Source organism: Salinivibrio socompensis S35 (genome assembly GCF_000513715.1).
Lineage (GTDB): Bacteria > Pseudomonadota > Gammaproteobacteria > Enterobacterales > Vibrionaceae > Salinivibrio > Salinivibrio socompensis.
In genome coordinates this window covers 1-40,423 of sequence record NZ_AQOD01000012.1, presented here as the reverse complement: position 1 = coordinate 40,423, position 40,423 = coordinate 1, and the positions used below count along the sequence as shown (strand labels likewise).

At 51.8% G+C, this 40,423-nt stretch carries 26 protein-coding genes and 12 pseudogenes; 26 read left to right on the top strand and 12 right to left on the bottom strand.

Annotation, left to right across the window (positions count from 1 at the left end; genetic code table 11):
* Positions 1-445: 445 nt before the first annotated feature.
* From coxB to DZ54_RS18140, 4 genes and pseudogenes are all read left to right on the top strand, one after another.
* Positions 446-1,560 (top strand): annotated as a pseudogene (gene coxB, locus DZ54_RS18150) (cytochrome c oxidase subunit II).
* A 9-nt stretch (positions 1,561-1,569) separates the two neighbouring features.
* Positions 1,570-3,170: pseudogene (ctaD, locus tag DZ54_RS18145) on the top strand (cytochrome c oxidase subunit I).
* Positions 3,160-3,687: a cytochrome c oxidase assembly protein gene (locus DZ54_RS0101785; protein ID WP_025672905.1), complete on the top strand. Its 528-nt coding sequence runs from the start codon at positions 3,160-3,162 to the stop codon at positions 3,685-3,687. The pseudogene ctaD and the gene DZ54_RS0101785 overlap by 11 nt, the downstream one beginning before the upstream one ends.
* A gap of 10 nt (positions 3,688-3,697) precedes the next feature.
* A pseudogene (locus tag DZ54_RS18140) lies at positions 3,698-4,563 on the top strand (cytochrome c oxidase subunit 3).
* A 1-nt stretch (position 4,564) separates the two neighbouring features.
* Here the strand turns inward: DZ54_RS18140 and DZ54_RS0101775 are convergent.
* The gene (locus DZ54_RS0101775) at positions 4,565-4,771 is read right to left on the bottom strand and encodes a DUF2909 domain-containing protein (protein WP_025672904.1); all 207 of its coding nucleotides are present in this window, start codon (positions 4,769-4,771) and stop codon (positions 4,565-4,567) included.
* Positions 4,772-4,816: 45 nt separating this feature from the next.
* On the opposite strand from DZ54_RS0101775, the gene DZ54_RS0101770 reads away from it, so the two are divergent.
* The 4 genes and pseudogenes from DZ54_RS0101770 to cyoE all read left to right on the top strand — a co-directional run bounded on the left by DZ54_RS0101770 (position 4,817) and on the right by cyoE (position 7,943).
* Positions 4,817-5,524: an SURF1 family protein gene (locus DZ54_RS0101770; protein WP_025672903.1), complete on the top strand. Its 708-nt coding sequence runs from the start codon at positions 4,817-4,819 to the stop codon at positions 5,522-5,524.
* Entirely contained in the window at positions 5,521-6,042 is a 522-nt protein-coding gene (locus DZ54_RS0101765) for a hypothetical protein (protein ID WP_025672902.1), read from the top strand. The genes DZ54_RS0101770 and DZ54_RS0101765 overlap by 4 nt, the downstream gene beginning before the upstream one ends.
* A 2-nt stretch (positions 6,043-6,044) precedes the next feature.
* Positions 6,045-7,066 (top strand): annotated as a pseudogene (locus tag DZ54_RS18135) (COX15/CtaA family protein).
* Positions 7,041-7,943, top strand: a complete 903-nt coding sequence (gene cyoE, locus DZ54_RS0101755) for a heme o synthase (RefSeq protein WP_025672901.1) — start codon at positions 7,041-7,043, stop codon at positions 7,941-7,943. The pseudogene DZ54_RS18135 and the gene cyoE overlap by 26 nt, the downstream one beginning before the upstream one ends.
* A gap of 10 nt (positions 7,944-7,953) precedes the next feature.
* On the opposite strand, the gene DZ54_RS0101750 is transcribed toward cyoE, so the two are convergent.
* The 3 genes from DZ54_RS0101750 to DZ54_RS18130 all read right to left on the bottom strand — a co-directional run bounded on the left by DZ54_RS0101750 (position 7,954) and on the right by DZ54_RS18130 (position 9,770).
* Positions 7,954-8,202 carry a lipoprotein gene (locus DZ54_RS0101750; RefSeq protein ID WP_025672900.1) on the bottom strand — a complete coding sequence of 83 codons (249 nt, stop codon included), beginning with the start codon at positions 8,200-8,202 and terminating at the stop codon, positions 7,954-7,956.
* Positions 8,203-8,397: 195 nt separating this feature from the next.
* Positions 8,398-8,982: a Fe-S biogenesis protein NfuA gene (gene nfuA, locus DZ54_RS0101745; protein WP_025672899.1), complete on the bottom strand. Its 585-nt coding sequence runs from the start codon at positions 8,980-8,982 to the stop codon at positions 8,398-8,400.
* 59 nt (positions 8,983-9,041) lie between these two features.
* Positions 9,042-9,770 carry a ComF family protein gene (locus DZ54_RS18130; protein ID WP_081721567.1) on the bottom strand — a complete coding sequence of 243 codons (729 nt, stop codon included), beginning with the start codon at positions 9,768-9,770 and terminating at the stop codon, positions 9,042-9,044.
* A 77-nt stretch (positions 9,771-9,847) separates the two neighbouring features.
* On the opposite strand from DZ54_RS18130, the gene bioH reads away from it, so the two are divergent.
* From bioH to DZ54_RS18125, 3 genes are all read left to right on the top strand, one after another.
* Positions 9,848-10,627: a pimeloyl-ACP methyl ester esterase BioH gene (gene bioH / locus DZ54_RS0101735; RefSeq protein ID WP_025672897.1), complete on the top strand. Its 780-nt coding sequence runs from the start codon at positions 9,848-9,850 to the stop codon at positions 10,625-10,627.
* 98 nt (positions 10,628-10,725) lie between these two features.
* Complete coding sequence (locus tag DZ54_RS25410; RefSeq protein WP_025672896.1) at positions 10,726-11,157, top strand: hypothetical protein; 432 nt, start codon at positions 10,726-10,728, stop codon at positions 11,155-11,157.
* Positions 11,158-11,295: 138 nt separating this feature from the next.
* Positions 11,296-11,715, top strand: a complete 420-nt coding sequence (locus DZ54_RS18125) for an ATP-dependent Lon protease (RefSeq protein WP_240473885.1) — start codon at positions 11,296-11,298, stop codon at positions 11,713-11,715.
* 147 nt (positions 11,716-11,862) lie between these two features.
* Here the strand turns inward: DZ54_RS18125 and DZ54_RS18120 are convergent.
* Together DZ54_RS18120 and greB are read right to left on the bottom strand one after the other, a co-directional pair.
* Positions 11,863-14,160: pseudogene (locus DZ54_RS18120) on the bottom strand (Tex family protein).
* Positions 14,161-14,205: 45 nt separating this feature from the next.
* Positions 14,206-14,697: a transcription elongation factor GreB gene (greB, locus tag DZ54_RS0101715; RefSeq protein ID WP_025672895.1), complete on the bottom strand. Its 492-nt coding sequence runs from the start codon at positions 14,695-14,697 to the stop codon at positions 14,206-14,208.
* A 217-nt stretch (positions 14,698-14,914) separates the two neighbouring features.
* On the opposite strand from greB, the gene ompR reads away from it, so the two are divergent.
* Both ompR and envZ read left to right on the top strand, forming a co-directional pair.
* Positions 14,915-15,568, top strand: a complete 654-nt coding sequence (gene ompR / locus DZ54_RS18115) for an osmolarity response regulator transcription factor OmpR (protein ID WP_276201971.1) — start codon at positions 14,915-14,917, stop codon at positions 15,566-15,568.
* Positions 15,569-15,634: 66 nt separating this feature from the next.
* Positions 15,635-16,954: a two-component system sensor histidine kinase EnvZ gene (gene envZ / locus DZ54_RS0101705; RefSeq protein WP_025672894.1), complete on the top strand. Its 1,320-nt coding sequence runs from the start codon at positions 15,635-15,637 to the stop codon at positions 16,952-16,954.
* 17 nt (positions 16,955-16,971) lie between these two features.
* Here the strand turns inward: envZ and recG are convergent.
* From recG to gmk, 5 genes and pseudogenes are all read right to left on the bottom strand, one after another.
* Positions 16,972-19,049 (bottom strand): annotated as a pseudogene (gene recG, locus DZ54_RS18110) (ATP-dependent DNA helicase RecG).
* A 37-nt stretch (positions 19,050-19,086) separates the two neighbouring features.
* Positions 19,087-19,788 (bottom strand): tRNA (guanosine(18)-2'-O)-methyltransferase TrmH, encoded by a 702-nt coding sequence (gene trmH / locus DZ54_RS0101695; protein ID WP_025672893.1) that lies wholly within the window; start codon positions 19,786-19,788, stop codon positions 19,087-19,089.
* 81 nt (positions 19,789-19,869) lie between these two features.
* Positions 19,870-21,967, bottom strand: a pseudogene (gene spoT, locus DZ54_RS18105) (bifunctional GTP diphosphokinase/guanosine-3',5'-bis pyrophosphate 3'-pyrophosphohydrolase).
* Positions 21,968-21,994: 27 nt separating this feature from the next.
* Positions 21,995-22,267 (bottom strand): DNA-directed RNA polymerase subunit omega, encoded by a 273-nt coding sequence (gene rpoZ, locus DZ54_RS0101685; protein ID WP_025672892.1) that lies wholly within the window; start codon positions 22,265-22,267, stop codon positions 21,995-21,997.
* A 112-nt stretch (positions 22,268-22,379) separates the two neighbouring features.
* Positions 22,380-23,003 carry a guanylate kinase gene (gmk, locus tag DZ54_RS0101680; protein WP_025672891.1) on the bottom strand — a complete coding sequence of 208 codons (624 nt, stop codon included), beginning with the start codon at positions 23,001-23,003 and terminating at the stop codon, positions 22,380-22,382.
* A 348-nt stretch (positions 23,004-23,351) separates the two neighbouring features.
* Between gmk and DZ54_RS26600 the strand changes: the two genes are divergently transcribed.
* Together DZ54_RS26600 and DZ54_RS25400 are read left to right on the top strand one after the other, a co-directional pair.
* Complete coding sequence (locus tag DZ54_RS26600) at positions 23,352-23,870, top strand: glycerophosphodiester phosphodiesterase family protein (protein ID WP_205619353.1); 519 nt, start codon at positions 23,352-23,354, stop codon at positions 23,868-23,870.
* A complete protein-coding gene (locus DZ54_RS25400) occupies positions 23,812-24,453 on the top strand; it encodes a glycerophosphodiester phosphodiesterase family protein (RefSeq protein WP_205619352.1) in 642 nt (213 codons plus the stop codon). Before DZ54_RS26600 ends, DZ54_RS25400 begins: the two co-directional genes overlap by 59 nt.
* A 210-nt stretch (positions 24,454-24,663) precedes the next feature.
* On the opposite strand, the pseudogene DZ54_RS18095 reads toward DZ54_RS25400, so the two are convergent.
* Positions 24,664-25,973, bottom strand: a pseudogene (locus DZ54_RS18095) (MATE family efflux transporter).
* A gap of 682 nt (positions 25,974-26,655) precedes the next feature.
* Here DZ54_RS18095 and DZ54_RS18090 point away from each other — a divergent pair.
* The 11 genes and pseudogenes from DZ54_RS18090 to DZ54_RS0101615 all read left to right on the top strand — a co-directional run.
* Positions 26,656-27,682 (top strand): annotated as a pseudogene (locus tag DZ54_RS18090) (ABC transporter permease).
* A 1-nt stretch (position 27,683) separates the two neighbouring features.
* A complete protein-coding gene (locus tag DZ54_RS0101660) occupies positions 27,684-28,727 on the top strand; it encodes an ABC transporter permease (RefSeq protein WP_025672890.1) in 1,044 nt (347 codons plus the stop codon).
* 65 nt (positions 28,728-28,792) lie between these two features.
* Positions 28,793-30,618, top strand: a pseudogene (locus DZ54_RS18085) (extracellular solute-binding protein).
* Between the two features lie 8 nt (positions 30,619-30,626).
* Positions 30,627-31,492 (top strand): annotated as a pseudogene (locus tag DZ54_RS18080) (ABC transporter ATP-binding protein).
* 15 nt (positions 31,493-31,507) lie between these two features.
* The gene (locus DZ54_RS0101645) at positions 31,508-32,365 is read left to right on the top strand and encodes an ABC transporter ATP-binding protein (RefSeq protein ID WP_025672889.1); all 858 of its coding nucleotides are present in this window, start codon (positions 31,508-31,510) and stop codon (positions 32,363-32,365) included.
* A gap of 359 nt (positions 32,366-32,724) precedes the next feature.
* A complete protein-coding gene (gene arsD, locus DZ54_RS0101640) occupies positions 32,725-33,099 on the top strand; it encodes an arsenite efflux transporter metallochaperone ArsD (protein ID WP_025672888.1) in 375 nt (124 codons plus the stop codon).
* A gap of 11 nt (positions 33,100-33,110) precedes the next feature.
* Entirely contained in the window at positions 33,111-34,865 is a 1,755-nt protein-coding gene (gene arsA / locus DZ54_RS0101635; RefSeq protein ID WP_025672887.1) for an arsenical pump-driving ATPase, read from the top strand.
* Between the two features lie 27 nt (positions 34,866-34,892).
* Positions 34,893-35,765 (top strand): VOC family protein, encoded by an 873-nt coding sequence (locus DZ54_RS25395; RefSeq protein ID WP_025672886.1) that lies wholly within the window; start codon positions 34,893-34,895, stop codon positions 35,763-35,765.
* A gap of 87 nt (positions 35,766-35,852) precedes the next feature.
* Positions 35,853-36,857: a YecA family protein gene (locus tag DZ54_RS0101625; RefSeq protein WP_025672885.1), complete on the top strand. Its 1,005-nt coding sequence runs from the start codon at positions 35,853-35,855 to the stop codon at positions 36,855-36,857.
* A gap of 10 nt (positions 36,858-36,867) precedes the next feature.
* Positions 36,868-37,995: a radical SAM protein gene (locus DZ54_RS0101620; protein ID WP_025672884.1), complete on the top strand. Its 1,128-nt coding sequence runs from the start codon at positions 36,868-36,870 to the stop codon at positions 37,993-37,995.
* A gap of 250 nt (positions 37,996-38,245) precedes the next feature.
* Positions 38,246-40,306 (top strand): annotated as a pseudogene (locus DZ54_RS0101615) (DEAD/DEAH box helicase family protein); the annotation flags it as partial.
* Between the last annotated feature and the right edge of the window lie 117 nt (positions 40,307-40,423).

Below are 40,423 nucleotides of genomic sequence, written 5' to 3'. Positions count from 1 at the left end.
AGTGGCTAGCGATTCGGTGATTGTGACAAATTAGTCAATTCATGGTTTTCTGATCCGCGCGGATGGCCATCATTCGTTGCTTTACCTTGGGCCTGTCGAGTTGAAGAGCACTCGCCGCTCGACAAACCGTGTCCAAGGTGGCGTTTTTGGCAGCGCGCACTAGCAGCGATGCCGCGTTATCGCCTGCGTTTTACCCCCATCGTGCTGCATCTCGAATTGTAACCTCCTCCGTGGTCGTGCTCACTAAAGGTGGGCACGTGTCTGGCTTTACGATCTTTTTCGTCTTCATTCTTTGTTCTTTTCTCCATCCTTGCCTAACTTAATTGTAAATAAAACGTTAACTATCTTTAGTGGTTGTCACTGTGTGTGATCGGGGCACTGGCAATCACCCGTTAGGCAGGAGGAAGCCGTGTTGAGGCGCCAATTACTTTTTTTTATATGGGTAATGCTCCTTCCTGCAGTGGAAGTCAGTGCTGCAGAGCGGGAAGGTTGGAACCTCACCCAAGGGGTGACGGACATCAGCCAAAAAGTGTACGACCTGCACATGACCATCTTCTATATTTGTGTCGTGATAGGGGTGTTGGTATTCGGCGTGATGTTTTGGGCCATTATCCGCCACCGAAAATCCAAAGGTGCCAAGCCGGCTTCGTTTCATGAAAGCACCAAGGTGGAGATAGCGTGGACCGTGGTTCCGTTTCTTATTTTGGTCGGTATGGCGATCCCGGCCACACGGGTGTTGCTGGATATGGAAGATACCACCGAGCCTGACTTAACTGTTCAAGTCACCGGCTCGCAATGGAAGTGGCATTACCGTTATTTTGATCACGATGTCGCCTTTTTCTCTCTGCTTGCTTCTAGCCCCGAACAAATCCGTAACGAAAGACAAAAACGCGATAATTATTTATTAGAAGTCGACCAGCCCTTGGTGTTGCCAGTCGGGCGCAAAGTGCGTTTTTTGATCACCTCGCAAGATGTGATTCATTCCTGGTGGGTACCTGCTTTTGCGGTGAAGAAAGATGCTAACCCCGGCTTTATCAATGAAGCTTGGACCAACATCGATAAGCCAGGCATTTATCGTGGCCAATGTGCGGAGTTGTGTGGCAAAGACCATGCTTTATGCCGATTGTGGTGATTGCTAAACCCCAAGCGGAATTTGATGCCTGGGTGCAGGAAACCGCGTTAGCCCAGCAACAAGCCCGCGAAGAAGAGCAGCGCTTGCTGGATATGGACATGCCAATGGATGAGTTGATGGCACTGGGTAAAAAAGTCTATGACAGCCGCTGTGGAATGTGCCATCAAAGTGAAGGCCAAGGCATGCCTGGCGTGTTCCCGGCGTTGGCAGGGGCTGAGATTGCCACGCAGCCGGACAGGTTGGTCGACCATATCGATATTGTCGTCAACGGCAAAGCAGGCACCGCCATGCAAGCCTTTGGGCCGCAATTGTCGCTCAAAGAGTTGGCCGCTGTGGTGACTTATGAGCGCAATGCGTGGGGCAATGATACCGGAGAAACAGTACAGGCCGCCCAAGTTAACGCGGTGAAATCAGGTGAAGATCTTTAGGAGCGCGTGATGACAGATACCACCCCAGATACCGTTCATGATGATCACCACCATAAACCGCGCGGTATGATGCGCTGGGTGCTGACCACTAACCACAAAGACATTGGTACCATGTACCTGATTTTCAGCTTCACCATGTTTTTGTTGGGTGGCGCGATGGCGATGGTCATTCGTGCGGAATTGTTTCAGCCTGGGCTGCAACTGATCGAACCTAACTTTTTCAACCAAATGACCACGGTGCATGGTCTGATTATGGTGTTCGGAGCGGTAATGCCGGCCTTTACCGGGTTGGCGAATTGGATGGTGCCGATGATGATAGGTGCGCCAGACATGGCGTTGCCGCGCATGAATAACTGGAGCTTTTGGATCCTGCCGTTTGCATTCTTGCTGTTAATTGGCTCGTTATTTATGGAAGGCGGCGGCCCCAACTTTGGTTGGACTTTCTACGCGCCACTGTCGACCACCTACAGCCCCGATAGCACCGGGTTATTTGTGTTTGCGCTGCACATCATGGGGATCAGCTCCATTATGGGCGCGATCAATGTGATTGTGACAATCACCAATATGCGTGCGCCGGGAATGACTTACATGAAAATGCCGCTATTTGTTTGGACCTGGCTGATTACCGCCTTTTTGCTGATTGCGGTGATGCCAGTATTGGCGGGTGCAGCGACCATGGTGCTGACGGATAAATACTTTGGCACCAGCTTTTTTGATGCCGCGGGGGGCGGTGATCCTGTCTTGTTCCAGCACATTTTCTGGTTCTTTGGTCACCCAGAAGTCTACATCATGATTTTGCCCAGCTTTGGCATTATCTCGGCGATTGTGCCGGCGTTTTCCCGTAAACGGCTATTTGGTTACAGCTCCATGGTGTATGCCACCGCCTCGATTGCAGGATTGAGCTTTCTGGTATGGGCGCACCATATGTTCACCACCGGAATGCCGGTGTTTGCCGAGCTATTTTTCATGTTTTGTACCATGCTGATCTCGGTGCCGACGGGGGTCAAAGTGTTTAACTGGGTGGCGACCATGTGGCGAGGATCGTTGACATTTGAAGTGCCAATGCTGTTCGCGATTGCCTTTATCGTCTTATTTACCATTGGTGGGTTTTCTGGGCTAATGTTGGCGATCACGCCGGCCGATTTTCAGTATCACGACACCTACTTTGTAGTTGCACACTTCCACTATGTCTTGGTTTCAGGGGCGGTGTTTTCAATCATGCCGCCGCTTATTACTGGCTGCCAAAATGGACCGGGCATATGTTCAATGAAACCCTGGCACAGTGGCATTTTTGGTGCTCGGTGATTTCCGTCAACATCCTGTTCTTTCCGATGCATTTTTTGGGGCTTGCGGGGATGCCACGCCGGATCCCGGATTATGCGCTCCAATTTGCCGATGTAAACGCGATTGTCAGTATTGGCGGCTTCGCCTTTGGCCTGTCGCAACTCATCTTTTTAGCGGTGGTGATTCAATGCGCGCGTGGCGGCGAGCCTGCTGCTGCTAAACCTTGGGAAGGGGCCGAAGGCCTAGAGTGGACCGTGCCATCGCCCGCCCCTTATCACACCTTTGAGACGCCCCCTGATCTGGAGGTGTCGCGTCATGGTCACTAAGTCAACGTGTTCGGCCCGGCGGTTATTCGTCTTGGCGGTTGCCATGTTTGGCTTTGCGTTTGCTTTGGTCCCGCTATACGACGTGTTCTGTGAGGTGACCGGCATTAATGGCAAAACGGATAATCAGGCGGCGGCGTCGAGCGTTGGCATCGATACTGAGCGAGTCGTGACGGTGGAATTTGTTGCCTATACCAGCCCGGGCATGCGTTGGACTTTTGAGCCGCAGATCAATCGGATGCAAGTCCACCCCGGTGAAACGCACACCATTCACTATTTGGCCACCAATAATGCGCGTTACGACACCATCGGCCAAGCCGTTCCTTCCGTCTCGCCGGGATTGGCGGCGCAGTATTTTAATAAAATTGAGTGTTTTTGCTTTAACCGTCAGCCACTACCGCGTGGCGAGGATGCATCCTTGCCGCTGATCTTCTACGTGGATCCCGAGTTGCCGGATGATATTAACCACTTAACGCTGGCTTACACATTGTTTGATGTGACCGCCAGTGTCGAGGAATAAGGAGACCGCTATGGCGACGCCTGAACGTTATTACGTCCCTGCTGCCAGTATCTGGCCGATTGTCGGTGCGGTTGCACTGTTTTTGATTGCCGCAGGCGCGGGTGCCACCGTGGGGGATTATTTGGGGGCAACGGGCCTTGGATACTGCTAGCGGGCACCGTACTGATCTTGATTATGCTCACCGGCTGGTTTCGCGATGTGATCCGCGAATCCATGCAGGGCTTATATTCCGCGCAAATGGATCGCTCCTTTCGTCAAGGGATGAGTTGGTTCATCTTTTCTGAGGTGATGTTCTTTGGTGCCTTCTTCGGCGCGTTATTCTATGCCCGCTTTATCGCCGTCCCTTGGCTGGGCGGAGCCAGCAATAATGCAATGACAGCCGCGGTGCTGTGGCCGGACTTTGTTGCCCAGTGGCCACTGACTTTAACGCCTGGTGGGATTGAAACCACCGCGATGCCGGCCATGGGCCTGCCGCTGCTCAATACCCTGATCTTACTGACCTCGTCGGTCACGCTCCATATTGCCCATACTGCGATTGAAAAAAATCAACGCGGGCGATTGAAAGGTTTTTTACTGGCGACGGTGTTGTTAGGGGCGCTATTCATGTTCTTTCAAGGCGAAGAGTATGTGCATGCGTATCAAGAAATGAACTTGCGGCTCGATTCCGGTGTGTATGGCAATACCTTCTATTTATTAACCGGTTTCCATGGTCTACACGTTACCTTAGGTACCATGATGCTGTTGGTGGTTTGGCTACGCGTGATGCGTGGGCATTTTAGCCCTGAGCATCACTTTGGCTTTCAAGCAAGTGCGTGGTATTGGCACTTCGTGGATGTGGTGTGGCTGTGCTTGTTTGTGTTGGTTTACATTCTCTGACTCAGTATGGGCGCGGATTGGGGGCTATCCAGCCCATGGAGAGCGCAATCAGCAATAACACGAACACAATCACGGAAAACAGCACGCGCCGACCCAGGTAACGGGATAAAGGTACAGAGTGATCGCCTTTCAGTAACACAGGTAAAGCGCGAAACAGATTAAACAGAATAAAAATCAATAAACCGATCAGAATAGCTTTGACCAACATAAGCGCTCCTTAGCGCAATAGGTAATCATGACACAAGGACGACGAATGGGGTTTCTGATATTGACTGTGGTTGTGGTCGTGCTGCTCGTCAAGTTAAGTCACTGGCAATGGACGCGTGGCGAGCAAAAAGCGCAACACTTGGCGCAATTTGACGCCAATCAGCCACCTGGCTTGCTTACTCGCTCAGTGCAGCAAGGGCAGTCTGTGGTTGCGGTGGGCCAGTTTCGCCCTGAGTTCGCCGTGTGGCTCGACAATCAGACTCACCAAGGCCGCGTGGGCTATCGTTTATTTCTTCCTTTTGTGCCCACACAGCACCCGTCAACCTGGTGGTTGGTAGAGCTAGGTTGGATGGCCGCCCCAGCGATTCGTACATGGCCGGACGTGCCAGATTTTGCCGAGCGCTATCAAGTGGTTGGTTTTGTCGATTCACCGTCTGAGCGGGTGGTGCTGAAACAAGGGGCAGAATCGGAAAGTTGGCCGCAACGGGTACAACGGATTGAACTATCATCATTGCAAGCACAGTTACCTGCGTTGGACGCACAGCAACTTATCCGCGCGAAGACGGTGCATCGCGTGGGCAAGCCGGATAGCAATGTATTGGCTCAAGCCGGAGTCATTCCGGTGTGGCAGCCCGTGGTGATGCCGCCGACGAAACACTATGGTTATGCGGTGCAATGGGCACTGATGGCCCTCGCAGTCAGTATTGGCGCAGGCATATGGTGGCACAAAACACAAAGGAAGGGGCACGAATGAAAGGACGCATCACCGTCGTGGTATTGATCGGGGTTTTTGTACTGCCTGTCGTAGTGGCCAAATTGGTGCTGGAGCAAAGTTGGTACCAAAAAGGAGTCACTAATTACGGCCAGTTTCTTGCTGAACCGGTTACCTTGAACTGGCTGGCAGAAAAAGGGCAGTGGCGCTTAGTGTATGCGGTGCCTGAACCCTGTGGTGCTCAGTGTGAGCAGGCTTTATTTCAACTCACTCAAATTCCCATCGCGGTAGGTAAAGAACGGGATAGGGTGACCAGTATCGCCGTCACCCGCACTGCCCGCCGTGAGCCTGACGTGCTGACATGGCAAACATTGAACGCGGCTCAGCAAGAGGATCTCCAACAGCCCCCGTTTGCGCCTCACACCCTCTATCTCAGTGATCCGATGAATAATGTGGTGCTCGCCTATCCGATCAGTGACGACAACACCCAGTGGGTGGCGCAAGGCAAAGGGCTGCTGCGCGATCTTAAGCGTCTGCTCAAGTTGTCTAAGGTAGGTTAACGATGGCAACGCGTCGCTATCAACTCGCGATATTATCGACCTTAGTGCTGGCCGTATGGGTAGTTGGGCTGGGCGCGTTTACCCGTTTAACCGAAGCCGGGTTAGGGTGCCCGGACTGGCCCGGATGCTATGGCCACTTGGGCGTGCCGGTGAGTGAAACGGCGCAATCGATGGCGATATCGCGTTTTCCCGACGCCCCTTTAGATGTGATTAAAGCATGGAATGAGATGCTGCATCGCTATGTAGCAGGCACGCTAGGGCTGGCGATCTTTGCGCTGGCATGGGTGAGCTGGCGACGTGCTGACTATCGGGTGTTTAGACCGTTGACGACAGTATTGAGTGTCGTGGTAATCGCGCAAGCGGCGCTTGGGATGTGGACGGTAACCTTGAGCTTAATGCCGGTGGTGGTGATGGCGCATTTGCTCGGAGGGTTTACCACGGTGTGTTTGCTGGCTTGGCTTGCGAAAACCACAGGGGCCATCAAACTGCCTCGTATTAGTCTGTCGCGAAAAGCACACCACTTGGGCAGTATAGCTTTGGTCGCCGTGATTGTGCAGATCGCTCTGGGCGGTTGGACCTCCGCCAATTACGCGGCCACTGTTTGTACTCAGTTACCCATTTGTGAAAGCCCTTGGTGGCGACTTTTTACCCCATCTGCGTTTCATCCGGTTAGCCCCATTAGCGACACTTACCAGTTTGGGGTATTAAGCCATGCTGAGCGCGTGACCATTCATGCTACGCATCGCTTGGGGGCGATGGTGGTAACCACCTTGGTGTTGGCGTGGGCCTGGGTACTTTGGCACGCTGGCGCTCGCGTTATCGGCCTTTGGGTGACTGTGGTACTCGCCATACAAATCAGCTCGGTGTGACCAATGTGGTCGCGCTCTTACCTTTAAGTGTGGCGGTTGCGCATAACCTGGGCGGCCTGCTGTTGCTGATCACCGTTCTGTTGACCCACCGCCTCTGTCACTTTTCTTCACGACCACAAGGAGTGCGTCATGGCACAGTATCAACGCACCGTTAGTGTCTCGACACCTGCTGCCGCGCGTTGGCGCGATTATTACGAACTCACCAAACCACGCGTGGTGGCCATGCTGTTATTAACCGCGCTAGTGGGTATGTGTCTCGCCACCGCAGGTTGGCCACCATGGTGGGCCGTCATTGTTGGTTTGTTTGGGATCGGTGCGCAGGCCAGTGCGGCGGCGGTGTTTAATCATGTGATAGACAGGCGTATCGACACTAAAATGCAGCGCACCCGTCATCGTCCGGTGGCGGAGGGGCGAGTGAGTCAAACGGCGGCACTGACATTGGCGGTTGGGCTGATGGTGGCCGGCTTTATTGCCTGTTGGTGGTTGAACCCGCTCACTGCCTGGCTGACGTTCGCAAGCTTGGTGGGTTATGCGCTGGTGTATACCCAATGGCTTAAGCCCGCAACCCCACAGAACATTGTGATTGGTGGTTTGGCCGGTGCGATGCCGCCACTACTCGGTTGGACCGCGGTCACGGGGGAGTTACATCCCCATGCGTTCTTACTGGTGATGATTATTTTCACCTGGACGCCGCCCCACTTTTGGGCGCTGGCCATTCATCGTCGACAGGATTACGCCAAAGCGCAAGTCCCTATGCTACCCGTTACGCACGGCGTCGGATTCACCCAGACCATGGTGCTGCTTTATACCGTGTTGCTGTTGGTAGTCGGTATTTTACCTTGGCTAACGGGCATGAGCGGCTGGATTTATCTGCTCGGCGCTACCACGCTCAACCTAGTCTTTGTTGGCTATGCCTGGTGGCTGAAAACAGGGACCCAAAAGGGTCGCGCGTGGCAGATGTTTAAGTTCTCGATCTGGCACATCTTTGCGACCTTTGTGGTGTTACTGGCTGATCACGCACTGCTTGTTTAATGGTCGGGCGTTAATTTAAGCCCTGCGCGGAGAGCACCGTTGCTTTATCAGCGACAAACGAGACCTTGATATGTTTGCCATCGCCGCCCCACACGCAATGGGTTAAGCCCATGGTGTCATCGCATTGGCTTGGCTTGCCAATGTGAGCAACGACTACGTCGTAACTCATACCGACTTCTAACTGATCGTAGTTTTGCTTGGTGACTTTCGAGCATCCGGCCAAGAATACGACCAACAGACAGGCAAAAAAGACGCGCATAACCCTTCCTTATTCACGGATGTAATGAGCACAGCGCAACTGGCGCAGCGCCGCTGCCGCTCGTTTGTTTAATTGTCGTAATAGTACACGGCTGCTCCGATAAGGGCCACCCGCGGACCCAAACAAAAAACAGGCTAAAAAGCCTGTTTTTGGTACGCGATTCGTGCCCCTCAGGGTACAAGGCGATAACGGGGATCAGAAATAAGAATGATCACCGCGGGCGTGTTCAGTCACATCGCGGACGCCGTGCAGCTCGCCGCTAAACTCGGCCAATAGCTGCTTTTCAATCCCTTCTTTTAAGGTCACATCGACCATAGAGCAACCATTACACCCGCCGCCAAATTGGAGGATAGCGACCGAATCATCAGTGATTTCAATCAGGTTCACATGGCCGCCATGGCTGGCAAGCTGTGGGTTAACCTGACTTTGAATCACGTAATCGACGCGCTCCATCAAAGGAGCATCATCGGCGACTTTACGCATTTTAGCGTTCGGTGCTTTTAGCGTGAGCTGCGAGCCCATTTTATCGGTGACAAAATCGATCTCCGCTTCGTCTAAAAAAGGAAGACTGAGTTCGTCGACAAACGCAGAAAAGCCGTTAAATTTTATTTCGGTATCACTGCTTTCTACCGCTTCCGGTGGACAGTATGAGACACCACACTCGGCGTTTGGCGTGCCTGGATTGACCACAAACACGCGAATATGGGTGCCCTCGGGCTGCTGCTCAAGCAGCTTCACAAAGTGGCTTTGTGCATTTTCTGAAATATTGACTTCTGACACGACAAATACCTGACTAATCCAGTGTGTTTTATACAGTGTACTCCGGTTTGCGCTGGCTATCACCCCTCGAACCATATGGCTACTTTGTAAGCACGGATAGCACGTTTACCGTTAGGTAGATCAGTACGGGCCAAACAGTAAACATCGATCGTTTTTGCACCGGCGGTGCGCAGTAATCGACACAATTGCGACACTGTTTGTCCGGTGGTGACCACATCGTCGACGATCGCGACATGGGAAGCGGGGAGCGGGCCATTAAGAACAAAGGCACCGCGCAGGTTACGCAGTCTGTCTTGTCGACTGAGGCCTTGTTGTGGTGCGGTATGTCGGGCGCGAGATAAGTACGTATCGACAACTTGGGTATCGAGGTTGTCGGTAAGCGCCCAAGCCAAGTGCAAGCTTTGATTAAACCCACGCTGCCAACGGCGTCGCCAATGCAGTGGCACCGGCAACAGCACGGGGGCAGGATCGACAATACGATCACTGAGCTGCTGGGCGAAAGGTAAGGCAAGTTCGAAAGCCCGTTGGTATTTGAACGCGTGAATTAACTGCGGGAGAGGATCATGATAGCCACTGATAGCCACCAAGCGATCCCAATCTGGCGGTTGGCTGAGGCAGGCGCCACACCGCGCTTTTGGAACAGAAACAGGCAGCCCGCAACAGCGACAAAGTAAATACTGATGATGGGCATCCCAACACGCATCGCAGCACAGGGCGTGCTGGGCAGGTAAGGCGAGGTGGCAAACTGGACATTGCAAGGGCAAGAATTTGCCTCTCCATTGGGCCATTAGATGTGTGAAGCGCCGTGGCATGATTGTTGATATCATAAGCGTCCTGAGTGAAAAGCAACCAAGGCAGTGTAAACATGGCGTTATGTGATTGGCAGTCGCACGGACAAGGACCCGATCTGGTTCTCATTCACGGCTGGGGAATGAATAGCGCGGTGTGGTCATTAATCTTGCCGTATTTAACCGCACATTACCGCGTGCACTGTGTCGATTTACCCGGTTTTGGCTATAGCGCGGCACAGCCGGGACTTACTCTCAAAGAGCTGGCACAAGTATTGCTTAAAGAATCACCAGCGCATGCAACTTGGATAGGCTGGTCGTTAGGTGGGTTGGTAGCAACGCAAGTGGCACAGGTCGCGCCACAGCGAGTCACCGGGTTAGTGACTATTGCTAGCTCGCCCAAGTTTGTTGCCGAACCTGGGTGGCGAGGGATCAAACCTGGGGTACTCAGTGACTTTTCCCGTCAGCTTGAGCGTGACTTTTCGCTGACGGTAGAGCGGTTTATGGCGCTGCAAGCGATGGGATCGCCGACGGCGAGAAAAGACGTAAAAGCGCTGAAGCAAGCGGTATTTTCGCGACCGGCACCTGATCCTCGTGCGCTTGCAGATGGCCTAGCTATGTTAGCGGACACGGATTTGCGTCAGGGCTGTAGCGCTATCGACGTGCCGTGGTTGAGAATGTATGGGCGGTTAGATGGCTTGGTGCCTGTGTCGGTGGCGGATGCGGTATTAAAGTTAGCTCCTGACTCATATTGTGAGGTACTGACACACAGTGCTCACGCGCCGTTCGTGACGGAACCTGAGGCGGTGGTGGACACGTTAAACACTTTTTTAGGCAATCACTTGCCGGAAGCATAGCGTGTGGTGATCATTTTTTGGTAGAATTGACTCAATCCTGTCACGGTTCTGCCGATAAGTTAACTATGTCACGTGTTTTGGCATAAGGAGAGACCATAATGAACGTAGGTAACGTTGGGCAGTCTCCGGCGTATCATCAAGCGATGAAGTCCAAAACGCCGGTGCAGCCGCAGCAGAATGCGGATAAACAGGCTGAACAGGTGTCCAAAGCCAATACTTTTAATGATCAAGTCGCAAAAGCCAATGCGGTTAAAGAAAGTGATAAACCCGCTTCTCCTCAAGCCGCAAAACACAATGCTGACGTGAAAGGCGGCGCTGACGTGAAAGATGGCGCCAATGCGGGTGCGGTCGCTAAAGCCCAAGAGGGAAAAGCGCCGGAAGAAAAGTCTGCAGTAAAGTCTTTTACCTACGGAGCATTGGGCATGGATCATCCGGAGAAAGTCCAAGAAAACGATGATTCATCTTATACCGCGGGTAAATTTGTGTCGGCCTTAGGTACAATAGGCACAATACTCGCGGTTATCGTCTAAACTATTAGAAAGACGACAAGGCCGCACTGACAATTAGGCCTTCAGCTGGTGTTGGGAGGTAACATCAGATGAATATATCGCCAGCCAGCGTCAGTATCCCAACTGTCGCACCATCGGTGAACCCGCCAACCGAGCAAGTTGCGCGGGATAATCGCTTGCGCGAAAAAATTAGTCCCTAGCAAACCGTCCCCCGAACCCGAGAATGGCAAAGCCGTTACCGATCAAGATAAGCAACTAGGGCGTTCATCGTGGGATCCTGCACAGCATCCTAATTACTCACTGAACTACCAGCGTGATTCACTCGCTGAGGCCGATTACGATGGGGCCAACATCGCAGGCCGCATTGATGCCATGACACGCACGGATCTCGGCGAGCTAGCACTTAACGATCAGGTACCTAAAGATAATGGTTACACGATGGGCTTAAAAATGCCCGAAGAAGTGTTAGAAAAAATCGAGCAGCTAAAACGGTTTGAGCAAACGCGCGCGGTAGTGGCGATGCGCTATCAGCAAGCAACGGTGGCGAACATGCCGTCAGAAGTATTGATAGTGATTTAACGCGATCCCGCCCTCAGGTATTCCCTGATTAAGACAAAATATAAAAAGCCCCGCCAGTGTTGGCGGGGCTGTCAGTGTTCAAGCATGCCATTTCTTAGGCACTATTTGTCTGGCTCTATAAGCATTTGACGCTAGGAGCATTTGACGCTAGGAGCGTTTGGCGCGCGCAAAGGCATCGGCCATGCTCCCACCTTGGGGGGCGGCGGTGTTTTGCCGTTTGGGGGCTTTGCTCTCGCGCCGCGTAGTCGGTGCTGTTTTCGCTTCCGATGCCTCAGGCGTATCATCAAGACGCATCGACAAACCAATCCGCTTACGCGCCACATCCACTTCCATCACTTTCACCTTGACCACATCACCGGCTTTCACCACGTCACGTGGATCGCTGATAAAGCGGTTTGATAGCGCAGAGATATGCACTAACCCGTCTTGATGGACGCCCACATCGACAAAAGCACCAAAGTGAGTCACGTTGGTCACGGCTCCTTCTAGCTGCATCCCAGGTTTCAAATCGCTCACTTGGTTAACGCCATCGGCAAAGGTCGCGGTTTTAAACTCTGGGCGTGGATCACGACCCGGTTTGGCGAGTTCACTGAGCACATCGGTCACGGTGATCGCACCAAAGGTGTCATTGGCATAATCATTGGCGTTTAAGCTTTGCAGTATACCTGCGTTACCGATTAAGGCGTCCACCGCCTTGCCCGTCTTTTGTGCGATATGTTTGACCAGCGGATAGGTTTCTGGGTGAACGCCGGAGCGGTCGAGCGGATTGGTACCGTCCATAACCCGTAAAAAGCCCGCGCATTGTTCATAGGCTTTGGGGCCTAGGCGAGGGACTTTCAGTAGTGTTTTTCGTTCGTTGAAGCGGCCGTTTTCATCGCGAAACGCAACAATGTTTTGCGCCATGGTTTGGCTTAAACCTGCCACGCGCGTCAACAGTGGTGCAGAGGCGATATTCAGATCTACTCCCACGGCGTTGACACAATCTTCCACCACCGCATCGAGCTTTTGGCCAACTGATGCTGAGAAACGTCATGCTGATATTGACCCACCCCAATCGACTTAGGATCAATCTTCACCAGCTCTGCCAAGGGGTCTTGCAAGCGACGGGCGATTGAGACGGCGCCACGGAGTGACACATCTAAGTCAGGAAACTCGTTGGCCGCTAACTCAGACGCCGAGTAAACAGAGGCACCGGCTTCGCTGACCATCACGGTTTGGATACTTAAATCCGCCTGCTTGAGCATGGTGGCCACAAAGCTTTCTGTTTCGCGTGAGGCGGTGCCATTGCCTACTGCAATCAAGTTAACGCCATGGCGGTCAATAAAGCGGCGAAGCACCTTGCTTGACTCGTCCACATCATGCCTCGGGGCGGTGGGATAAATGGTGGCAGTGTCGAGGAGCTTACCGGTGCCGTCAACCACTGCCACTTTACAACCGGTGCGTAGGCCAGGGTCAATGCCTAAGGTACAGCGAGGGCCTGCTGGCGCGGCCATCAATACATCGTTGAGGTTGGCGGCAAACACATCAATGGCGTCGTTTTCGGCCCGTTCTTTGAGGTTGGCCATGAACTCGGTTTCAAGGTGCATCAAGATTTTGACCCGCCACGCAAAGGCAATCACTTGTTTGCGCCAGCGATCAGCCGGGGCGCTGCCGAGAGAAAGTTGGTAGTGCTGGGCGATCATGGTCTCGCACACGCTTTGCTTGCTGTCTGGATCTTGGTCTGGGTCGGCAATCAGAGCGAGTTGCAGAATGCCCTCATTACGGCCGCGTAGCATCGCCAACGCACGGTGAGAGGGCACCTTGGCAATCGGCTCTTGATGGGCAAAGTAGTCTTTAAACTTGGCACCGGTATCTTCTTGGCCGGCAACCACGGTGGCGCGTAGCACCGCATATTGCTGGAGGTATTGGCGTAGGGTCTCAAGCAGGCTGGCATCTTCGGCAAGGCGCTCCATCATGATCGCGCGGGCACCATCGAGTGCCGATTTGGTGTCGGCCACGCCTGATCAGGTCGACAAAAGGCGCGGCGGTGGTCTCAGGCGTTTGGAACGGATCGTGCCATAAAGTGTCAGCCAGAGGCGCCAGCCCCGCTTCGATGGCAATTTGCCCTTTGGTCCGGCGTTTGGGTTTATAGGGAAGGTACAAATCTTCCAACCGGTTTTTGCTCTCTGCGGCGACAATATCGCGGCGTAGGCGCTCGGTCAGTTTGCCTTGTTCGTCAATCGATTTGAGGATGGTTTCACGACGGGCGTCTAACTCGCGTAGATAGACTAATCGCGTTTCCAGGGTTCGCAACTGCGAATCGTCTAAACCTTGCGTGGCTTCTTTGCGGTAACGGGCGATAAAAGGGACGGTATTGCCGTCGTCAAGCAGCGTCACTGCTGTATTAACTTGGCCAGGCGCGACGTTGAGCTCGTGGGCCAGGGTTTGGGTAATCGATGTATGCATGTGTTTCCTTTTCGTTCCCTTTGTGGTCATCAGAGTGATTGATGATCAGGCTGAGCCATGACTTGGCTTGGGGTAGGTGATGGTATTGATAAACCACTGTTTTTCGCCTTCTGGCGTCGGGACCACGACGTCATCGTCGACGGCTTTTTTCAATAGCGCGCGCGCCATCGGCGCATCTATTGATATGTAGTCTTTGCGCTCATAAATTTCATCAGGGCCAACAATGCGAAATTGTTTGGTGTCGCCGGCTTCGTTTTCAATCTCGACCCAGGCGCCAAAAAACACCCGGCCTTCTTGCTCGGGGGCGTAATCGACAATGGTTAGGTCATTCAGTCGCTTGCGCAGATAGCGGACACGGCGATCGATTTGTCGTAATAACCGTTTATTATAGGTGTAGTCGGCGTTTTCTGAACGATCACCCAAGCTGGCTGCCCAGCTGACAATTTTAGTCACTTCTGGCCGTCGCTCGTGCCACAGGTAATCGTGCTCGGTTTTGAGCGCGTTAAAGCCTTCACGGGTCACCAATTTGGTTTTCACGTTACCTCTCCTTTCACTAGCCAATCGGCGTCGTGCAATATAACCTTGTTCAGGAAAGTACAAGAAGCGGGCGAGCTTGTCGAGGCAACACTCGGTAACAATTTAGCGTGCCGTTCTGCACTGACAAACACGCGGTATGGCGCACAACTGTGGCAAAATTCAATAAGATGATGGCAATATCTGCTTGATTATTCGGCAGCAGCATTGAGGGCTAAGCATGCAAGAGAACTATAAAATCCTAGTTGTGGATGATGATATGCGTCTGCGTTCACTGCTAGAGCGCTATCTGACCGAGCAAGGGTTTCAAGTACGCAGTGTTGCCAATGCGGAGCAAATGGACCGGTTATTAGCGCGTGAAGCATTTAATCTGATGGTGCTTGATTTAATGCTTCCCGGGGAAGATGGCTTGTCGATATGCCGACGCTTGCGCCAAGCTAACAATCAATTGCCCATATTAATGCTGACGGCGAAAGGGGATGAAATTGATCGGATTGTCGGCTTAGAAGTCGGGGCCGACGATTACCTGCCTAAGCCGTTTAACCCGCGGGAATTACTGGCTCGGGTGCGCGCCGTATTACGCCGACAAACGGTCGAAGCGCCCGGGGCGCCGAGTGCTGATTCAACCACGGTTACCTTTGGTGAGTTTCGTCTTAACTTAGGCACCCGCGAGATGTTTCGTAACGACGAGCCGATGACATTAACATCCGGTGAATTTGCGGTACTCAAAGCGTTGGTGACCAATGCGCGTGAGCCGCTTTCACGAGACAAATTGATGAACATGGCACGCGGCCGCGAGTACTCGGCGATGGAGCGCTCGATTGATGTGCAAATTTCCCGCTTGCGTCGCAATGGTCGAGGAGGATCCGAGTAAACCGCGCTATATCCAAACGGTATGGGGGCTTGGTTACGTGTTTGTACCCGATGGTGAGGTGTAACGATGCGGATGTCACCGCGGACTAGCTTTGCGCGAACCTTATTGATTTTGGCTGGCTTATTAATTGCCAGCCAAGTTTTTTCTTACCTAACCATTGTCAATTATGCGTTGCTGCCGAGCTTGCAGCAGTTCAATAAGATTTTAGCCTTTGAAGTCCGCTTAATGCTGGAGGAGGATTGGTATCTCAAAGATGGGGAAGTGCTCCACCTGGGTGAGCCAGTGCGCCGGCAATTGTTGGAACAAATTGGCGTGACGTTACACGCGCCAAACAGTGATCAAGCGGCCGCTTTTAAAGATGCCATGAAGATTGATTACTTAAGCGAACATATTAGCGAGGAATTAGGGGCAAAAACCCAAGTCCGTTTAGTCAGTGGCGAAGACAGTTATGTTTTATGGCTAAAATTTGATGCCATTGATGACTTTTTAATGCGGATCCCCTTATCGGAGCTGCATCAAGATGATTTTGCACCGTTGTTTCAGTATAGCTTGGTGATCGCGTTGTTGGTGATTGCCGGCGGCTGGTTGTTTATTAAGATGCAAAATCGGCCGCTGGTCGCGTTAGAGCGGGCTGCGCTGGATGTGGCCGATGGTCGGTTTCCAGACCCTGTTCCGCCGCAGGGGGCGTCAGAAATTCAGGCGGTCACCGTGGCCTTTAATAAAATGTCGGCGGGGATACGCAAGCTCGAAGAAGATCGCGCCTTGTTGATGGCGGGTGTCAGTCATGATTTGCGCACCCCGCTCACGCGCATTCGGCTGGCGACCGAAATGATGTCGTCTGACGATGCCTATTTGGCCGATAGCATCACCGAAGACACGGAAGAGTGTAACGAGATCATCAATCAGTTTATGGATTACTTGCGCGCGGTACAGCAGCAAGACCCCGACCCGGTAGATTTATCTACCATCTGTCTTGATGTGGCGAATCACCAGCAGTCAATGGGCGTCGATATCGAGTTAGACTTAGCGGCGCTGCACGGTGATTTATACGCGAACTCGGTGGCGTTAAAACGGGCTGTCACTAACCTAGTGGTCAATGCGGTGCGTTATGGTAATGGTTGGGTGAGGCTACGGTGTGGTAGCAATGCTGACCATACATACCAATGGGTTGAAGTGGAAGACAATGGCCCGGGCATTGAGGCGAGCCTAGAAAATACATTGTTCCAGCCATTTACCCGAGGCGATACCGCGCGTGGCAGTGAGGGAACGGGATTAGGGTTAGCGATCGTGAAACGAATTGTCGAACAGCTTCATGGCGATATCCGTTTATCATCACGGACCGAAGGTGGCCTGAGAATCCAAATGACGTTCCCGGTGGGTAAATAGGCCGCGTTTAGCGGCCATCAGGCGTTGGAGTAGTGGGTTTTATGGCCGAGCCAACGGCGAATAATGGCCTCTGAATGCTTGGGGTAGTGCTGGTGCAAATGACTGGCCAGCTTTTGTACCTCGGGGATCAGTCCCTGATCACGAACCAAATCGGCAATTTTAAACTCGGCCAAGCCGGTCTGGCGGGTTCCCAATAACTCGCCTGGCCCGCGAATATCTAAGTCGCGTTGGGCAATCACAAAGCCGTCATTGCTGTCTCGTAACACGCCCAAGCGTTGAGTGGCGGTTTTGGACAAGGGCGCATGATAAAGCAGCACACAATGGCTCGCGATGGAGCCTCGCCCAACACGACCACGTAGCTGGTGGAGCTGCGCGAGTCCGAGTCGTTCCGGGTTTTCGATAATCATTAGGCTGGCGTTAGGCACATCGACGCCCACTTCAATCACTGTGGTTGCCACCAACAACTGCACCTTGCCTTGCTTAAAGGCATCCATCACTGCTTGTTTTTCCGCCGCTTTCATTCGTCCGTGAACCAGGCCTACTGCAAGGTTCGGCAAGGCGTCTTTGAGTGCGGTGGCTGTATCTTCAGCGGCTTGTGCCTCTAAGGCGTCGGATTCTTCAATCAAGGTGCAGACCCAATAAGCTTGTCGACCGTCACTGCAGGCGGCGTTGACCCGGGCAATAATGTCGTCACGGCGAGTATCCGGCACGGCGACGGTTTGAATCGGCGTTCGCCCCGGTGGTAGCTCATCAATTACCGAGGTTTCTAAATCGGCATAGGCGGTCATCGCCAAGGTGCGTGGAATCGGGGTGGCGGTCATGATCAACTGGTGTGGGTGCGCACCTTGTTGTTCTCCTTTTTCACGCAGGGCCAGCCGTTGATGAACGCCAAATCGGTGTTGCTCGTCGATGATCACCAGCGCCAGGCTTTTAAACTGGACGCTTGCTTGGAATAACGCATGGGTACCAACCACCATTTGTGCACTACCGTCAGCAATTTGATTCAAGGTTTGCTCGCGTGCCTTTCCTTTTAATTTGCCGGCAAGCCAACCGACTTGAATGCCCAGCGGCTCTAGCCATTGGGCGAAATTGGTGGCGTGTTGCTCGGCCAGTAGCTCAGTCGGTGCCATCAATGCAACCTGATGGCCTTGCTCAATCGCTTGCAAGGCGGCGAGCACTGCCACTAAGGTTTTGCCGGCGCCGACATCACCTTGCACCAAGCGCATCATCGGAAATGGCTTGGCCAAATCTTGACGGATCTCGCCAACCACGCGCGATTGCGCCCCGGTGGGTGAGAAGGGCAAATTGGCTAACAGGCGTTGTCCGAGCGACTGGCTCGGGGCAAGAGCGAAGCCTTTGACCTGCTGCGCCTGATGACGCACAGACAGCATAGAGAGGTGCTGGGCAAGGAGCTCTTCAATGATCAAGCGCCGTTGGGCGGGGTGTTGGCCCGTTAATAGGTCTTCTAGCGCGGTTTCTGGTGGGGGGCGATGCAGTAAGTGCAAGGCATCGCGCAAGGATAACTGTCGATCGTATAAGCCGTCAGGGAGCAACTCTTCCACGCCGCTTTTATCTAGTAAAGCCAGCGCTTGGTCGGTTAGATGACGCAGCGTGGCTTGGCGCAGGCCTTCGGTGGTGGGATAAACGGGGGTGAGGGTTTCTTCCATCACCAACTCGGAGGGCTCGGAAAAAACCTGATACTCAGGGTGAATGATTTCTAGACCGTGCTTTCCCCGTTTGAGCTCGCCATAGGCTTTCACTTGTTTACCGACCGCTAAGCTATTTTTCATCGCGGCGTTAAAATTGAAAAAGCGCAATGTAAGTGCGCCGCTGTCGTCATGAATTCGGACTGTCAGCATACGTCGCCGACCAAAGACAGTATCGTTATGAGTGATTTCACCTTCGACGGTGGCATGCTGACCCGGTAATAAGCTGGCAATAGGCCACACACGGGTACGATCTTCGTAGCGGTAAGGCAGGTGAAATAAGACGTCCTGCACCGTATGCAGCCGATTTTAGCCAACTTTTCAGCCACTTTACTGCCAACACCCTTTAAGGTATCGACGGTTACCGCGCTAAGCATGGAAGATCGCATCCGTTTTTTTGTCCGTCAGGTTGAGCTTGCTAAGCCATCAACGCGCGTGTTTTGCCGACTGCATGCTTGCCCACCACGCTTCATCCGCGACAATTTGTCCGTTTTCATCGAGTGGTGGATAAGGCAGCCCTTTTTGCTTGGCCACGCGAGCGAGCACCGGATGACCGCGCTCAAACAGGATTTGATGCACCTCATCGTCGGGCAAGCGGGTTTTAGTTTGTTGATACATGCCTGCCGCTTGGCGTTGGCGTTGTGCTTCGTACAAAATCAACGCACTGGCTACTGATACGTTAAGCGACTGTACCATACCCACCATAGGAATGAGGATGTCTTGGTCGGCTTTGTCGAGCGCTTCGCGACTGATGCCGTGTTTTTCTTGCCCTAAAATAATCGCGGTTGGCTTGGTGTAATCAATCTCACGAAAGTCGATGGCTGTTTCAGAGAGGTGAGTGACCAACACCTGCATGCCTTGCGCTTGCATGGCCTCAAAAGCGTCTGCCGTGGTGTGATGAGTCACCACATCTATCCAATTGCGTGAGCCCGCCGATGTGCCACCGAGGGTGCGCATCTTGGTGTCTTCTGGCCACACGGCATGCATGCGATGGATACCGACGGCGTCGGCGGTACGAATGATGGCAGAAATGTTGTTGGGCTTGTGAACTTGCTCCATACACACGGTGAGATCAGGCTGGCGCTTTGCCAGCACCTGGTGAATGCGTTCAAAGCGTTCAGGTGTCATGATTCAATTCCGTAAATGACAAAACGAAAGACAGATGCGCCCGCCAAAAGGCGGGCGACATAAAACAATGTATCGTTAGGATCAGTTTTTCTGACGGCTGACCTTCACCACGTTTGGCATCACACGAAGGCGGCGCATGATGTGAGCTAGGTGCACTCTATCTTTGGTCGTTAACCGCACAAAGATAGTGTACAAGCGCCCATCACGCTCTTCGGTCGTCAGCCCTTGGATGTTAGAACCGGTTGACGCAATAGTGTTGGTTAAATCCGCCAATGCGCCTGATGGTTTTGCATGTCCACTCTGACGCGCGTGCTAAATTCTTGCTCAAAGTCATCTGCCATTCTACTGGCATATATTTGTCTTGCTCTTGGCGGTGACCGCGAATATTGGCACAGGTTTCACGGTGAATCACCAAGCCTTTTCCGGGACTCACATGCGCAATAATCGGATCGCCAGGAATTGGGCGACAACAGTTGGCATAGGTGACCAAGATGCCATCGGCACCACGAATAGCCATTTTACCTTCTGTCGGTGCGCCTGGGTCTTGATCAAGCAAGCGACGCGCAATCACCACGCTCATCAGCTCACCCAAACCAATGGCGGCGAGTAAGTCGTCACTGGTTTTGAGCTTGAGGTCGCTTAACACGGTATCAACACGTGCGGTGTTGATGTCCGGTAGGTTTTGATCCCCAAGTGCATGATTAAGCAAGCGGCGGCCTAAGGTAACCGACTCTTCACGACGCATGGTTTTTAGCACTTGGCGGATTTTTGTCCGCGCCCGTGCGGTGACCACGTAGTTGAGCCAGGCCGCATTAGGACGGGCACCCGGCGCGGTGATGATCTCAACCGTTTGGCCGTTTTTCAGTGGCTGGCTCAGTGGATACGGCTGGCGATTAACCCGTGCACCGACACAAGTGTTGCCCACATCGGTATGCACTGCATAGGCAAAGTCGACCGCGGTCGCGTCCACCGGTAACTCGACAATACGCCCTTTGGGCGTGAATACGTACAATTCGTCGGGGAACAGATCGGACTTAACACTTTCGATAAATTCAAACGAGCTCCCGGCACTTTGCTGTAGCTCGATAATGTTTTGCATCCATCGCTGAGCACGTTTTTGCGCCGTGGTGCTCGATCGACGATCGGAACCGCTTTTATACGCCCAATGCGCGGCAACACCTTTGTCTGCCATTTGATCCATATCTTCGGTACGAATCTGCACTTCAACGGGGACACCATGTGGCCCAATCATCGAGGTGTGCAACGATTGATAACCGTTGGCCTTGGGCACGGCGATATAATCTTTGACTCGGCTAGGGCGGGGTTTATACAGGCTATGCATCTGCCCCAAGACTCGATAACAGGTATCGAGATCGCGTACGATAACTCGAAACGCATACAAGTCCATAATGGTATGGAAACGCTGCTCTTTATTCTTCATCTTGTTATAGATGGAGTACAGATTTTTTTCTCGGCCCAGGACTCGGGCTTCAATGCCGGCATCTTCAAGTCGCCCTTCGATCTCCGCATGGATTTTTTGAATCATCTCTTTGCGGTTTCCCCGTGCTTGCGCAATCACTTTTTTGAGCACGCGGTAGCGATTGGGGTAGAGGGCTTCAAAACCCAGCTCTTCGAGCTCGATTTTTATATTATGGATACCTAAACGATGCGCGAGTGGGGCAAAAATCTCGAGGGTTTCGCGAGCAATACGACGCTTTTTATCGGGGCGGAGTGCGCCCAAGGTGCGCATGTTATGGGTGCGATCTCCGAGCTTGATCAGGATAACGCGAATATCATGCGCCATGGCCATGACCATTTTACGAAAGTTCTCGGCTTGTGCTTCTTTGCGATCACGGAACTTGAGCTTGTCGAGTTTAGACACCCCGTCAACCAGCTCGGCCACCACATCACCAAAGCGCTGCTGGAGATCGTCTTTGGTCACCTCGGTGTCTTCAATGACATCGTGCAATAACGCCGCCATGAGAGTTTCACAATCCAAACGCATTTCTGCCAGGATCCGTGCCACCGCAATGGGGTGAATGATGTAAGGTTCGCCCGTTGAACGAGTTTGCCCGTCGTGAGCATCCCGAGCGACTAGGTAGGCTTGCCGGAGCGCTTCAAGCTGTGACTCCGGCAAATACTGACTAGCAACTTCTTTCAGGCTATCAAATAGGTACAAACGGCCTGTCCCTGATCAATGACGCGTTTAACGTTGGCCAGAAATGGTGCTAACCGCGGCCATTTCAGCGGCTTCTTGCTCTTGTTTTTCTTTGCGCTCGCGGGCGTCGAGCACTTCTTTGTTAATCAGTCCTTCTTCTACTTCGCGTAGAGAGAGCACAGTGTACTTGTCGTTTTCTTCTGCGACTAAGGCGTCTTTACCACCGGTTTGTAGTTGGCGGGCGCGGCGAGCCGCAACCAGAACGAGATCGAAACGGTTACCAATTTTTTCAACGGCGTCTTGAACAGTTACGCGTGCCATGAAGGACTCCAGCTATGTAATAAACAGGTCTTAAAGTGACCGAAAAGTATACAAAAGGCCGCGGCCTATTGCTAGTTCTGTACTGCAATACGGCCACGTCTCAATATTAGGGTTAGTCGGCCAGCAGGTCGCCGATCATTGCATGGAATTTGCTGGCTTGCTTGGTTTGCCCCATCCGCTCTGCGCGAACGATGGCCTTAATATCCATTAATGCGACATCAAAGTCATCATTAATAATCAAGTAATCGTAATCAGCATAGTGAGAGATCTCCGAACGCGCCTCTTGCATGCGTTTGGCAATGACCTCATCACTGTCTTGGCCACGCGTGGTCAGGCGGCGTTCCAGCTCTTCACGGCTCGGCGGTAAAATAAAAATACTTTTACTTGCGGGCATTTGCTGACGAATTTGCTCCGCCCCTTGCCAATCGATATCAAGAAAAATATCGACGCCATTGTTGAGCATTTTTTCAATCCACACGCGAGAGGTGCCGTAGTAGTTACCGAATACCTCTGCATGCTCTAAAAAAGCACCTTGGTCGATTAAGGCCTTAAATGCTTCTACCTCAACAAAGTGATAATGCACGCCATCTTCTTCTCCCGGACGCATAGCGCGGGTGGTGTGCGACACCGACACTTTCATGTCATAACGTGGGTTATCATTCAGTAGCGCTGAAATCAGGCTAGATTTGCCCGCGCCACTGGGGGCGGAAACAATGTAAAGCGTACCTTGACTCATGGATTGATCACTTTCACTGGCTGACCCCCATCCGCAGTATAGCGCATACGGATGGGCGTCGATCGACGAATAGATGTTTGTCTCCCGTGGGAGGCGCGCAGGGTAGCACGAACCTGCGGGGATTTGAACGGGATTGAAGTGAAAGAAGCCGTCAGTCATTGGCCAATGTTATGCGCCCCTCGCTTTATCGATTGATTTAATCATGTATTTTGCCTTGATACCACAACATCGCTTGCCTACAGGGCTGCCAGTTTTTTTTCCGTTTACATACGGTTTTGCTATGCTGTCTCGATAGTTGAACAAGCATTCAATTATCTCACCAATTTCAACGACAGTAAGGAGTACCCGTTGAATACCTCATCGAAAACGACCCTGAGCTTGACTGCTGCTGCACTGAGCGTGGCCAGTGCCTTCTCTTTTTCCTCTGTGGCGCAAGCCAGTGACCGTGCGTTAAGTGAACAGCTTGGCATTGCCGATCACGCTGTGATTGCTCACCGTGGCGATTCCTACAACGCGCCAGAATCCACTTTGCCAGCTTATCAGCTTGCGTGTGAAGTCGGCGCTGATTATCTCGAGCTTGACCTGCAGCGCACAAAAGACGGCAAACTGATCGCGGTACATGACGATAATCTCAAGCGCAACACCAATATTGAGACAGTCTATCCTGAGCGTGCCGACGACCCGGTCAACACCTTTACTTGGGCAGAGCTGGAAAAACTGGATGCCGGTAGCTGGTATAATGAATCGTACCCAGAACGTGCGCGTGAAAGCTTCCGCGGTTTGCAGCTAGTGACGCTGGATCAAGTACGTGAAATCGCCGAAGACTGCGCGCATCAGCGGTCTTTACATCGAGACCAAGGTGCCTGAGTTCTTCCCTGGCATTGAGCAGGACTTGAAAGACGATCTCACCAAGCATGGCTGGTTGGATGACGAGGCCAAGGGCAAAGTCATCTTGCAGACCTTTAATAAATCGAGCCTGGAAGCACTGCAAGATGTGATGCCGAATGTGCCAAAAATTTTGCTGCTCTGGGCAGGTGATGGCTACATTCCTACCAAAGACAGCGCGCCGAAAGCGGACGATGAGTCTTACGCCCAGTACTATGCACGTCAGGAAGTAGCGTCGAAAGCGGCCTACGCAGAGTGGTTGGATTATGCCAAGGATCACGGCGCCATCGGGGTGGGGCCTTCAGGTACGCAAGCCAACTTTGATGATGCTTGGTCAAGCCAGTTTAGCTATATGGATCTGGCGAAAAGCTGGATGGTGGATATGAGCCATGAAAAAGGCTTATTGATGCACATGTATACCCTGGATGATGGCGAGGACATGATTCGCTACCGTGATCGCGGCGTCGATGGCTTCTTTACCAACCGTCCTAACGTGGCAGTCAAAACCTTAACCGGCAGTGACGGTAAAGACATCGAAGCGACCTTAACGCAACTGGGTTATTAACCCCGCGCGTTAACTGTATTTACCTTTTGAGCCCGCCTGTTATTAGCGGGCTTTTTTAGTTGGGGCGAACGCTAGAGGGGTTGACGATCGGCTTATTTCGCTAAGCAGACCCTTCGCGCCATGGATGGCGCGGCGGAGCCTCCAGGGAAGGATTGACGGCGTGTCTGTGTGCGAACTGAGCCGATGCCCCAAGGTTAACGTTTTGGCTCTCTACGCGCTCGCCATCAGTTTGGCTAGCGTGCGTCGGTACATGCCATAAGCCACTGCACCCGCAAGGAGGTTACCGATTAAGGCACCGGCAAACAGGCCAAACAGCTCGCCAATTTGTGCCCCCAGCCAGAGACAGGGCAGGAAGAAAGCAAACAAACGGAGCGCAGAAATGGTTAGGGCGGTGTACGAGCGGCCTAATGCATTGGTAATCGACACCATCAACATACACACTCCAAGTGCCCCAAGGCTAAAGGGCACCAGGGTAAGGTGGGTGTACAAGATATCGGTGACTTGTTGATCACTGGTCATCAAGTCCGCTAAGGGAGCGGCGGCAAGCCAAGTGACCACGGCGATCAGAAGTTGAGACCCAAGAATGAATTGGCACGCGAGTTTCACTAAATGCTTTACTTCGGTTAAATCGCCTTTACCCAGCAAGCGGCCCACCATGGGGGCATCGACATGGTTAATGCCAGCACCGAGACAATGGCGAAAAACTCAAAGCGTGAACCCAGCGCCCAAGCGGCCACCGCGGCAGAGCCAAAACTCGCAAGCAACTTAGTTGCCAACATCGATGATACCGGCGGCAGCAGCTGGCTGATCATCGCTGGCCCCATAATGTGACCAATCGACCCCACACTCTGCTTAACGTTGACGTCATGCCAATCAAAAGAAACCCAACCTTTGCCGAACACGCGAGGCGCGACAATGGCGATACCACTACCAAAGGCAATTAACGTCGCCACGGCAGCACCATTGATGCCCCAATCAAGCCAAAAAATAAAGACAGGATCGAGGGCGAGGTTTAATAAGCTGGTGACCACCATCATCGAGCCGGGCAGCACGGTATTGCCGTTGGCGCGTGCCAGGCTATAAAAGAAGTAAAGCACCGCGCCTGTCCACGCACTGACGAGCCAAATCGGCCAGTAGCTATCAATCACCGGAAAAACATTATCCGGGGCGTCGAGCAACATCAAGATCGGATGGCGCAAGGCGTAAAGCAAGCCGGCAAACAAAGCAACGCCAGCAGTGCCGATAAACAAAATCAAACCGCCGAGTTGTTTGGCGTAACGGCACTGATCGGCGCCGAGCGCGCGCGAGATCACGGCGGTAGTGGCAATTCCGAGACCGACTTGCAACCCGATAATGATCATTTGAACCGGTAAGGTGAAACCTTGAGCGGCAAGAGGGAGAACACCCAGCTGGCCGATAAATGCACTGTCTACTAATTGAAAGCTCATCAGCGACAGCACCCCAAACAGCATCGGCAGGGTGGTAGAAAACAAACGCTTGGCGCGAGAGACAGATTCCATCAGGCACTCTTTACATTAACAGGGTGAAAAAAGCCGAGCATTGGCATGCTCGGCATAATCGCACCAATTGTAGAGGATTAATGAAAATTACCAACCCTAATGAATGCGGGTATTCCGTGCTGAAGGAATCAGCATGATCTTGGCGGCTGGGTGGTGATAAAGCGCTCAACCGCAAACAACGATGAGTGCTAGTGATTAATGCTGGTTATTTGAGGTTACTGCCGGACAAGTCACTATCTATTACGCGATGAACCTGATGAATGGATATGGACATGAGCATTTAAGTCGGAGGTTTCTGTCTTCTAAACAAGGCAGGCATGGTGGTGGGGTATTAATGAGAGAAGACATTGCTGGATATAATAGCTAGATTAAATGTCAGTTTTATTGCATTTTTAACCAAACCTTTTTGACTATTGATTGAAATATTTATTGCTTTTGGTGATAAGTAAGTTAGCACAACGCGGTAAAATATACGGGGTGATATTCATCGTCTTGTAGCAAAAAAATCACTTCTGACAGGTTGTTATCGTTGATTGTGACCAAGATTCAAGATAATTATAGACCACTTTATGTAAGTGTGTAATACGGATTGTCGCTTTCAGCGCTTAGGATGGCCAGAGAGCACAACGGCAGGTGCAGTGGCCTGCAAAAATATCAGACAGTTAACAGGGAGTAGTGGACTATGCTGTCGTACTTTATACGTCGGTTTCTTTTAGTGATACCGACGTTTCTTGGGATCACCATCTTGATTTTTGGCATCACGCGTCTTGTGCCCGGCGGCCCGGTTGAGCGAATGATGACACAAATGCAAGCGCAAGGTGACGGCGGATCGAGCTTGCAACGTGCAGGCGATAGTTCTGCATTGTCTGACGCGCAAATGGAAGACTTGCGCGCCTTTTATGGTCTCGACAAACCCGTCGTTGAAGCCTATATGGGATTGGTTGGGGAAGTTGGCCAATTTTGATTTAGGCGAGTCGACCCGCTACTACGAGCCGGTCGCGGACATGATTGCCGAGCGCCTGCCCGTCTCGCTATTTTACGGCGGGATGACCTTCTTTATTAGTTATTTTATCTCCCTCCCGCTCGGTTATTACAAAGCCCTCAAACACGGCTCGGTGTTTGATTCCTCCTCCTCGGTGCTGATTTTTATTGGCTTTGCCTTGCCCGGCTATGTGGTGGGGGTATTGTTGATCACCTTATTCAGCTATCACCTGGAATGGTTCCCGATGGGCGGCTTTGTTGGTGATGCCTACTACGACGCCACCAGCTTTTGGGAGCGCGCCAAAGACGTGATGTGGCACGCGGTGCTGCCGCTGATTTGTTATCTGATTGGTGACTTTGCCACTTTGACCATGACGATGAAAAACAACCTGATGGAAAACCTCTCCGCGGATTATATCCGCACCGCGATAGCCAAGGGGTTACCGTTCCGCTCGGCGGTACGCAAGCACGCGCTACGCAATAGCTTGATCCCGATAGCCAGTCACTTTGGTAATTCCTTGCTGTTCTTTATGACGGGGGCGTTTTTGATTGAAGTGATTTTCAACATCAACGGTATCGGCTTACTCGGCTATGAGTCCATTATGGAGCGCGACTATCCGGTGGTGATGGGGATTGTCGCCATCAATGCACTGTTGCTGCTGGCGGGCAATATTATCTCTGATATCTGCGTTGCCTTGATTGACCCTCGTGTGAAGTTTGGATCTTGATATGTTGAAGATGAGCCCTTTAACCCAAAAGAAAATCCGCAGTTTTAAGCAAATTAAACGCGGCTACTGGTCGTTTATTATCTTGACCACCATGTTGGTGTTATCACTGTTTGCCGAGCTGTTTATCAACAGTAAAGCGTTAATGGTTAAATACGATGGCGACTATTATTTCCCGGTCGTGAGTGATGTGTACTTAGCACGCGACTTTGGTCAAGTGGGTACTAGCGAAGCCAATTATCGTCAGCTTGATAAGGCTTTCGAGGCACAAGGCGGCGACAATTATGTATTAATGCCACTGGTGCCGTGGAATCCCCTCGAGCAAGATTTTAGTGGTGATTTTCCACCCACGGCCCCCAATGCTGAACATCAGCATTATCTGGGTACTGATGATATTGGTCGCGACATTCTCGCCCGCTTAGTGTACGGCTTTCGTATTGCCATGGGCTTTGCGTTGCTGACCATGGCCGCGTCTTACGCGATTGGCACGGCTGTCGGCTGTGCAATGGGGTTTTGGGGTGGCAAGTTTGATTTGTTTTTCCAACGCTTTATCGAGGTTTGGTCGATGGTGCCGTTTTTGTACGTGATCATGATTCTGGTCTCGATTCTCCAGCCCACCTTTGCCTTGTTCGTTGCGATTAATGTGCTATTCGGTTGGATGGCGATCACCTGGTATATGCGCACCATGACCTATAAAGAGTCGTCGCGTGATTATGTGATGGCGGCGCGCGCGCTGGGCGCCTCTACCAGCCGGATCCTGTTTCGCCATATTTTGCCCAATACTATGGTGATGATTGTGACCTTGGCGCCGTTTACTATCGCGCTCAATATTACCGCGCTAACGGCACTGGATTATCTCGGTCTGGGGCTGATGCCGCCGACGCCAAGCTGGGGTGAGCTGTTGCAGCAAGGCAAATCCAACCTGGATGCGCCATGGATTGTGGCCTCTGTGGTGTCATCTCTGGTGTTGGTGCTGGTGATGGTGACCTTCATTGGTGAAGCGGTGCGCGCTGCCTTCGATCCGAAAAAATTCACCCGCTATGACTGATTGTAAATAGAACAAGCATCTTTAAATATAACAAGCAATGTGTACATCAAGATAAGGACGTCACGATGAAAAAACTGATCCTTGCTACTTCCGTCTCCCTGTTTAGCCTCAGCGGCTGGGCGGCGGATTTGCCCGACAACTTGAATTGGCAAACCAACTGGGATGCGCCCAAAATCGGCTCACCTGAGGCAAAGCAGGGCGGTACATTGCGTACCCATTTGCAGAGTTTTCCGCAGACATTACGCACCGTGGGGCCGGATTCAAACTCAGGCCTACGCAGTTATTTTCTTGATGAAATGCCCTCGCTGGTAAAGCGCCACCCAGACACGTTGGAATGGATCCCGGATTTGGCCAACGAGTGGGCCTATGGGGGTGATCATAAAACCATCTATTTTAAGCTCAACCTGAGGCAACCTGGTCGGATGGCGAGCCAATGACCGCCGATGATTTTGTCTTTATGATGCAGTTTTATCGCTCTAAAGACATCGTTGCCCCTTGGTACAACGATTACTACACCAACACCATTGGTGCGGTAGAGAAAATCGATGCGCATACTGTTGCTATCTCGAGTGCCACAGAGAAAAACCAAGAGGAGTTGATGTATACCTTGGGTAGTTTGGTCCCACGTCCTGCGCATTTTTACGCCAACCCGCGCAAAGATGAAAACCAAGACGGCATTGCCGATGACTACGTGCGTCGTTATAACTTTAAAGCCGAGCCCACCATGGGGCCATATGAACTGGGCCGTGTGCAAAAAGGACGTCGACTCACCTTTAATCATGTCGATGATTGGTGGGGCTATACCAACCCCTATTATCAACATCGCTACAATGTTGAGCGTATTCGGATACGCGTGATCCGCGACAACGACATTGCCATGAAGCACTTTGAAAAAGGCAACTTGGATGTGTTCGATTTGGTTCTTCCTGATATTTGGCACGAAAAAACCCAATCTGACCCTTATAAAAAAGGCTATATCACCAAGTTTTGGGGGTATAACGAAGTGCCGGTTGGCGCGGGCGGTTTGTGGATGAACTCGGCCATGCCACTGCTGGATGATAGCCATGTCCGCAAAGGCATTCTCTATGCCACCGATTTTGACGGCATGATTGAAAAAATCACCCGTGGCGATTATTCGCGTAAACCGCATGCAATGGGCTTTGGCCATGGTGAATACGACAATGATGGTGCGACACCGCCTGCGTTCGACCCTGAAAAAGCGATCAGCTATTTCGAACAAGCCGGCTTTGATCAAGTGGGCCCCGATGGTATTCGTGTTAACGACAAAGGCGAGCGTTTAAGCTTTGCCATCACCTACGGGTATCAACAGCACACACCACGCATTGCTTACTTAAAAGAGCAGGCCAAGCAAGCAGGCTTAGAATTTACCATTAACCTGGTCGATGGCTCATCGGCGTTTAAATACGTGCTGGAGAAAAAGCACCAGTTAGCCTTTCTTAATATGGGCACTTCGGAAATTCCAGCCTATTGGGAGCATTTCCACTCGGACAACGCCAATAAAAAGCAAACTAACAACCACACCAATTACAGTTCCCCGGCGCTGGATACGCTGATCATGGCGTACAAGACCGAGTTCGACATGGCGAAGAAATACCAGCTGTCGCACCAGATCCGCGCGAAGATCTCAGAAGCCAGTGTGATTGTGCCCGGATACATGGTGCCCTATGTGCGCCAGGGCTTTTGGCGTTATGTGCAAATCCCAGACAACGCGATGACTAAGCGCACCGAAAACATGGTCACCAGTGGCCGCGTGATGGGCTTTGGCACCTTCTGGATTGATGAAGCGATGAAAGACGCCACCGAAGCGGCGATGGACGATGATAAAGCTTTTGAGCCGACAACCATCATTGATGATAGATATAAGCTGTAGAGGCGATTATGACCCAGGATGTCATTCTTTCGGTTAAGGATTTGACCGTTAATTTTACCACTGACGATGGCCCCCGTGAGGTACTTCACGGGGTGAGCTTTGACGTAAAAGCCGGGCGTACGCTCGGCTTAGTAGGCGAGTCGGGCAGCGGCAAAAGTGTCACGGCCATGTCGATCATGGGTCTGCTCCCCAAGCCTTACGGACAGGTGACGGGCGGCGAAATCTTGTACCGCGGGACGGATTTGGTGACCTTGCCAGCCAAAGAGCGCTATGCGATGCGTGGTAATCGGATCTCGATTATCTTTCAAGACCCGATGACGGCGCTGAACCCCGTGCATACCATTGGCCGACAAATCAATGAAGTCTTGATGTTGCATCGCGCCGAGCTGGATAAAAAAGCCCGTTATGCCTGCGCCTTGGATATGATGAACAAGGTAAAAATTCCGTTACCCGAAAAACGTCTTAATGAATATCCGCATAACCTGTCTGGTGGGATGCGCCAGCGGGTGATGATCGCGATGGCGCTGGCCTGTAAGCCAGATATCTTGATTTGTGATGAACCAACCACCGCGTTGGATGTGACGGTGCAGGCGTCGATTTTGGATTTGATTAACGAGCTGCAAGAAGAAACCGGCATGGCGGTGATTTTTATCACCCATGATCTGGGGGTAGTCGCCGAGGTATGTGACGATGTGGCGGTGATGTATGACGCCAAATTCGCGAACGGGCCGATATTTTTACACTCTTTGATCATCCATCCCATCCTTATACCAAGCGTTTGTTGGGATTAATGCCGGGGCGCACCCATCAACCCAAACAGATGATTGATATTCGTCCGTTGGAAGACTTTGATGCTACGCCATCATCCACGTAGTTGCAGGAGAACGAGATGAGCAAGGAAGTCCTCAGAGTAGAAAATCTGAAGCAGTATTTTGTCTCGGGCAAAGGCCTGCTTCGTCAAGGCTACACCATTAAAGCCGTCGATGGCGTATCGCTGTCGGTGTCACAAGGTGAAACACTCGGGCTGGTGGGTGAATCGGGATGTGGCAAAAGTACCCTTGGCCGTACCATGCTCAAGCTGTTTGAGCCCACCGAAGGGAAGATCTTTTTTGAAGGCAAAGATATCACTAAATTGTCGCCACGCCAGATGCGGCCATTGCGCAAAGACATGCAGATTGTCTTTCAAGACCCGCTCGAGTCGCTAAATCAGCGCCATACCATCGGCGGGATCTTAGAAGAGCCCTTTATTATTCACAATGTTGGTACCGCCAAAGCGCGTCGCCAATGGGTGCTTGAGCTACTAGATAAAGTCGGCTTGCCCCACGATGCGGTTAACCGCTACCCGCATGAATTCTCGGGCGGACAGCGCCAGCGGATTGGTATTGCGCGGGCGATTGCCCTTAAGCCTAAACTGCTGATTTGTGATGAATCCGTCTCCGCACTGGATGTATCGGTGCAGGCACAAATTCTTAATCTACTGCTGAAACTCCAGCAAGAGATGAACTTGGCGATGATTTTTATTTCGCACGATTTATCGGTGGTTCGTCATATCTCCGATAAGGTAGCGGTGATGTACTTTGGCCATGTGGTGGAAGAAGGGCCGACTGAAACCGTCTACCATCAGCCGCAGCACGAGTACACGCAAACGCTACTTTCAGCGATTCCGATCACCCATCCCAAATACCGCAAACACAAACGCCTCGCTGAGCAACCGGTGGGCGAAAAAAAGCCTGAAACGGTCAGTTAAGTGCACGCCCCTGTCTAATGAGAGGGGCGGTGGTCAATACCTGAGTGTAAGGATATTGACATACTGTACGACTTCGTCCAATCTTTGAATATTATGACATATGGATAACCGTATATCAGAATGTTTGATCGATATTTCCAAGTATTTTCAGGCACCTCCCAGCTTAATCGTCTGTTGTGGTTAGAGTAAGAGCAACAGCGCGATGGTGCGCCGCAGAGCCGTGAGTTGTCGATGTTCGGACAAAATAAAACAGAAGCGAGCGATCTCATCATTCGCTGATTTGCATTGATTGTAATGATTTTTCTGTTTTTGCAGAAAGCAGTTGATGCGTACCCTTGATATGAAAAAAGGCGACAAAAATGACCACAGTTACCGTTTATGATCCCCCCATGTGTTGCTCAACTGGCATTTGTGGCACCGATGTCGAACAACAGCTGATAACCTTTGCCGCTGATTTGGACTGGCTGAAAAGCCAAGGCGTCACTGTGCGGCGAATTAACCTGAGCCAGGAACCCACCGCGTTCACAATGAACGAGGAAATAAACGTATTGATGCAGACGTCGGGCGGTGATGATCTTCCGGCCATCCTGGTAGACGGTAAGATGGTTTCCAAAGCGCGCTACCCAGACCGTAAGGAAATGGCCGCCTTGAGCAATCTGCCGTTTGAGGATCAGGCTACCGCCGCTCCCGCCACCTCCTGTGGCGCTTCAAACACGAAAAGTACTTGCTGCTAAGGATAGCCTGAATGTTTAAAAACCTGCCTAAATTTTTATTTTTCACCGGCAAAGGGGGCGTTGGTAAAACCTCTCTGGCTTGTGCAACTTCTGTTAATCTTGCCGATTTGGGGCAAAAAGTATTGCTGGTAAGCACCGATCCGGCGTCTAACGTGGGTCAGGTATTCGACACCCGTATTGGCAACCACATTAAGCCGATTGCCAATGTGCCCGGGCTCGAAGCTCTGGAAATTGATCCCGAAGCGGCGGCGGAAGATTATCGTGAGCGGATCCTTGGTCCGATACGGGCCAGCCTGCCGGAGAAAGCCGTCGCCAGCATCCAAGAACAGTTGTCGGGTGCTTGCACCACTGAGATTGCAGCCTTTGATGAATTCACTGCGCTATTGACGGATGCGGCACTGACTGAGCGCTACGATCATATTATTTTCGACACCGCGCCCACCGGCCACACCATCCGACTGCTCAAGCTACCGGGGGCCTGGAGCGGATTCTTGGAAACTGGCGGCGATGCTTCCTGCCTGGGGCCACTGGCTGGGCTGGATAAACAGCGTGAACGCTACGCTGCGGCTGTGCAAAGTCTTTCTGATCCGGATCTGACTCGCCTGGTTTTGGTGGCTCGACCTCGGACAAGCTCAATGCTTGAAGCCACGCGCACTCACCGGGAGCTGGCTGATATCGGCATCCTTAATCAGCATCTCGCTGTTAACGGCATGATGCCAGCAGAAACGTCGAATGATGCCTTAGCCGCGAGCATGATTGAGCGTGAACGCACCGCCGTGGAAAAGGCCGACTCAGCGCTCGCGGGGTTACCGCAAAGTCACTTCTACCTGCGCCCGGAAAATCTGGTGGGGTTAGATGCGTTGCGGCGTATGAATCAGCCGATTGAAACTCTGCACTCCCAACCTACTCGGAGCGCGCTGGATAATCTGCCACCCCTGTTCCACCTGGTTGACGACATTGAGGCCGACGGTAAAGGCTTGGTGATGACCATGGGCAAAGGCGGGGTAGGCAAAACGACTATTGCAGCGGCCGTTGCCGTAGAGCTGGCCGCCCGTGGCCACGAGGTATTACTGACCACCATCGACCCAGCGGCCCACCTAACCGAAACGCTTGCGGGTGATGTCGATAACTTGACTGTCAGCCGCATTGACCCTGAGGTAGAAACCCAGGTTTACCGCGATCACATTATGGCAACCCGTGGGGCGAGTTTGGATGCCGAGGGCCGCAAAATGCTGGAGGAGGATCTGCGATCTCCCTGCACCGAGGAAATTGCAGTGTTTCAGGCCTTTTCCAAAACGATAAGAGAAGCGGGGCGTAAATTCGTGATTATAGATACCGCTCCGACCGGACATACACTGTTACTGCTGGATGCCACCGGCTCGTACCACCGAGACATCATGCGTCATGCCGAGAAAACCAGTGCACATATGGTGACACCGATGATGCGCCTACAGGATCCGGCACAAACCAAGGTACTGATCGTGACCTTGCCAGAAGCTACCCCGGTGCTGGAAGCTGCCCGCCTACAGGATGACTTGAAAAGAGCGGAGATCACGCCTTATGCTTGGGTAGTTAACGCTAGCCTAGCCGCGACTGATACCTGTCACCCGCTACTGGTCTCTCGGGCTGGAACCGAAGTCCCCGAGATTATCCGAGTCGAAGAAACCCTGAGTGCCCGCTATTCAGTCGTTCCGATGTTGGCGGATGATCCGGTCGGGGCCACGAAATTGCGTGCGCTGATCGGGCGCTCAGCAGAACGGAAATAAACAAAGAGGGCACCTTAAGGAACCGCTATGACCCGAATTCTGTTTTTATGTGTGTCTAACTCAGCCCGCAGTCAAATGGCTGAAGGCCTAGCAAGGCAATTGCTGGGCGAAAATGGCGAGGTGATGAGCGCCGGATCCCAGCCATCGCAGGTTAACCCGCACGGCATCGCGGTCATGGCAGAAATCGGCATCGATATCAGCCAGCAACAGAGCAAATCGGTGGACACCATCGACCCAGCGACTATCGACATTGTGGTCACCTTGTGTGCCGAAGAAGTGTGCCCGGTTCTGCTTGGTAAGGTAAAGCGCCTGCACTGGCCAATTAGCGATCCGGCCAAGGAGACGAACGAAGGGACTCGTGAAGAAAGCCTTGAACGCTTTCGCACCGCTCGCGATCAGATCAAGGCCCGTATTGCGGTGCTGTCCGGATTACTCGATATGCCACCCAGTCCTTTGGCGCAAACGTTTCATGGCAGCATATGTGTTCATGATCTTCCGAGCAGTGTACGTTTTTATGCCTGGCTGTTGAATACCTGGCCTAAAGAATGGACGCATCGTGATGCGACCTTTGTTCGCGATGATCTGAACCTTAGGGTTAGCCTGTTGGTGCCAGACGGCAAAACGTTGCATCACAACACGCTCTATCCTTTGGGCATCGAAGTGGCCGACCGAGACGCCGTGATTGCCGCCTATCATCAGGCCGTCGCCTTTGGCGCATCGATTGAAACGCGACCGCGGACCATCTGGAAGGGCGCGCGACGACATGCGCTGTGGCTGATCGATCCCGATGGTACGCCGATTGAAATCTATGCCCGCTTAACCGACGCGGAGTTGGCGCACAAACCTGCTGATGAGTCACCGGAGTGGCTGGTACCGAATACTAGACCCGATGCCGACTGATGTGGCAACCGTTGAATTTGGTGGCAGCATAGCGTCATTGAAAACAGGAAAACACAGCGCTTTTTCTAACACTACAAGAGGTCAGTAATGAAACTCGGTCGTAACGATCCTTGCCACTGTGGCAGCGGTAAAAAATATAAGCGTTGTTGTATGAACAGCGTATCCCAGCAGCATGCCCAAGTGTTTGATGACGCGGCAGCGATGCTGGCGATGAACCCAAATATGAGCATTGATGACCTCAATACCGCTTTACAGCACACAGTGCAGGATCGTAATAATCAACCCCATCCTGATTTTTGTGGCGTGACGCCAACGCAAATGGCCAATTGGCTTTATGCACCGTTTGATCAATTGCATTGGGTAAGCGTCAACACACCAGACAATCTTTCTGCTAGCCCGGTGATGCGCTATTTGGCCCTCATTTTAGATGAAGCCCTGGCACACGAAGGCGCATTTAAAGCCACCAGCAAAGGCAATTTACCCGCAAAGTTAGTCAAACAGGCCAGTGAATTATTGCCTGAGTTTTCTGTTGCTCAATACCAACGCAACATCAGTATCAGCGAGTTTGCGGGCAGTAACGAAGATAAATTTAATGCCTTGCACTACACCCGAGTGCTGGCCGAAATTAGCGGTATTATCTACCGACGCAGCGGCCGTTATCATGTGAAAAAATCCGCGCAAAAACAGTATCAAGAACTGGGTATACAAGCGTTCTTTAAACCGATGTTAGAAGCTGCAATCAGTAAATATAATTGGGGATATTTAGATAGCTTTGAATGCGATGTCGATTTGCGCACCTTTGGGGTATTTATGTTGTGGCGCATACAAGCACATCACAGCGTCGACCAGCTTGTTCAAGAAGTGATGATTGCCTTCCCCGATGTGCTAACCGCATTCCCAGCGGACGATTATGCCCCGCCGGAAGCGTTGTTAAGCGGACTCATCGAAACGCGATTTATTGAGCGCTTTTTGCAGTTTTGGGGATTTGTGACGATGGATCCAAGGCGTTTTATAAACGGCGAGCGCATCGCGATAACCGTTCAGGCTCAGCCGCTATTAGAGCAAACCTTTCAGTTCACCATTAACGTATAAAAAGGACATCGTGAGCGAATATCAATACTATCGGTTCGAGCGTGTAGATGGGTATTTAGACAGCAACGCGCGCCAAGCACTCAGAGCCATTTCACGTCGTGCTGACATCACGGCAACGTCTTTCCAGGTGGTTTATAACTTTAGTGATCTAAAGGCTAAGGCATATGAGATCATGCTAAAGCACTTCGATATCGGTTTTTACTATGCCAACTGGGGCTCGATGGATGCCTACATCAAACTACCTGCCGGGACGATACCGGATGCCATGCTTGGGCTTTCAACCGATGGCTTTAATGTTCATCAAACCGGTGGGTGGCAATTGCTCACTTTCTCTATCGAAGACCATGACGGATATTTTGATGATGAAGATGCGGACGATTTTTTCCTGCATTTAGCCGGTTTACGAAATGCGTTAATCCAGGGTGACTGGCGCCTTATTTACTTTATGTGGCTCAAAGCGCTAGATACCAATGATGAGGAGGAGCTTGACGCGATACCGTTAATCCAATTCGATTTTGAGCGCCTCAGCGAAGGGTTACAGGCTTTTGCTGCGCTGTATGCGACTCCCTTACCTTGGGTTAAAGCGCTTACGATGGTGCTGAATGAACAACCCAGTCACCCAGCCAAACACACCCAGCCTCAGTTTGACGATTGGCTAAAAACGCTCACGGAAGCGGAGAAAAACACGCTATTACGTACGCTATTTGAGCAAGGCCAATTAACTCGTCACCAAGCCGTAGCGCTGACGCGAAAAGAACCAGCTAACAAAGACGAAACCTATCAGTATTGGTTAATCCCCGACGTGTTGGCTCCCTATATTGAGACCGCACAACGACAGCTTGAGCAAGCACAAGCCGAGGCACTTGCAAAAAAACTAGCGCTTGAAAAAGCAGAAAAAGAAAAAGCCTTAATAGATCTCTACAACCAGCGTGATCACTACTGGCAGCAAGCGCACGAGCAAGCAGATAGGACGTGCCCCAGTGGCTACGATGTGGCATCACGCTATCTGCATCAGCTTTGCGAAGCCTACCAGTTTCACGGTAATTCTGCGTCCTTTGATCAGCGGTTTAAGCGCTTTGTTGCAGCTAATAGCCGTCGTAAGGCGTTGTTAAATCGCTTGAGTGATTTGCTTAAATAGTGAGGTTTGGTGGCCCAGGCTAAGCGTTGTTAGCAAAAAAACTGTCGAGTTTTGATTGGTTGAAAGCCTTTATTCCCGCCTTTAGGTCTACACATTGTTACCTATGAAGTCACTTTGTGTAGACCTCAGATGAGAGTGTGACCTAGATCTGTATTGCTATTGTTTGAAAAGTATAGAAAAGTGATCCTTTCATAGCGCCTACAACCCGTGGTTTGTAAGGTGAAACTGGCTCATCGCGTGGAAGGAAAAAATGCAGCAGGTCGGAATTTATGAGCAGCTGGTAACGCAGCTTATTGAGAGCCGTATTGATCGAGAACGATTCTATGTTGGTGAGCGAGAGCTTACCAGCAACGAGGCGTCCGTTTGGTTGTCTCGCTTTTTATCGCATGTTTTACATCATGTGCTCGACGCGGTGCCCGCCAGTGACGATCGCCTAGCTCAGCAAATAACGCTATCCAACCAATTCTTGCTGTGGCTGAAAACCCAGATCCACGATAAAGACATTATCGACGATAATCTGCTCGCGAGTCAGGGGAAAATCCTGACGGCCCTTTATGAGTTTGAGAATCCGATAGCATCTGATTTAGCGCGCTACGTGCAAGATATTTTCCCACTCACCGGTTTAACGCAAAGTGAGCTTTTTTGTGGCAGTAATGCGGGCCTTTCATTGGAGTCAGAGCTGAAAAGAGAGATTTTATCCGCAGACAAAATCTATTGGTTGGTGTCATTCATCAAGTGGGCAGGGATAAGAATTTTCCGTAAAGAGCTGGAAGCCTTTACCCGTAGTGGACGCGAGTTAAAAATCATCACCACGTCATACATGGGCGCGACAGATGCGAAAGCGGTGGAGTATTTAGCCAGTCTACCCAATACTGAGGTGAAGTTAAGCTACAATACCGAGCGCGAGCGTCTTCACGCAAAAAGCTATTTGTTTCTTCGCGAGACCGGCTATCACACCGGTTATATCGGATCGTCAAACCTCTCTCATTCTGCACTGACGAATGGTTTGGAGTGGAACCTCAAAATTACCTCGCAGGAAATTCCCCACATTATCAATAAATCACTCAGCACCTTTGAAACGTATTGGGCGTCGAATGAATTTGAGCGATTCGATGGGGATGCAAAAAGTACCGAAAAACTGAATCAAGCCCTTCGGCAGCAACGCAGTGGTGAAGAAGATGGTACTACGTTTTTCTTCGACTTGACCCCTTTCCCTCACCAGCGTGAAATCCTGGAGCAGCTGACGGTTGAACGTCAGACGCACCAACGTTTTCGCAATTTAGTGGTGGCGGCAACAGGCACAGGCAAGACACTGATCTCTGCGTTTGATTTCGCCCGTTTTTTGAAAACCCACCCTGATGCTAACTTTCTATTTGTGGCCCATCGTGAAGAAATCCTTAAGCAGGCGCGCGCGGCCTATCGAGGGGTATTACGTAACAGCACCTTTGGCGAACTATGGGTCGGTGGTCACGCGCCAGATCATTACCGCCAGTTGTTTGTCTCGATTCAAACACTGAACAACCAGCTTGATACACTCAATCTCACCGCCGATTACTATGACTACATTGTGATTGATGAAGTGCATCATATTGCCGCGAGCAGTTATCGAGCAGTTTTGTACCACTTTTCGCCGTCAATACTACTGGGTCTGACGGCGACGCCCGAGCGTCACGATGGCGGCGATATTCTCGCGGATTTTGGTGGCGTCATTGCGGCTGAGATTCGGTTGCCAGAGGCGATTAATCGGCGTCATCTTTGCCCATTCCAATATTTTGGTATTGATGATGATACCGATCTGAGGACCATTCCTTGGCAGCGTGGCCGCTATGATATTGCACAGCTGACTAATCTCTATACTTCCAACCAAGCTCGGGTGGATAAGATATTACTCAGCATGAACGAGATCATCACGGATCTTAGGCGTATGAAAGCGCTCGCTTTTTGTGTGAGTAAAGAACACGCTCAATACATGGCTCAACAGTTTTCACTTAAAGAGCTCAATGCGGATGTGTTGACCAGCGACAATCGCCATGAGCGCCAGCGAAAGCAGCAATCGCTGCGCGCCGGTGAGGTCAATGTGCTTTGTGTGGTTGATATTTTCAACGAGGGGGTCGATATCCCTGAAGTGGATACCTTATTGTTTCTGCGTCCCACCGAGAGTTTAACCATTTTTCTTCAGCAGCTAGGCCGCGGTTTACGTTTAGCCGAGGACAAGGAGTGCTGCACCGTACTGGACTTCGTCGGTCATTCGCGTCCCGAGTATGACTTTGCAAACAAGTTTCGGGCGCTGGTGGGTAAGAGCGCTCGAGCGAATTGAAACCGATGACGTACTTAGAAACAATGGAACCATTGCCCCCCATTCCCCGCTAACAATTCAACCCGGAACTGGCCCCATAGAAGGAGGGCCTGAAGGACCTTGGCCCAAAGG

Coding starts and splice junctions, on each gene's coding strand:
- arsD (WP_025672888.1), top strand. CDS start 32,725: ATGACCACAGTTACCGTTTATGATCCCCCCATGTGTTGCTCAACTGGC.
- DZ54_RS0101625 (WP_025672885.1), top strand. CDS start 35,853: ATGAAACTCGGTCGTAACGATCCTTGCCACTGTGGCAGCGGTAAAAAA.
- ompR (WP_276201971.1), top strand. CDS start 14,915: ATGCAAGAGAACTATAAAATCCTAGTTGTGGATGATGATATGCGTCTG.
- gmk (WP_025672891.1), bottom strand. CDS start 23,003: ATGAGTCAAGGTACGCTTTACATTGTTTCCGCCCCCAGTGGCGCGGGC.
- DZ54_RS0101765 (WP_025672902.1), top strand. CDS start 5,521: ATGAAAGGACGCATCACCGTCGTGGTATTGATCGGGGTTTTTGTACTG.
- DZ54_RS18130 (WP_081721567.1), bottom strand. CDS start 9,770: ATGGCCCAATGGAGAGGCAAATTCTTGCCCTTGCAATGTCCAGTTTGC.
- bioH (WP_025672897.1), top strand. CDS start 9,848: ATGGCGTTATGTGATTGGCAGTCGCACGGACAAGGACCCGATCTGGTT.
- DZ54_RS0101750 (WP_025672900.1), bottom strand. CDS start 8,202: ATGCGCGTCTTTTTTGCCTGTCTGTTGGTCGTATTCTTGGCCGGATGC.
- DZ54_RS0101660 (WP_025672890.1), top strand. CDS start 27,684: ATGTTGAAGATGAGCCCTTTAACCCAAAAGAAAATCCGCAGTTTTAAG.
- rpoZ (WP_025672892.1), bottom strand. CDS start 22,267: ATGGCACGCGTAACTGTTCAAGACGCCGTTGAAAAAATTGGTAACCGT.
- DZ54_RS25410 (WP_025672896.1), top strand. CDS start 10,726: ATGAACGTAGGTAACGTTGGGCAGTCTCCGGCGTATCATCAAGCGATG.
- DZ54_RS0101775 (WP_025672904.1), bottom strand. CDS start 4,771: ATGTTGGTCAAAGCTATTCTGATCGGTTTATTGATTTTTATTCTGTTT.
- DZ54_RS0101770 (WP_025672903.1), top strand. CDS start 4,817: ATGGGGTTTCTGATATTGACTGTGGTTGTGGTCGTGCTGCTCGTCAAG.
- cyoE (WP_025672901.1), top strand. CDS start 7,041: ATGGCACAGTATCAACGCACCGTTAGTGTCTCGACACCTGCTGCCGCG.
- DZ54_RS0101785 (WP_025672905.1), top strand. CDS start 3,160: ATGGTCACTAAGTCAACGTGTTCGGCCCGGCGGTTATTCGTCTTGGCG.
- arsA (WP_025672887.1), top strand. CDS start 33,111: ATGTTTAAAAACCTGCCTAAATTTTTATTTTTCACCGGCAAAGGGGGC.
- DZ54_RS0101645 (WP_025672889.1), top strand. CDS start 31,508: ATGAGCAAGGAAGTCCTCAGAGTAGAAAATCTGAAGCAGTATTTTGTC.
- envZ (WP_025672894.1), top strand. CDS start 15,635: ATGCGGATGTCACCGCGGACTAGCTTTGCGCGAACCTTATTGATTTTG.
- trmH (WP_025672893.1), bottom strand. CDS start 19,788: ATGACACCTGAACGCTTTGAACGCATTCACCAGGTGCTGGCAAAGCGC.
- DZ54_RS25395 (WP_025672886.1), top strand. CDS start 34,893: ATGACCCGAATTCTGTTTTTATGTGTGTCTAACTCAGCCCGCAGTCAA.